Below are 56343 nucleotides of genomic sequence, written 5' to 3' on the forward strand. Positions count from 1 at the left end.
CCCGCCTGCGAGAAAAAATGCAGGCGGCAGGTACCACAGGTGCAGCCGAGAACGCCCGGCCTTCCCTGCGCGATGGTCTTCACGCTTACTTCGTGGTCTCCTCGGGGACCGGCTGATTGACCCCGTCGCCCGCGCGAGGGCAACGCCCTCGTCGCGCGCTTGACCTCGGCACCGGGAGGCCAGGACGACACGACTTCACGTCCGCGCCACGCCGTTCGTCCGCGCATCACAGGGACACGCTGCGGCATGATCGCGGCCACCGCTCCCCGCCCCGCGTGTCGTGACGATCGCGCGCAACGCCCCTCAGCTTGGGACGGGATGGCGAGAGAGAACCACGATTTCTGATAAATAGCAAGATATTTCTCTTTATGCGAACTTTGAGTCGCCATATTGCCTTTGGGATAAAGTGGCAGAAATCTGATTCTGATCAGACGCCCTACGCCAAGAGGAAACACCATTTCAAGGATTGTCACATGGCTTGGATACCCGGATGGGATTCGATTGAAAGTGCCGGATGGTGGAGCGGATTCTATTTTTGGCTCAGCATCGTATCACTGATTGGACTCGGCGCCTTCGAAGTTGCCTCCCATCGCTATGGGGAGCGGCGCGATGAACTAGCCGAGAAGCAGCACATCGCCGAAAAATTAGCTCACGACACGGAGATAGCACGCCTCAATCTTGAAACTGCCCGAGTGCAGGAGAGAGCGTCTACTGCAGAACTTGATCTAGCTAAATTGAAGCTGACTGCCGCCCGAGTACTAACGCCAGCTCAGCAAGAAGAATTGCGACTAGCACTAGCATCGTTCGGCCCGATAGATGCGGCGGTGGGAGTACCAATCAGAGAGCAAGCAAATCCCGAGATAAAGCCGTTTGCAGAACAAATTGCGCTGCTCTTGCAGTCAGCCGGGTGGGGAAATGGAGTGCTATATTCTGTGCAACAAGAAACCCCTGTTGGGGTCGTAGTCATCCCCTCACTAGCTGAGAATCAGCGCGCATCAGATAGTATCGACCTGCTGCTTAAAGCGCTGGGCACCATAGAAATTGCGGCGAGTAAGGGTCGACCAACCGGCCAGACCGGCTGGGGAATTGAGCCAAGTGTACGAATTCTCATCGGTAGAAAATTGTAAGATAGGCGATTGCTCCTCTGTGTTTGAAAAAGTCATCTCAATTGGAAGCGGCTCGGCTCCAACCCAGCTCTTTGAAAATCTTCTATGCTATGGTCGGCACGCCAACGGAAAAAGGCGGAAGGCCATTGGGACGGTATCGAACCAAATTCGGCAAGTTCTTTTGGACGTAAGGATCCGACTCTTTCGATACCACCCACTTTCGTGCAGCGTCCATTATGCTTTCACAAAAGCGAAGAACATCCAGTTGGAGTAGATCGCCGGAAAGACGCAGTTCCTTAGCGTCGACGCCACCCAAAATTACCCCTTCAGCCACATGCACAACGACGTCATGAGCCTTGAATCGGGAGTCCGGCCCCAAGAACATTATCCGATCAAATTTAGACTTGGGATGTTCAAAATGCCCTTGATGCAACACCCCACCGCGAATGCGGTACAGATCCTCTCCGTCCAGATTCTTGAAGCGACCCGCAATGTTCCTCTCGCACCAGCCGACGTACTTATCCTTTGTAGCCCAAATCGGCTTCTCTGGGTCGCACTCCAGACAGGCACAAATATCCGGCACCGACAAAGCGACGGCTATCGCCAAATAATAAAGCTTTGCGTCAAGCGCCTTCGATATCTCCGCGAGAATAGCATCCAATTCCGGTGGCGTCGATGTCATAAGCCAACACCAAGAACGACCCGACGTGATCCACCGCCGCTTCAGCACGACCACCTCTAGTTTAGCATTTCTACAATTGCACAATTATTACGTTCGGTCCAGCGCCACCCTGCTGTCGATGATTCCAAGAGTGGCATTCCGGCAGTGCCAATGCCAATGCGCCGAGCTCAGCTTCGGAAGTGAACGACTGACAACATCCCATTCAGCGTGGCTTCAAAACCCGCGCTGTAGAACATCACCACACTTCCCAATGGAGGGGACCATGGTTTCGCTGAAGACATCTCTCGCCGGCGGCGTTGCCGCGCTCGCCGTGACCGCCACCCTGCTCGCCGGCGCGGCGCCGGCTCAGGCGCATGACGGCCGCAACGCCGCGCTGTTCGGCGGCCTGGTCGCCGGCGCTCTCATCGGCGGCGCGCTGGCGGCGGCGTCGGAAGCGCAAGCCTATGAGCCTGCGCCGGTCTACCGGTCCCACTACCGCGACGCTGCGTATGACGGCTACGGCTACGAGCGTCACCGTTACATGCCGGTCTACCGCGACCGCAATTGCGACCACGGCGGCTATGGCCGGGCGGGCTGGGACGACGAGGATTAGTCGTAGCTCTTTCCGGAATACGGGCGCCCTGGTTATCTTGCTAACGCCGGGGCGTCCGGACGGCTTCGCCCCAACCTCCGCCGTCGTCCCGGGCAAGCCTGGACAACGCGACAGCGTTGGCCGGGCGCCGACCCGGGACCCATAGCCACCGGCCTCGGTTTGGCGACGACTGGTCGCCGTTCGAGCGTCTCCCGATGGATCACGCGGTATGGGTCCCGGGTCGGCGCCGCGACGGCGCTCCGCGCCGCCGAGGCTTGCCCGGGACGACGGCCGGAGTTTGTCGCCAACAGCACGGCCTACAGCACCACGTGAACGTCGACGATGACGCGGTCCGCGTGGCGGGCGGCGGAGCCGATGAAGATGTGCTGCATCAGCCAGCGGTACGTCTCGTGGCCGGTCTCGAAACGCGGGTGGGTGCGGAAGTAGATCAGCTTGGGGTCGACGGGCTCGCCGCGCTTGAGCTTCTGCAGGAGGTCGACGGGCCCGAAGCGGATGCCGCGGTTCTCGACATAGATGGTGGCGCCGTCGTCGGTCTCGAAGGCGTACTTCGCTTCGAGGTCGATCAGCTCGTTGGGACGGATGATCTGGAAGTCGGCGCCGAAGTTGCAGATTGTGCCGCTGATGCCTTCACCATCCAGGCCCGGCCCCTTCACCTCGCCGCCATGGATCGGGATGATCCGGCGCACGCCGATGCCGGTCTCGCCGGCGGAGGTCACCTCGCCGATCATGACGGTGAGGGTGAAGACGTAGCGGGTATCGAGGATGGGCGTCGTCATCAGCGGTTCATCATCTGTTGCGGCAGCCAGGTGGCGAGCAGCGGAAAGGCGATCAGGATCACCAGCCGGATCAGGTCGGTCGCGACGAACGGCAGCACGCCCTTGAAGATCGTCGAGAACGACACGTCCTTGACCACGCTCTTGATGACGAAGACGTTCATGCCGACCGGCGGATGGATCAGGCCGAGCTCGACCGTCATCACGATGATGACGCCGAACCAGATCGGATCGAAGCCGAGATGGGAGATGACCGGGAAGATGATCGGCACGGTCAGGATGATCATCGCCATCGCGTCCATCAGGCAGCCGAGGACCAGATACATCACCATGATCAGCGCCAGCACCCCATAGGGCCCGAGGCCGAGGCCGGTGAGGAATTCGGTCACCTTCTGCGGCGTCTGCGTCACCGTCAGGAAGTAGCCGAAGATCAAGGCGCCGATCAGCACGGTGAACACGGCCGCCGCGGTGCGCGTGGCCTGCAGCAGCGAGGCCAGGATCTTGTCCTTGTTCAGCCGTCCCGTAAACACGCCGATCAGGAACGCGCCGGTGGCGCCGACACCGCCGGCCTCGGTCGGCGTGAAGCGCGGCAAGAACGGAAGACCATAGAGACCGCCGATCACGAACAGGAACAGCAGCATCGGCGCCCAGATGCCCTTGAGGCCCTTGATACGCTCGCTCCAGGGCAGCGCCTCGCCCTTGGGCAGGAAATCCGGCCGGACGCGGCCGATCACCGTGATGGTGATCATGTACATGGTCATGGCGAGCAGGCCGGGGATGATGCCGGCGATGAACAGCTTGCCGATGTCCTGCTCGGTGATGATGCCGTAGACGGCGAGCACGGTGGAGGGCGGCAGCATGGCGCCGAGCGTGCCGCCGGCGGCGATGACGCCGGTGGCGAAGGATTGCGGATAGCCGAAGCGGCGCATCTCCGGATAGGCCACGGCCGAGAACGTCGCGGCGGTCGCCACCGACGAGCCGCAGATCGCGGCGAAGCCGCCGCAGGCCGCGACCGTGGCGATGCCGAGCCCGCCGCGCAGATGGCCGACGAAGCCGTTGGCGGCACGGAACAGCTCGCGGCTCATGCCGGAGTTGGACACGAACGTCCCCATCAGCAGGAACATCGGGATCACGCCGAACGTGTAGTCCGTGACCGTGCGCATCGAGGTCTGGCCGACCAGCTTCAACGCGGCCGTGCCGTTGACGAGATAGGCGAAGCCCGACACGCCGACGAGCCCCATCGCCATGCCCACCGGCACGCGCAGCAGCATCAGCGCAAACAGCGCAACGAAGCCGATGACGGCAACCGCATCCGTGCTCATGCGGCGCTACTCCGTGGGCTTGACTTGAGGGTCATGAATCTCCTCGGGGTGGAAAATCAGGCGATAGGTCCGGATGGCGATCAGCAGCACCGCCGAAACGTCGCCGATCCAGGCGATGGCGAAGAACGGCCAGGTCGGCATGTGCAGATCGAAGGTGAGGACGTTGTCCTCATAGGTGCCGCGCACCTTGTCGAACAGGGTCCAGGTCTGCACCGTGACGACGAACAGCAGCACCAGCGTTGCGAAGATGTCGATCCAGCGCTGGTAGCGCGGGCCGACATTGCCCCAGATCAGATCCACGGTGATGTGGGTGCCGCGGTATGATGTCGCGGCGATGCCCCAGAAGATCAGGATGCCGAGCAGCATCCGCCCGATGTCGAAGGAATCGGGGATCGAATAGTTCAGCGTGTTGCGGAGCAGCACCGACAAGAAGATGTCGAGCGCGACGATGCCGACGAAGAACGCGGCGATCCACTCGATCCCGTCGATGATCCGGTCCATGAAGGCGCGCTGCATGGCGTCCCCGTTTGATCTTAGTCGTAAACCTGAAGATTGAGCGCGAGCTGTTGCTCAGCAGGCGGTGGGCCCCCTCGCCCCGCTCTTGTCCGCCGTAGCTCGAAGAGCGAAGGCGGATGCGGGGAGAGGGTTGGGGTGAGGCAAGCGGGGCGCGGTGGATCGGAGCGCGCGTCGAGGGCGCGCCTGTTGCCGCATCCATCGGAATGAGGCGGGAGGCGCGGCATCTGCGATGATCGCGACCGCTACTGCGCCAGCGCCTTGTACTTGGCGAGCGAGGCCTTCAGCTCGGTCATGGCGGCCTCGGCGTCGACGCCGGTCTTCTTGACGCCATCGGCCCAGGTCTTGAACAGCGGCTCGGAGGCCTTTTTCCACAAGGCGGTCTGCTCCGGCGACAGCTTGTAGACCTCCTGGCCGGACTCGGCCTTGATCTTGTCGACGCCGGCGTCCTCGAACTTGCCCCAGGGCTCGCCGACCCGGCCGGCAGCTTCGGTGTTGCAATTGTCGTCGATCGCCTTCTTCTGCATCGCCGACATCTGGTTGTACTTGTCCTTGTTCATGACGAAGACGAAGGTTGTCACGTAGAACGGCGCATCCATGTGGTACTTCGTGACCTTGTCGACGCCGAACAGCACCAGCGAGCCCGCCGGAAAGGTGACGCCATCAGCGACGCCGCGCTCGATGATGTCGCGCACTTCCGGTGCCGACGACTGCACATTGGTGCCGCCGAGCAGGGTGACGAAATTGGCGATCGTCGCATCGGCCGGGCGGATCTTCATGCCCTTGACGTCCTCGGGCACGACGACCTTCTTGGTGCGGGTGTGGAAAGCCGACGGCGTGTGGACGAAGGCGAGGCAGTACTTGACGTCCTTCATCTCCTTCTCGGCATATTTGCGATACCACGCGTCCAAACCTTCCGAGCCCCCCTTGGCGTCGGAAATCAGGAACGGCAACTCGCCGGCGCCGATGATCGGGAAACGGCCGGGCTGATAGCCGGGATTCACATAAGTGACATCGGCGATGCCGTCGCGCGCCATGTCGTAATGGTCGAAGGCCTTGCCGAGCTGCTGGGCCGGGAACACCTTGCCCTTGATGGTGCCACCCGAGGCCTTTTCGACCGACGCGGCCCAGTCCTCCAGCGCCTTCTGCAGCGGATGGCTCGCCGGCACCCAGTGCGAGATCTTCAATTCGAATGTCTTGTCCTGCGCGAGCGCGGGGGTCACACCGGCGGCCAGAGCCAACGCCAGAAGCGTCTTCCTCATCGGGATCGTCTCCTCCATCACTGGGCCTTCGAGGGCCCTTTGCTTCATTGTTATAGCATATAAGCATCATTGCAAGCACGGCGGCAGGTTGGCCACCAGTGCACGCGCCAAGCGGAGCCTATAGCGCCCGCCAGCGCAAGTCTGGCAGACGAAAGTTGCAGGCACATGGCCATTTCATTAACACGTTAAGGATCTCGCCTGCACCCGAAATTGCACGGCGGGAGCATCGCACCACGAAATTGCCGCAGGGCCGCACCGGACGCCCTGCGACATCGCGCGCGGCCCATCCCGTGCATCCGATGCGCAACGTGTCAAACGCCCGCGCAAAAGACGTTTGAAACTTTGTAGGCGGTGCAAAATCCGCGCTGATGTCGTTGACTGCGGACATCGCCAGCAACGATCGAGACACGCATGAGCAGCGTCCCCGCCGGATTCGAACCGCATTTCCGCAAGAGCCCGTTCACCGATCCCTGGGAGCCGCTCTACGCCAAGAAAACCGACAAGGCCGTCATCCTCGGCCTGCGGCTCGCCACGCCGCACACCAATTCGCGCGGGCTGATCCATGGCGGGCTGATCGCATCGCTGGCCGACAATGCGATGGGCTATAGCTGCGCCCAGGCGCTGGGCTGGGAGGCGTCGCTGGTGACGATCAACCTCGCGGTGGACTACATCGGCAGCGCCAGGACCGGGCAGTGGCTCAGCGTCGAGAGCGACGTCATCAAGAGCGGGCGCACCGTCTGCTTCGTGCAGAGCCTGGTGCTGGCCGATGACGCCGTGATCGCGCGTGCGAACGCGACCTTTCGCGTGGTGCCGAAGAAGGAGTGACCGAAACCGCCGGTCTTTCGCATCAAGACGAGTGTCGCACCAAGGTCGGCGCAATCGCATCCACTCGTCACTCCGGGGCAATCGGCAACGCGCATCTGCGCGTTGTCGATTGAACCCGGAATCTCGAGATGATGAAGAACAGAGGCAAGACAACATCGGGATTCCGGGTTCAAGGCCTTCGGCCTTGCCCCGGAATGACGGGGTGTGGCGTTGTAGTCGCTTTCAGCCGAAGCGCCAGTCGCAGGTTGCGGTGATCAGGTCGATGAAGGCGCGCACTTTGGCGGAGAGGAGGCGGGAGCTCGGGAACACGATGTGGATGGGGAGCGGCGGCGGCTCGTATTTCGCCAGCACCCGCTTGAGGCGGCCGCCGCGCAGCATGTCCGCTGCCTGATAGGCCATCACCCGTGTCACGCCGCCGCCCGCCTCGGCATATTGGATCGCGGCGTCGGCATTGTTGGTGACAAGCCGCGGGCTGACCGCAATCCGCAGCTCCCTGCCCTCCTTGACGAAGCGCCATTCGTCGGACGGGCCGAACTGGATGGTCTGGTGCTTCGTCAGCGCCTCGGGCGTCCGCGGCTCACCATGGACCTTGAAGTAGGCGGGAGCGCCGACCACGATCCGGCGCATGCTGCCGACCTGGCGGGCCACGAGCGACGAATCGCCGAGATGGCCGATACGAACGGCACAATCGACGCCGTCCTCCACCAGATTGATCTGGCGGTCCTCGAGGCGCAGCTCGGCCGCGACCTCGGCATAGCGGCTCAGATACGCGGCCATGACCGGACCGACATGGAGCCGGCCGAAGCCGACGGGCGCCGAGACCACCAACCGCCCCACCGGCTGCAGGCGCTCGCTCTCCGCGGCGCGCTCCGCCTCCGCCAGATCGGCCAGGATGCGGCTGGCGCGTTCGAGATAGCGTCGTCCGGAATCGGTCAGCGTCACCGAGCGCGTCGTCCGCTGCAGCAGGCGGACGCCAAGATGCGATTCGAGCGCGGCGACCAAACGGGTGACCGCCGATGGTGACAACTTGAGCCGGCGCGCCGCCGGCGCGAAGCCGTTCAGCTCGGCGACGGTGACGAAAGCCTGCATGGCATCAATGCGGTCCATGGGATTATTGCAGCATCTGCAACGATCCAATGTCAACTGGCCAGATTATTTCCCGTGGGGATTGGGACCATATTGGCGTCACGGCGGCAGTCACTGCCGCAGCGACAAGGAGTCATTGCGATGACCCAGACATCCATCGAGGCACCGGGCGATGTCATGTTCTCACCCGCCGCGAAGGCGATCCAGGCGCGCAAAGGGTCGCGCGACAGCTACGCGCATGTGGAGCAGAGCCGCGGCTTTCGCCACGCGGTCGACGCCGATCTCGCCGGCCGCCTCGCCGAGGCCACGAGCTTCTATCTCGCGACCGCCTCGGCCGACGGCCAGCCCTACATCCAGCATCGCGGCGGACCGAAGGGCTTTCTCAAGGTGCTGGACAGCCATACGCTGGCGTTCGCCGACTTCAGCGGCAATCGGCAATACATCACGCAGGGCAATCTGTCGGAGAACCCGCACGCCTACATCTTCATCATGGACTACGCGCATCGCCGCCGGGTGAAGATCTGGGGGACGGCGCGGGTGGTGGAGGACGATGCCGCGCTGACGGCCTCGCTGATGCCGGGAGGCTACAAGGCGCGGCCCGAGCAGGTCATCCTGTTCACGATCAGCGCGTGGGACACCAACTGCCCCCAGCACATCCCGCAGAAGTTCGACGCGGCCGACGTCGCGGAAGCGCTGGCGGTTCGCGATGCTCGCATCGCGGAGCTCGAGGCCGAGCTCGCGAAGTTGAAGGGCGAGAGCAAGCCCTCCGCCTAGGTCCTGCGCGCTGCGGGCCGCGCCTTTGGCTTGTTAGTCATTCCGGGGCAATCGTCAGTGCGCAGCGGCGCACTGGCGATTGAACCCGGAATCTCGAGATTGTTAACAACGAACGCAAGACGACATCGAGATTCCGGGTTCAGGGCCTGCGGCCTTGCCCCGGAATGACGGTGAGTCGGACTCGACTGATCAGCTCACGCCGCCTCGGCTGCCCCGACCCACTCGAACTCGGGGTAATACTGCGCCATCATCCGGTCGGCATAGGCGACGAGGTTGGCAAAGCCTTCGGTGCGCCGGCGCAGCTCGGATTCGAAGAACGGGGTGAGAATGCCGGCGATGACGGCGAACGCCGTCGCATCGGTGCCGCACGGACGGTCGCCCATCAGATAGGGCCGGTCGCCGAGCTGCACCGACAGCGCGCGCAGCGAGCGCGCTGCGAGATCGACGTCCTCGTCCGGCGCATGGCGGCCGAGCCCGGAGATCAGGTAGTTCTCGGCGACGCGAAACTGCGCGTCCTCGCGCAGCTTCTCGCGCTTGTCGGCCGGCACGCCGTCGAAGAAATGCGCCGGCCCCTTGGCGAAGTTGACCGGATCGACCCAGCGCGCTCCGACCAGCGCGAAATACAGGTGATGCTCGATCATGCGCTCGAACCCCCAGGCCTGCGCCCGCGCGCGCACGTCGAGTCCATGATCGAAGTCGAAGCCATATTTGCGCTCGACATGGGCGCGGATGAAGGTCGAATCGGCAATCAGCTCGCCGCCGTCGTCGATGAAGGGCAGTTGCCCCTTCGGTGACGCCGGCGGCATCGCCCGCTGCTTCCGAAAAGCGAGGCCCGCCATCTTCAATTGCACCTCCGTCTTGGTGACGAAGGGGCTGATCTCCGGCAGGCCGAAGCCCGCGCCCAAACCGAACAATGTGATCATGACAGCACTCCCGACTTCCTGAGCAGACGCCGGACGCTACGAGCATGCTGCTGCCACCATGGTGTCAGCAGCGGCAGTAGCGTGGTGGCAAGGCCAAGGCCATAAAACATCATCATCGACATCACCCCTTCAATCTCGTTGTTGACCCGGTATAAAGGCGGGCTGCTGCCAGCATCCTGTCAGCATCGGCGGGGGTGCTCGCCCATGCAGGACACACCATGAGACGCGCCGACCGGCTATTCCAGATCATCCAGGTGCTGAGACGCACGCGCCGCCCCTTGACGGCGGATGCGATCGCGGCCGAGCTCGAGACCTCGAAGCGCACGATCTATCGCGACATCGCCACCCTGATCGGCCAGCGCGTGCCGATCCGCGGCGAGGCCGGCATGGGCTACATCCTGGAGAAAGGTTTCGATCTGCCGCCCTTGATGCTGACGCCGGACGAGATCGAGGCGGCGGTGCTCGGGGCGCAATGGGTCGCGGTCAATGCCGACCCGGTGCTGGCGCGCGCGGCGGAGGACCTGATGGCCAAGATCGCCGACACCGTGCCGGAGCGGCTGCGGCCGTTCGTGCTGGAGCCGGCGAGTCGCGCCCCGCGGCCGTGGATGCGCGAGCCGGACCACATCGACATGGCGCGCACACGCTCGCAGATCCACGAGGGCCGCAAGATCAGGTTGCGCTATCGCGACGAGCAGGGCCGCGACAGCGAGCGCGTGATCTGGCCGATCGCAATCGGCTATCATGACGCCGTCCGCATCCTCGCCGCCTGGTGCGAGCTGCGCCACGACTTCCGCAGCTTCAGGACCGACCGTGTCGTCGAGGCGGACTATCTCGACGACAAATATCCGGAAAGGCGCGAGGCGCTGCGCGCCAAATGGCGGCGCAGCCTGGTGTGGGAGGTTCCCAAGGATGTCTGAACCGATGCCCGATGACCTTGACGTCAGCCCCTGTCAGAGCTGCGGCGCGTGCTGCGCCTATTCGTCGAACTGGCCGCGCTTCACCATCGAGGAAGATGCCGCGCTCGACCTCATCCCGGCGGAACTGGTCAACGAGCGGCTGTCGGGCATGCGCTGCGACGGCGACCGCTGCTGCGCGCTCGATGGCGAAATCGCGCGTTCCGTCGCGTGCCGGATCTACGCGATCCGCCCCGAGGTGTGCCGGACCTGCATGCCCGGTGACGCCGAATGCGCGATGGCCCGACGCAAGTTCGGGCTGCAAGTGCTCGCCTGAGCCAGAGGCGAGGAAGACGGGAAGTCAGGCCATGACCGGCTCGGGGCTGTCGTCGAGATCGTCCTCGAACGGCTTCATCACCGAGAGCGGCTTGGTCGACAGCGAGATCGGCTTGCGGCTCGAGGTCGTGCTGGCCGGACCCGCCCGGCCCCCGCGGGATTGCGCATACAGCGCCGATCCGACCCGGCCGCCGAACTGCGACAGGTCCTGCTCGCTGCAGGTGGATGCAATCGCAAGCGCCAGCGGGTGAAGATGCGTACGCCTGTAGCAGAACAGCGCCAGCATGGCCCTCACATCGGCGGACACGCTCTCGACCAGCGCGGGCAGCCCGTTGGCGTCGGCACGGTAGAGCTCGCCGAGCAGCTCGTCGCCGACCGGGCACGAATCGCTCTCGAACGCATCGCGGCTTTGAAGCATCGGTTTGATTGCCATGCCGCGACGATGCAGCGCGAATCGCTAACGGTCGGTTAACCAAACCGAACGGTCGTCCCACCCCCGGCTTGACACGGGGGCTGCCGCGGCCGGTGCGCCGAGACGCGCCGTGGCCGGGCTCAGCCGTTCGCGGCCATGAAGATCGAGAGCCCGAAGCCGGTGAGGTGATGCAGCGCCTGATCGACGCCGATCAGGGTCCAGAACCAGGGGTGCTCGGTATTCATGCCGAACCGCGACGAGCAGATGCCCTTCAGGCGATCGATGGTGATGTGAATGGCGAAGTCGATCACGGCGACGAACCAGAATCTCGGCGCGACGATCAGGATCAGGACCATGGCGACGGCGAGATGGATCAGGCAGTGCACCAACAGCGGCAGCGCCCAGCCCTTCCGCTGGTCCTTGCCATAGGCCATCCAGGCGTTCTGCAGCACGAAGTCGCCAATGATGTGCTTGAAGGTCAGCAGCAGCATCCAGCCGACCAGCGCACCAACCGGAACCTGCGACGACAAAGAGGGAAAAGACAAAGCTGACGCTCTCGCTACGACTGACCCTTGGAACCCAACCTTGGACGCACGGGGAACTGGAGGCGTTCAGCGCAATCTGATGAGAATACCCGGCCAATTCGACGCGTATGCGACGCTTATGACATCTCCGGTAGCGAATTGCACGCGAAAGGGAACTTCAAATCGCACCCTGCTACCCTTCGCGGCAATCCCGCCGGGGGTAAGGTTACCCACGCCGCGGCAACCGTCGCTGCGGCGGCGTCATTCCGCGGCGTTGGCCTTCGGCACTGAGAGCGCCCTCGCCCGGATCTGCGCGATGGTCCGCTTCAGCGCCCCCTGTCCCGGCTCTGCCAGCGCAACGGCGCGCGCCTCGGCGATGGCGGAGGCAAGATCCGAGATCGGCAGGACGCCATCGAAGGTGGGCTTGGCCAGGCCATCGATGATGGCATGCCAATCGGCGAGACCCTGCCGGTAGCCGTCGCCCTGCCCCTGGATCATGGTCGCCGTCGCGATCACGGCGGGCGCCGCCGCAGGCTGCTTGTCCAGCGCGCGCGCGATCATGTGCAGCCACCGCTCGGCCCAGGCGCGCTCCTCGCCATAGCGCACCGACTGCAGCCGCCAGCGCCGCAGGCCGGCCATCAGCTTGAGGCGGCGAACGGCGAGCCGCGATCGGACCGAAAAGCGGACCTTGACCCGGCGCCGACCCAGCCAGCCGATCTGCTCGAAGACTGCCAGCAACGATTCCGCCACGGCTTGCGGCAGCGCACCGATCAGCTCGTCGAGGCGGAACCTCCTGACGTCGTCGCTCTCGCGCCCCCCCGGGCGCCGCCCCATGTCGAGGCTGATCAATCTGAGCTGGGCGATCCGGATCGGATCCTCATAGGCCATGCGGGCGGCCAGCAGCTGCGCAATCTCGGACAGCATGCCGGCATCGACGTTCGATCTGCGCACGAACCGCTTGATGCGATCGACATAGAGCTGCGCGTAGCTCGCGCCCTGATACTCCATCAGCAGATGGATGCCATCGCTCACCGCCGGCACGGCGGCGTCAGGAAGGCCCTGAGGCAGAAAAGGCGGCTCGCCATCGTCGCCGCCGATGACGTCGGCGAAGAGATATCGCAGCGAGGACCGGACGCTTTTCACTGGGCTTCAGGCTCCCGGATCACGCCGGCTTGGCGACGGGCGCCGGCGCGGTGGTCTGTTGCGCCAGACGCCGCTCGAGCGTTTCGATGTTCTGGAACAGCCGGGCGCTGGCGAGGCGCAGGAAGTAGAAGGCGAAGGCGGGGTTCTGGACGTAGAGCTGCTCGACCTGGTCGTAGGAGACCGACAGGATCAGGCCGCCCTCGACGCATTCCAGTGTCTGCGTGCGCGTATTGGACGGCGAGATCATGCCGAACTCGCCGACGATCGCACCGACCGGCAGCTCGATACCGGATTCGACCAGGCGGAAGCGGCCGCTGACGATGTAGTACATGCTGTCGGCCTTCTCGTCCTTGTAGAACAGCACCTCGCCGGGACCGCATTTGCGCTCGGTCATGAACGGCTTCAGCCATTCCATGGAGAGGTCGCTGTTGACCGACTGCTTCACGTCGCGGACCAGCTGCAGCATCTGGTGGAGCCGGTAGCTGTTGAGCGGCAGCAGCACCCCGTGCAGGATCAGGACCGGATAGTTGTGCATCGGCACCGCAGTCGCGATCAGGACGATGTTGGTGAGGATGGCGAAAACCCGCAGCGGAATCATCGTCCGCATCGACAGCGTGGCGACCACGAAGATCGAGGCGAAGAGGCTGCCGGCGGCGCCCGCATGTTCGACCAGGTGTGAGGTATCCATCGGGATCAACCAGACTCTTGGGACGCGGGAGGGCGGACGCTCGGTTCCGGCCTCCTTTTGCCTAATTTAGCGTGTCCATGCCGACCTCTGATATACGGCGATCAGACGACGTTTGAACCGGTATTTGAGCCGGCACGGAAAAATTCCCCGCTCGAAGTAGAACGGCTGGACCTGCCGGATGACGCTGCCCAACCGACCGACCCGCATCGTTGACGGGATTTCCCCGATCGGGGCACCTTGACGCCGCCGCGATCTCCTGCGGCTCTGAGACCAGCGACTGACGCCCGCCGCCCATGACCAAACCGCAGCCCCCTGCCCTGGCGGCATTCGTCACCGCGTTGGCCGGACGCAACATGACCGGAGCGGCCCATGTGGCCGTGGCGCTCGGCATGAGCGCCATGGTGCTGTTGACGATGGACCCGGCCTACGAGGCTGGGCGGCGCTGGATCATCGCCCTGCCGTGGGGATGCCTTGTCTTTTTCGTCGTCGAATGGGCCGTTCGGGTTCAGCAGGCGGCGCGGGCGCATCGCGCCGCCGCGTACCTGATGTCGGGCCGGGGGCTGCTGGACACGCTCTCCGCCCTTGCCGTTCCGATCGCGCTGGCCTCGGGCATGGAGGTACGCACCGCGTGGCTGCTGGCGGTCATCTGGGTGCTCAAGGTGATCCCCGGCGTCCCGGGCCTACGCCAACTCCGCCGGGTGCTCGTGGTCGAAGCACGCCCGCTGCTGTCGGTGCTGGTGCTGTTCCTGCTGGTGCTGTTTCTCGGATCGGTCGCCGAATACGCGCTCGAGCACGACGAGCAGCCGGCCACCTTCGGCACCATCCCGTCCGCGCTGTGGTGGGCCGTCGCGACCCTCACCACCACGGGCTATGGCGACGTGGTGCCGATCACGCCGCTCGGGCGAGTGGTCGCCGCCACGGTGGTGATCTCCGGCCTCGGCGTCTTCGGCCTGTGGACCGGCATCCTGGCCACCGGCTTCGCCGCGGAAACCCGGCGCGACAACTTTCTGAAGACCTGGGAATCGGTCAGCAGGGTACCGTTCTTCGCCAGCCTCGGGCCCTCCACGATCGCCGACGTTGCGCAGATGCTGCGCGCCATCGACCTGCCGCCGCGCGCCACCGTGATCCGCAAGGGCGAGCCGGGCGACTGCATGTATTTCATCGCCTCCGGCGAGGTCGAGGTCGACCTTCCCGGCAAGAAGGTCCGGCTCGGCGAGGGCGCGTTCTTCGGCGAGATGGCGCTGCTCGGGAACAACCTGCGCTCGGCCGACATCAGCACGACCGGGCCGTCGAAGCTGCTGGTCCTCGACCTCGTCGATTTCCGCGTGCTGATGGCACGCCACCCCGATCTGGCGCAGAGCATCGATGCCGAGGCCAAGCGCCGAACCATGGAGAACAGGACATGACGACCGGACGGACCACCCAGGCCGATGACGCGCCGAGCAAGCCGCTCCTGACCATCGACGGCGCCCGCGCCACCATTCGGCTCAACCGTCCGCGCCATCTCAACCGGCTGCAGCCGGAGGATCTCGGCGCGCTGCTGGCGCTGTTCGACCAGGTCGAGGCCGACCCCGCCTTGCGCGTGCTGGTCTTGACCGGCACCGGACGCGCCTTCAGCGCCGGCTTCGACCTTGGCGCCATCGGCGCAACGCCGGCGGATACGGCCGAGGCTTCCAGCCCGGCATTCGAAGAGGTCGTCGACCGGCTGGAGGACCTCGCTCTGCCAACGATCTGCCGGCTCAACGGCGGGGTCTACGGGGGTTCGACCGATCTGGCGCTGGCCTGCGATTTCCGGATCGGGGTCGATACGAGCGAGATGTTCATGCCGGCGGCGCGGCTCGGGCTGCACTACTACCCCAACGGCATCAAGCGCTACGTGTCCCGTCTCGGCATCGACAATGCGAAGCGTCTGTTCCTGACGGCGGAGAAGATCAACGCGGCTGAAATGCTGCGCATCGGCTATCTCACGGGCTTGGTGGCGGCCGATGCGCTCGATGCGGAGGTCGACCGGCTGGCGGCCATTCTGGCCGGCAATGCTCCGTCGGCCATGCGCGGCATGAAGCGCGCCATCAACGAATTTGCCCGCGGAGCCCTCGACGATGCGGCCGCTCGCCGCAGGCATCAGGACAGCATGAGTGGAGCCGAGATCCGCGAAGGCATGAAATCGTTTGCAGAGAAGAGAATGCCAAGATTCTGAGCGCAGCTGCGCTCCGAACTGATAAATTTTGCATGCAAACGTCTGTATCCAGCCGGTGTTCTGACACACGCTCAACGAACTATCGACCTAAACCTCCAATTTGCGGTTGACAGCTTTTTGTCCGTGGCTAGCTTGAACCGCGGGCGGAGACTTTCACATGCAAGTGATGGACGCGTATTGGGGACGACGAGCTCTGGAGTACGTCGATGCGATCGAGGCGTCGAAGACCAGCGCAAGCGTGCTCTCCCAGTTCGAGAAGATGATCAGCGACCTGGGCTTTCACGCCTACATCATGGCCGGCGTGCCGACCTCGGGCCAATCGCTGCAGCAGACCATTCTCGCCAACGGCTGGCCGCGGGAATGGTTCGACATGTATGCGCGCGAGCAATTCCACCGCTGCGATCCGATTCCGCGGCACTGCATCTCGACATTGAATCCATTCGCGTGGACGGAGGTGCCCTACAACCGCGAGGACGAGCCCGGCGCGCATGAGGTGATGATGCGCGCGAAGGACTTCCGGTTGAACGAAGGCTTCTGCGTTCCCATCCACTACGACGATGCCGTGGGCGCCGTCAGCCTTGCAGGCGAAAATCCGAATCTCGCCCCCGACGCGCGGGGCGCGCTGCACCTGATCAGCATCTTCACGCACAGCAGGCTGCGCGCATTGGCGCGCTCCGCCGCGAGCAACCAAAGCCGACGCCTGTCGCGGATCGAGGCCGAGGTGCTGAGCTGGGCGGCGCGCGGCAAGACCGCGTGGGAGACGGCGCGCATCCTCGGCGTCTCCGAACGCAACGTCCGCTGGCATCTGGAGGAGGCGCAGCGCAAGCTTGCGACCAAGAACAAGACGGCGACGGTTGCGACCGCTCTTGTCAACGGCGAGATCTCAATCTGATCTGGCGTTTCTCCCACTGGATCAATTCGAGCGCATCGGCAATCTGCAAACCCCAATTTGATTCAGACGACCGGGGGTTTCGATGCCTGAGATTCATGTCGTTCGAAAAGATAATCGCGCTCTGTACGAGAAATATTTCGATCCGTATTACCGGCTGCGCCACGAGATTTACGTCAAGCAGCGCAAGTGGACGGCGCTCGATCGTCCCGACGGGCGCGAGATCGATCAGTTCGACACCGAGGATTCGGTCTATCTGTTCTGCATCGACAACGGCCAGTTGATCGGCTCGATGCGCGCGGTGCCAACGCTGATGCCGACGCTGATGAGCGACATCTTCCCGTATCTGAATCTGCGCGGCACGATCCAACGCCCGGACGTCTACGAGCTGTCGCGCATCTTCGTGATCCCCGAGCGCCGCGGCGAGCATGCGGGCCCGCGGATCGACATGCTGCTGCTGACTGCGATCATGGAGTACGGCATCTCGATCGGGTTGACCGGCTTTTCGATCGTGCTTGAAACCTGGTGGCTGCCGCGGTTCGAGAAGTGCGGCTGGAAGGCGCGGCCGCTCGGCGTACCTCACATGATGGATGGGATGTCGGTAATGGCCGTGCTCGTCGACTGCGATGAAACGACGTGGAAGTCACTCTGCAAGCAGATCGGCCTGACGCGGCCGACGCTGACGTGGCAAGGACTCGAAGACGTCAGCCGCCAGGCCCTGCCGGATATCTTTCTTCATCTTCCACGAGCCGCTCAGCCAGCGCAATGAGCTGTTCCCGGTTCCGCTTCAGCCTGAGCTTATGGAAAGCCTTCAAGAGGCGGTGACCAAGGAGCGTCGCCTCATCCACCTCGAGGACGTAAAGGTTGGAGGGCGTATTCATGGAATCCATCGCTGACACTTCAGGTTTTGAGCCGTGACTGAACCTTCAATCGAGAAGATCATCGAGCTACTACAATTTTGCATCGTTGACGCTCGGGCAATGCAACTCAAAATGTTGGAGAGGATTTTGTCAATATCATTGCTTGAAGCCCACGAGCTCAGGGAAAAATGCGCGCCCAAATCGGGCAACAGCAACCACTAGCGCTCCTGCACCGACCCTCGCCACCCCTCCGGTCCCTGCAGCAGTGAGCCTCGATTGGCAGATCGCGGACAAACTGTTGATTTCAGAGCGGCTTTCGATGTGAAGGTCGGGCAGGAGAGCGCGAGCATCGTTGCCGAAACGCGCTCGCCGAACGTGGACGACAGCTCGGCAAAATCATGGCACCGCCGCCCGAGCTGCTCCCTGTTCAGCAAACTCGGTTTACAAAAAGGGACTCGTGGGTCGTCTTGCCCCGTCCGGAGTCCCGCAAAACGGAACTCCGCCGGCAACAAATACGCGCGCACGACTTACGGACGCGAAGTTATTCGTCGTGAAATCGGACCGTCTCGGCAACCGCGGCGCGGCTGGTGCGGTAGGAGTTTGCCTTGTGACCGAGATCGGGATAACCGAACGAGATGCCGCAGACCACCTTGCGGTCGTCACCTAATCCGAAATGCTGCCGCACCACGTCGGAATGAAATGCCAGCGCCGCCTGCGGCACGGTGGCGATGCCGAGCGCCTGCGCCACCAGCATGAAGCTCGTGACGTAGCCACCGCAGTCGATCGCGCCGTAGGTGCCGAGCGCCTCGTCGCTGTGGATGATCGCTACATGCGGCGCGCCAAAGAAGTTGTAGTTCTGCAGCGCCTGCCGGGCATAGCCGGCCTTGTCGCCGCGCGGGATGTCGAGCGCGTTGTAGAGCTGGAAACCACTCTCGCGCCGCCGGTCCAGATAGACGCCGGTGTATTCGCGCGGAAACGGGAAGTCGCCTGACGGCGGCTTGCCGCTGGAGGCCGCCGCATACATCACCTTCCGGAAAGCCTCGGTCGCCGGGCCCGACGTGATCTCGACCTGCCAGGGCTGGCTGTTGCACCAGGACGCGGTTTTCTGCGCCGCCGCCAGGATGCGCGCGATGGTGGCGCGCGACACGGGCTCCGCGCGGAAGCTGCGGCAGGAGAAGCGCGCGGCCATCAGCTCTTCGAGAATGGTGATGGGATCCTGCTCTGACTTTGGCGCCGCTGATGACATGACAACCTTCCGTACAGTTCGATCGGAGGCGCTCGCGTTGTGCTCGCCCTCCACACCCCGTCATTCCGGGGCGGTCGCCGCGGCGGCCGCCCCCGGAATCTCGACATTGTTCAGAATACACCCAAGCCGACATCGAGATTCCGGGTTCAAGGCCTGCGGCCTTGCCCCGGAATGACAGTCGTCGTGATGCCGTGGACTAGCTCCGCCCCTTGGTCGGCACCTTGTTGAACGGCACGTCCTTGTCGACACGGATATCGCCGGGCAGGCCGAGCACGCGCTCGGCGATGATGTTGCGCAGGATCTCGTCGGTGCCGCCGGCGATGCGCATCGAGGGCGAGGTCAGCAGCATCTGCTGAAACTGGCCCTGCGTCACCGCCTCGTCCGCGCCGGTCAGCACGCCGGCGCCGCCTTCGAGATCCATCGCGTAGGTTGCGATATCCTGCAGCATGACGCCGGCGACCAGCTTGCCGATGGAATTCTCAGGTCCCGGCCGCTCGCCCTTGGACAGCGCCGAGATCGCGCGATAGCTCGTGTATTTCAGCCCGCTGGCCTTGACCGCCCACGACGCCAGTTTCGAGCGCGTGGCGCGATCGTCGATGGCGAGTCCGCTCTCGGTCATCAGATTGGCGCAGAACTCGAACATCTCCGGGAAGCCGGTGGCGAGCCGCGCGCCGATCGACATGCGCTCGTTCATCAAGGTGGTCAGCGACACGTTCCAGCCGTCGCCGACCGCGCCGAGCCGCTGGCTATCCGGGATCACCACGTCGGTGAAATAGACCTCGTTGAACTCCTGCATGCCGTTGGCCTGCTTGATCGGGCGGACCTCGACGCCCGGACTCTTCATGTCCAGGAAGAACATCGTCAGGCCCTTGTGCTTGGGCACGGTGGGATCGGTGCGCGTGATCAACAGGCCATAGTCGGAATAGTGCGCGCCCGAGGTCCAGATCTTCTGACCATTGATGAGCCAGTCGTCGCCGCGCTTCTCGGCGCGGGTGCGCAGACCCGCGACGTCGGAGCCGCCCGCCGGCTCGGAGAACAGCTGGCACCAGATCTCCTCGCCGGAAGCGAGCTTGGGCAGATGGCGCCGCTTGTGGTCCTCACTGCCATAGGCCATCACGGTCGGGCCGCACATGCCCTCGCCGATCTGAAACGGCTGCGTCAGCTTGCCGTACACGCCCTCCTCCTGCTGCCAGATCACGCGCTCGATCGGCGTCGCACCGCGGCCGCCATACTCCTTCGGCCAGTGCAGGCAGGCCCAACCGGCATCGGACTTCTTCTTCTGCCAAGCCTTGCCGACCTCGACGATGTCGGCATGCTTGAGCCGGATACGCCCGAGCGAGGAGCTCGCCAGCTCCTCCTCCAGCTCCTTCGGCGCGTTGGCCGCGATCCAAGCGCGCGCGGTGTCGCGAAAAGCGGCTTCCTGCGGGGTGTCGTCGAAGTTCATGGTCTAACCCTCACTCCCGATGCGTAGGGCGGGTTAGCCAAAGGCGTAACCCGCCACTTGATCAGCGTTGTACGAGCTGACGGCGGGTTACGCTGCGCTAACCCGCCCTACGACTGCACGTGTTAGTTTCGTCCCCGGGTCGGCACCTGATTGAACGGCACGTCCTTGTCGACCCGGATGTCACCCGGCAACCCGAGCACGCGCTCGGCGATGATGTTGCGCATGATCTCGTCGGTGCCGCCTTCGACGCGGGTGCCGGGCGCGCGCAGCAGCATCGCCTGGAATTTTCCGGCGAGCTCAGCCGCCGGGCCGCTCAGCACGCCGGCGGCGCCCTGCAGGTCCAGCGCGTAAGCCGCGACGTCCTGGATCATCGGTCCGGCGACGAGTTTGCCGATCGAGTTCTCAGGTCCCGGCCGCTCGCCCTTCGACAGCGCCGAGATGGCGCGGATGCTGGTGTATTTCAGTCCGCTCGCCTTCACCGCCCAGCTCGCGAGCTTCGAGCGCACGTTACGGTCCTCGATCGCGGGCCGATCGTCCAGCATCAGGTTGGAGCAGAAGTCGAACAGCTCCGGGAAACCGGTGGAGACACCGGCGCCGATCGACATGCGCTCGTTCATCAGCGTTGTCAGCGCGACGTTCCAGCCGTCATTGACGGCGCCGAGCCGTTGCGAGTCCGGGATCACGACGTCGGTGAAATAGACCTCATTGAAATCGGAGTGACCGCTGGCCTGCTTGATCGGCCTGATCTCGACGCCCGGACTCTTCATGTCCAGGAAGAACATGGTGAGCCCCTTGTGTTTCGGCACCGTCGGATCGGTGCGCGTCAGCAGGATGCCGTAGTCGGAGTAATGCGCGCCGGATGTCCAGATCTTCTGGCCGTTGATCACCCAGTCGTCGCCACGCTTCTCGGCTCGGGTGCGCAAACCGGCGACGTCGGAGCCGCCGGCCGGCTCGGAGAACAGCTGGCACCAGACCTTCTCCCCCGAGGCCAGCGGCGGCAGATATTCACGCTTATGCTGCTCGGAGGCGTAGGCCATCATGGTCGGGCCGCACATGCCGTGGCCGATGATGAACATGCCGGAGAGCTTACCGAACGGCCCTTCCTCCTGCTGCCAGATCACGCGCTCGATCGGCGAGGCGCCGCGGCCGCCATAGTCTTTCGGCCAATGCAGGCAGGCCCAGCCGGCCTCCGCCTTCTTCTTCTGCCAAGCCTTGGCGACGTCGAGAATGTCAGCGTTCTTCAGCGCGACGCGGCCGAGCGAGGTCGCGCGCAGCTCGTCCTCATACTGCTTTGGCGCATTGGCCGCGATCCAGGCGCGGGCCTCGGCGCGAAATGCAGCCTCCTGCGGGGTGTCATCGAAGTTCATGGTCAAACCCTGCTTTCGTAGGGTGGGCAAAGGCGCAGCGCGCCGTGCCCACCGTTGCAATCACATGACGCGATGGTGGGCACGCTTCGCTTTGCCCACCCTACGAGTTCTCACCTTGCCTCACGCCGCATTGCGCTTGCGCATGCGGTCGATCAGCTGGTCCTCCCAATAGGACAGACTGCCGAGACCGAGCGCGAGCGCGTTGGCGCGGCGGTAGTACATGTGGCAGTCGAACTCCCAGGTGAAACCCATGCCGCCATGGACCTGGATGTTGTTCTTGGCGCAGTGCTGATAGGCCTGCGTCGCGCTGATGCGCGCCGAGGCCGCGGCCTCCGGCAATTCCGGCGCATTGGTCGAGAGCGCCCAGGCGCCATAATAGGAGTTGGAGCGCGCCAAGGTCGCCGAGACGTACATGTCGGCCAGCATGTGCTTGACCGCCTGGAACGAGCCGATCGGACGGCCAAAAGCGATCCGGTCGAGCGCGTAGTCGCGGCCCATCTCCAGCGCGCGGTCGGAGCCGCCGACCTGCTCGAACGCCGTCAGCACCGCGGCGCGATCGAGCACCTGGGTGATGATGCTCCAACCCTCGCCGGCCGCGCCGAGCGGCTCCGCCTTGCAGTTCTTGAAGGTGAGCTCGGCCTGGCCGCGCGTCGGATCGAGATTGGTCAGCGCCTTCGCTTCGACACCGCCCGCCCTGGTGTCGACCAGGAACAGCGAGATGTCGCTGTCGCGGCCGGTCGAGCCGGTACGCGCGGCAACGATGATGAGATCGGCGATGGCGCCGTCGGCGACCGGCTTCTTGGTGCCGTTGAGCACGCCGTTGGCGGCCTCACACTTGATCGCTTTCGGCGACGGATTACCGGTGCCCTCGAACAGCGCCAGCGTGCCGATTGCCTCGCCGCTCGCTATTTTCGGCAGCCAGGTCTGCTTCTGCGCATCGCTGCCAGCCAGCATCAGCGCTTCGGCGGCGAGATAGACCGTGGACGAGAACGGCACCGGCGCCAGCGCGCGGCCGACCTCCTCGGCGATCACACAGAGCTCGAGATGGCCGGCGCCCGCGCCGCCATATTCTTCCGGAATGGCCACGCCGAGGAAGCCCATCTCGGCAAAGCCCTTCCACAGAGCGCGGTCGTATGGCTCCTTGCCGTCGAGCACGACACGCACCGCCTTGGGCGGACACTTCTCGGCGAGGAACTTCCGCGCCTGGTCCCGCAGCTGCTTCTGGTCGTCGGAGAAATCGAAGTTCATGGCCTCACCTGCTTCCTGATCGTCATTCCGGGGCGATGCGCAGCATCGATCCCGGAATCTCGATCTGATTTATCTCTGGATTCCGGGTTCACTCGCTGCGCGAGTGCCCCGGAATGACGGTTTCAAAATGCGTCATCACAGCACGATCACGTCGCTGTCGGGCTCGGCCGCGTAGAGCCGCTCGACCAGCGCGGCGCGGCGTTCGAGACCGGCGCGCTGGTTGATGTAGCCCTTGTCGGTCAGCTCATGGCCGTCGATCGAGGGCGGCTCGACCATCAACATGGCGCGGCCGATGCGCCGGCTGGTCGCGCCCTCGCACTCCTTATTATGGGCTTCGAGACCACGGCGGACGCAGTCGATGACGGCCGGATGCTTCACCACATCCTCGAACGTCGCATTGGGATCACCGACCAACTGGCGGCAGGCATGCAGATTGGGCCAGGCCAGGAGACCGACATATTCGCGGTCCTGCCCCGTCACCAGCGCATCGTGGATCGCCGGCGTTGCGGCTGCAATCGCATCGGTGCGCAGCGAGCCGACATGGACGAAGGTGCCCGTCGTGAGCTTGAAATCCTCGACCACGCGGCCGGCGAAGATGATGCCTTGCGCCGGGTCATTGGGATCGACGAACACGCCGGCATCGCCGATGCAGTAGAACCCTTCCTCGTCGAACGCCTTCTTCGTCAGCTCGGGCTGGCCGAAATAGCCGGGCATCACGTTGATGCCGCGCAGGCGCAGCTCGTACTTGTCGCCGGTCGGCACCATCTTCAGCTCGACGCCGGGGAACGGCAGGCCGATGAGCCCGACCCGCTCGGTGTTCCAATAGGTGCCGGTCGAGGTCGGCGCCGTCTCGGTCGAGCCCCAGCCGGTGTAGAACACGATGCGCTCGCCGGTGGTCTTGACCGCCAGCGCCTGCATGCGCTCGTACAGATCGTCCGGCAGCCGCGCGCCGCCATAGGCCATGATGCCCAGATCCTTGAAGAAGGAGCGGCACAGCGCGTCGTCCTTCTCCATCGCCGCCGCCAGCGCCGCATAGCCGGCGGGCACATTGGCGTAATAGGTCGGCGACACCTCGCGCAGGTTCCGGATGGTTTCGTCGAACATGCCGGGCATCGGCCGGCCGTCGTCGATGTAGAGCGTGCCGCCCTCGATCAAGAGCGGATTGAACAGCGCATTGCCGCCCATGGTGTGATTCCATGGCATCCAGTCGAGCACCGTCGAGATCGGCGCATCAGGCCCGCGCGGGCGCGTCTGCATCATCATCGCCGCATTGGCGCACATCATGCGCTGGGTGTTGATGACCGCCTTGGGCATGCCGGTCGAGCCGGAGGTGAACAAGAGCTTGCCGACGGTATCCGGCGTGATCTGCGCGATCGAGGCATCGACCGCGCCGGTGACCGGCGTCGCGGCGAGATCGGCGAAGCTGACGCTGGGGATGCCCTCGCACGGACGCGCGACATGAATGACGGTGACGCCGTCGAGATCGAGCGCCTTCAACGCCTTCTCGAAGGTCGGGCCGTCCTGCACCATGACAACGCCCGGCTTCACCAGCCCGAACAGATATTTGAGCTTGAGATGATCATGGCTCATCAACGAATAGGCCGGCGACACCGGAGCGGCCGGCGAACGGGCCTGCATCGCGGCCATGGTGATGAGCGCATGCTCGATCGAATTGCCGGAGAGGATCGCGACCGGGCGGCCGTCGAGTTTCAGATTGAGCAGACCCTGCGTCAGCCCATCGACGGTGCGCTTGGCCTCGGCATAGGACAGCTTGCGCCACTGCCGCTCGGCCCCGCCGCGTTGCGCGAGCCAGGTCCGCGTCGGCGCCTCCCTGGCCCAGCGGGCGAGCGGCGCCGCCAAATGCGGCTCATAGGCCTGCAGCGGAATGCGCGACTTGATGACGATGACGCCGTCACCGCGCCTGATGACATCGATGTCGCGCGCCAGCCAGTTGACCTTGCGGAATGCCGGCTTCTCCAGCACCTTCGCTGCCGTCCCGTCCATTTTGCGTCTCCCGAAATATCGTCCTTTGCGGATCTTGATATCTAGCGGTTGGTATAGACCGGCTTTCGCTTCTCAAGAAAGGCTTGAATACCTTCCTTGAAATCTTCGGAGCGGCTGCACAGCACCTGGTTGCGATCCTCCATGGCGATCACGGCTTCGATCGACGACGCATCGACGCTCATGTTGAGGCATTCTTTCGACAGTCGAAGACCGACCGGCGATGCGGTCATCATCGCCTCGATGAACGGCGCGGCCGCGCTCTCGAGCATGTCCTCCTCGACGATCTCCGATACCAGCCCGACCATGAGCGCGCGCTCGGCGCCGATGAAGCGGCCGGTGAGAATGAGCTCAGACGCGACGGAGACGCCGACGAGGCGCGGCAGGAAGTAGCTGGTGCCGATGTCGCAGCCCCCTAAGCCAAGCTTGATGAAGGCGCAGTTCATCCGCGCCGAGCGCGACGCGATGCGGATGTCGGCCGCGAGCGCCAGGGCGAAGCCGCCGCCGGCGGCTGCGCCCTGCACCAGCGCAATGATCGGCTGCGGACAGCGCCGCATCAGCATCACGATATCGGCGATGCGCCGCTGCGAATCCAAGGACTCGGTGACGCCAGGGGGCTCATTGACACCGCCGCGCCGCTGCATCGCGGCTTTCAGATCGAGCCCGGCGCAGAAGTTCTTGCCGGCGCCCTTCAGCACGACGACGCGCGTGGTGCGATTGCGCTGCAGGCTTTCGAAATAGGCATTGAGCGCGTCGATCAGCGCCGGATCGAGCGCGTTGAGGCTGTCCGGACGATTGAGCGTCACCCGGTCGACACCATTGTCGTGCTCGATCAACAGCGGTTGGGACATGACGCGCGCTCCACCCTTAGTAACATCCCGGCGAACGCCGGGATCCATAGCCACCGGCTTGTGTTGTACCTACGGCGTCTGTCAGATTGCCTGTTTCAGACGCCGCGGAGCATGGGTCTCGGCGCAAGGCCGGGACGACAGCGGAGCTCGCCGCTAGCGCGGCGCCATGCGGATGGCACCGTCGAGGCGAATGGTCTCGCCGTTCAGCATCGGGTTCTCGACGATGTGGACGGCGAGGTTGCCGTATTCCGAGGCGTCGCCAAGACGGGCCGGATGCGGCACCTGGGCGCCGAGGCTCTTGCGCGCCTCCTCGTTCAGGCCCATCAGCAGCGGCGTCAGGAACAGGCCCGGCGCGATGGTGTTGACACGGATCTTCTGGCTGGCGAGGTCGCGCGCCGCCGGCAAGGTCAGGCCGACGACGCCGCCCTTCGAGGCCGAATACGCGATCTGTCCGATCTGGCCCTCGAACGCGGCAACGCTGGCAGTGTTGATGATGACGCCACGCTCCTCGCCGATCGGCTCGGCGGTGACGAGGCGCTCGGCGAACAGCCGCAGCACGTTGAAGGTGCCGATCAGGTTGACGTTGATGATGCGGGCGAACTTCGCGAGCGGATAGACGCCGTCCTTGCCGACGATGCGCTGCGAGCCGCCGATGCCGGCGCAGTTGACCAGCACGCGGGCGACGCCATGCGCCGCTTCCGCCTTGGCGATGCCGGCCTTGACCTGCTCCTCGTCGGTGACGTCGGCATGAATGGCGACGCCCTTCAACTCGGCGGCAACCTTCTCCGCATTCTCCTTGCTCTGGTCAAGCACGGCGATCTTGGCGCCCTTGGCAGCCATGGCGCGCGCCGTGGCGGCGCCCAGGCCCGAGCCACCGCCGGTGATGAGAACGGCAACGTTGTTCAACTGCATGATACGCTTCCTCCTTGGACGTTTTTTGTTTGCGAATAGCGAATGGTGAGTGGCGAATAGGGCGAACCTCTATTCGCTACTCCCTATTCGCCATTCGCCCTCTTCAATATTCCGCCGCAGATCAGCGCCTCCATGTGGGCGATGTACTGACGGCAGACATCATCGGTGACCGGGCCGACGCCGATCGCGCGCGACATCGCGTGGCGGCCGAAGAACAGATGATCGCAGGCGCCGATCAGGCTGGTATAGAACAGCACCGGATCCACGGCGCGGAACTCGCCCCTGGCGACGCCCTCCTCGATCAGTCGGCGATGGAAATCCAACAGCGGCGCGACGAAGAACTTCGACACTTCATCCGCGGCTTCGGCGCTGCTCTCGTGCAGCAGATAGTGGATCAGCCGGTTCATGTAGGGAAACCGGTGATAGGCGCGGATGATGCCGCTGATGTGCAGCTTGAGCTTGGCCGTCGGCGCAAGCGGCTGCGCCAGCAGATAATCGAGATTGGCGACCTCGGTCGCAGCGTCGCGGGCGAGCAGCGCCAGCAGCAGCCCGTCCTTGTTGCCGAAATGATATTTGACCAGGGCGGCGTTGGCGCCGGACTTCTGGGCGATGTCGCTGAGCGAAATTTCGATCGAGGACCTCTGAATCATCAGCTCGCTCGCTGCGTCCAGCAGCTTCTCCGCGGTGGCATTCCGTCCCGCGGGAAGCTTTTCCGGCACGCTGTTCTGGAGCTGAGGTCCCAAGGCGCATCTCGCAATTGATCGCGGCAGATAAGCCGAAGCCGGAGTTGATCTCAAGAGTTAATTGATCGATTGACTAACCGACATTGGAGCATTTAAATCGCGCGCAATCACGAACACCAAGTCTAGGGAGGACACGTCATGGCGGAAGCCTACATCGTCGCGGCCGCACGCACGGCCGGCGGCCGCAAGGGTGGCCGTCTGGCCGGCTGGCATCCGGCCGATCTCGCCGCGAAGGTGCTGGATACGCTGGTCGAGCGCTCCGGCGCCGCGCCGGACCAAATTGAGGACGTGATCATGGGCTGCGTCATGCAGACCGGAGAGCAGTCCACCAACATCGCGCGCAACGCGGTGCTGGCGTCGAAGCTGCCGGAGAGCGTGCCCGGCACCTCGATCGACCGGCAGTGCGGCTCGTCGCAGCAGGCGCTCCACTTCGCTGCGCAGGCGGTGATGTCCGGCGCGATGGATGTCGTGATCGCCGCCGGCGTGGAGTCGATGACCCGGGTGCCGATGGGTCTCTCCTCCACGCTTCCGGCGAAGAACGGCTTCGGGCACTACAAGAGCCCTGGCATCGAGAGCCGCTATCCGAACATCCAGTTCAGCCAGTTCACCGGCGCGGAAATGATGGCGGAGAAGTACGGTCTCTCCAAGGATGAGCTCGACGAATACGCCTATAACAGCCATCAGCGCGCGATTGCCGCCACGCAAGCAGGGCACTTCAAGGACGAGATCATCCCGCTCCAGATCACCCGTGCCGACGGCTCGACCGACACCCACCACATCGACGAGGGCATCCGCTTCGACGTCAGCCTCGACGGCATCAGAAACGTCAAGCTGATCGCCGAGAACGGCAAGCTGACGGCGGCCACGGCCAGCCAGATCTGCGACGGCGCGTCCGGCGTCATGGTCGTCAACGAGCGCGGCCTGAAGTCGCTCGGCGTCAAGCCGCTGGCCCGCGTCCACCACATGACCATGATGGGCGGCGACCCCGTGATCATGCTAGAGGCGCCGCTGCCGGCGACGCAGCGCGCGCTGCAGAAGGCCGGCATGTCGATCGACGACATCGACCTCTACGAGGTCAACGAGGCCTTCGCCTCGGTGCCGACCGCGTGGCTGAAGGCAACCCGCGCCGATCCTGACAGGCTCAACGTCAATGGCGGCGCCATCGCGCTCGGCCATCCGCTCGGCGGCTCCGGCACCAAGCTGATGACGACGCTGCTGCATGCGCTGAAGGCCCGCAACAAGCGCTATGGCCTGCAGACCATGTGCGAAGGCGGCGGCATGGCGAACGTGACGATCGTGGAGCGGCTGTAGTCCTCGCTACAGCAATGGTGTCGTCCCGGCCTTGCGCCGGGACCCATACTCCCACGTGGTCGAGCTGAGCTGGAGCTCTAGCTCGCTTCCCAATTTCATTCGGTGGTTATGGGTCCCCGCTTTCGCGGGGACGACAGCCATCCTGATCAAGCGGTGTGCCCTCATGACCCACCCCTCCATCCACGCCCGAAGCCATCCCGACAAGATCGCCTATCAGATGGCCGGCACCGGCAAGGCCATCACCTATCGCGAGCTCGACGAGCTCTCCAATCAGGGCGCGCAGCTGTTTCGTGCGCTGGGCCTGAAAGCCGGCGACCATATCGCCTTCCTGATGGAGAACCGGCTGGCCTTCATGGAGATCGCCTGGGCCGCGCAGCGCTCCGGTCTCTACTATACCGCGATCAGCCGCTATCTCACCAAGGACGAGATCGCCTACATCATCAAGGATTGCGGCGCCAAGGTCTTCATCACCTCGCCGAAATGCGCCGAGCAGGTCCGCGATCTCGTGAGCGGCACGGACGGCCCGCTGTTCTTCATGGTCGACGAGCCCGAGCCCGGCTTCCGCTCCTGGGACAGGGAGACTGGTGCCCAGCCGACGACGCCGATTGCCGACCAGGTCGCCGGCTATGAGATGCTGTACTCGTCGGGCACGACGGGACGGCCGAAGGGCATCAAGAAGGACTTCGAAGGCAATCCGATCGATCAGCCGAACCAGTTCCTGCGCGTGCTCTGCGCCGACATGTGCGGCATGAACGCCGACAGCATCTATCTGTCGCCGGCACCGCTCTATCACGCTGCGCCGCTGCGCTTCAACATGATGGTATCCGTGCTCGGCGGCACCTCGATCATCATGGAGCATTTCGACGCCGAGGAGTTCCTGAAGCTCGTCGAGACATACAAGGTCACGCAGTCACAGCTTGTGCCGACCATGTTCGTGCGCATGCTCAAGCTGCCGGAGGACGTCCGCAAGCGCTACGACGTCTCGACCTTGAAGGGTGCGATCCACGCCGCAGCGCCCTGCCCGGTCGACGTCAAGGCCAGGATGATCGAATGGTGGGGTCCGATCCTGATTGAATATTATGCCGGCTCCGAAGGCAACGGCGTCACCGTCTGCACCTCGAAACAGTGGCTGGAGCACCGCGGCAGCGTCGGCCGTGCCGTCGTCGGCAAGATCAAGATCCTCGGCGAGGACGACCAGGAGCTGCCCATCGGGGAGATCGGCTCGGTCTACTTTGCCGACGCACCTGTGTTCTCCTATCACAACGATCCGGAGAAGACGAAGCGCGCCTATAATGACAAGGGCTGGTCGACCCTCGGCGATGTCGGCTATCTCGATGCCGACGGCTTCCTCTATCTCACCGACCGCAAGTCCTACATGATCATCTCCGGCGGCGTGAACATCTACCCGCAGGAGACCGAGGACGTCCTCATCACCCACCCGGAGGTGGCCGACGTCGCGGTGTTCGGCGTTCCCAACGAGGAGATGGGCGAGGAGGTCAAGGCGGTGGTGCAGCCGCACGACATGGCGCGCGCCGGCAAGGCGCTCGAAGAGCAATTGATCCTGTTCTGCCGCCAGCATCTGTCGCCGATCAAGTGCCCGCGCTCGATCGACTTCGAGCCGGAACTGCCGCGCACGCCGACCGGCAAGCTGGTCAAGCGCCACCTGCGCGAGCGCTACTGGCCGAAGAAGGGCGCGGCATAGCTCCAATAACGGTAGCTGTCGTCCCGGCCTTGCGCCGGGAACCATAGCCACCGCAGCCGATGATGCGAAGGGTATAAGCTCCAGCTTGGCGCCACATGAGCGCCTGTGGTTATGGATCCCGGCTCGCGCTCGCTTCGCTCGCTTGGCCGGGACGACGCGAGGAGAGTGCACGCCATGTCCCAGTCCCTTCCCCCGCTTCCGCTCCCACCCACGATCCGCTCGCGCTTCGTCGACGGCATCAACGGCCTGCGCATGCACGTGCTGGAAGCCGGCTTCGAGACGCCCGGCCGCCCCTGTGTGCTGCTGCTACACGGCTTTCCCGAGCTGGCCTATAGCTGGCGCAAGGTGATGCCGGCGCTGGCCGCCGCCGGCTACCACGTGCTGGCGCCAGACCAGCGCGGCTATGGCCGCACCACGGGGCGGAGCGCCGACTATGACGGTGATCTCGCGCCGTTTCGATTCACCAATCTGGTGCGTGATGCGCTCGGCGTGGTCTATGCATTCGGCCATCGCCATGTCGCTTCTGTCATCGGCCACGACTTCGGCAGCCCCGTCGCGGCGTGGTGCGCGGTGATCCGCCCCGATGTCTTTCGATCGGTCGTGATGATGAGCGCACCGTTCCCGGGGCCACCGGCAGCACCGTTCGACATCGCCGGTCATCCGCTCGCGCCGCAGGATGATCCCGTGCATCGCGAACTGGCCGCGCTGCCGCGGCCGCGCAAGCACTATCAATGGTACTACGCGACGCGGCAGGCCAATACGGACATGCATCGGGCGCCGCAGGGACTGCATGACTTCCTGCGCGCCTATTACCATCACAAAAGTGCGGACTGGACGGGCAACGTGCCTTACCCGCTGCAGGCGTGGAGCGCGAGCGAGCTCGCGAAGCTACCGACCTACTACGTGATGGACCTCGGCAAGACGATGGCCGGGACCGTCGCCGAGGAGATGCCAGATGCGGCGGCGATCGCGGCGAATCGCTGGCTGCCGGACCATGAGCTCGCTGTCTACACCGCCGAATATGAACGAAACGGCTTCCAGGGCGGACTGCAGTGGTACCGCTGCGGCGCGTCCGGCCTATTCGACGCTGAATTGCAGACGTGGTCGGATCTCACCATCGACGTTCCGTCTGCATTCATCTCGGGCCTGCAAGACTGGGGCATCTACCAACGGCCCGGCGTGTTTGAGGCGATGCAATCCCGAGTGTGCACCAACATGATGCTGTGCGAGCTGATCGATCGCGCCGGTCATTGGGTGCAGCAGGAGCAACATGAACGAGTCAATGAGCTCCTGTTAACGTTCCTGAACAGACTGACAGCCTGATTTCGGACGCCGTTTCGAACTATCAGGCGAATCGAGGAACGAACATTCGGGGTTGACGTTTCTGCATCCGGGCGATGCGCATCAGGAGATGATTTATGGATAAGAAGATCGCAGGCTTGTTGGGCGCGGTCGCCGCTGTCGGCGCGCTCGGCACGGCGCAGGCGTCGGCGGCTCCCGCCCCGACCGATGTCCTGAAGGCCAATTCCTACGCCGACCTGCTCGAGCCGATTCCGAACGCCGCCAAGGTGCTTCAAGCACTCGACGAGCAGGGACCGCCGACGGCCGAGCCGAAGGTTCAACTCGCGCAATGGTACCATCACCACCATCATCATCACCATCACCACCATGGCTACTGGCGCGGCTATGGCTATGGCTACGGCTATGGTCCGCGCGTCTACGTGGTGCCGCCGCGGCGCTGGTATCACCACCATCACCATCATCACCACCATCACTGGTACTACGATCGCTACTGATCGCATCGCGATGATGGTTTGACGGGGCGCCGGCCGCGAGGTCGGCGCCTCTTTCATGTCAGCAGGGCGTCCTCACGATTTGCGCGCCTTCTCCTTCGCTGCGCGATGCAGGTGGCGGTAGGTGCCGTCGAACACCGTATCGGTGCTCGACACCCATTCGGTGTCCTTGGCGAGGACCGGCCGGCTGGCATGGATCCGGCGCGACTGCAGCTCGCGTTCCGCCGCTTCGTCGGGGCTCATCGGCTCGACCGTGAAGTTCGCCTCCTCGGGAATCACGATCACCTGCGCGAACGGCTCGCCGGGGCGGAAGATATGGGTCCGGCCCTCGGCAGGCGCCTTGAACACGCAGAAGAACAGCATCGGCCAGAAACTGCGCACCAGCGCCGGCACGGCGATCGGGCAGGTATCGGTGCGGTCGGTGTAGAATCGCGGATGCGGCTCGGTCCGGATCGCAAAGCCGTTGGGCACCTTGAGATCGAGCAGGATCTGGTAGGTGTAGAAGGCATCGCCGAAATTGCGGAATGGCGGCCATTGCAGGCTCGGGCTCGGCGGCTCGCCCCATTCGCCGGACAGCTCCAGCCTGCCGTCGCGCGTGGTGACCTGCAGCTCGAAGTCGTAGGGATAAAACAGCTCGATGCCATATTGCGCACCTTCCGAGAATGGTACGCAATGCCAGACCTGCTCATGCGAGCCATTCGCGCGTGGCTGGCGTTCGCCCGCCCAGCCCGGGATGTCCATCCGGGTGCGGCGCGGCGCCAACCCTGGATCGTTGAGCCGATATTTGACGCTATCCATTGGAACTCCTTAGGTGGCTGAGCGGAACGCGAACGACGGACTATCCTCGCAGTTCCATGACTGGAGCTTGAATGCGACGTCACGAAAGGGTTTCGCGACCAATCTGCGGCCGGAGTTTGACCGCGGTGCAGCAAATCCATATAGACTTTAGAAACGTTCTAAATACTCGAATGTTGAGAGCGAAAGATCCGGGGACCTTGGAATGAAGAACTTCGCCGACCTCACCGAGCGCGAGATCCTGGCAATCGCGATCTCTGCCGAAGAGGAAGACGGCCGCATCTATATGAGCTTCGCGGAGGATCTGGCGGAACGCTATCCGGATTCGGCCAAGCTGTTCGAGCAGATGGCCGAGGAGGAGAAGGGCCACCGCCACATGCTGCTCGAGCTCTATGAGGAGCGCTTCGGCAAGAACCTGCCGCCGATCCGGCGCGAGAACGTCAAGGGCTTCATGCAGCGCCGGCCGATCTGGCTGACCAAGAACCTGTCGCTCGACGCCATCCGCCGCGAGGTCGGCACGATGGAGTTCGAGGCCGAGCGCTTCTACGCCAAGGCCGCCGAGCAGGCCAAGGACGTCGGCGTGCGCCGGCTGCTCGGCGATCTCGCCGAGGCCGAGAAGGGCCATGAGAAGGTCGCGGCGAAACTGACCGACAAGATCCTCAGCCCGGACGTCCGGCACAAGGAGGACGAGACGCGGCGGCGCGTGTTCGTGCTGCAATATGTCCAGCCCGGTCTCGCCGGCCTGATGGACGGCTCGGTCTCGACGCTGGCGCCGCTGTTCGCCGCCGCCTTCGCCACACATCAGAACTTCCAGACCTTCCTGGTCGGTCTCGCCGCCTCGATCGGTGCCGGCATCAGCATGGGCTTCGCCGAGGCGCTGTCCGACGACGGCTCGCTGACGGGCCGCGGCTCGCCGTGGCTACGCGGCGCCGTGTGCGGCGCGATGACGACGCTCGGCGGATTGGGGCACACGATGCCCTATCTCGTCCCGGACTCCTGGACCAACGCGTTCTGGATTGCGACCGCGATCGCCAGTCTCGTCGTATTCTTCGAGCTGTGGGCGATCGCCTACATCCGCGCGCGCTACATGGACACGCCGTTCCTGCAGGCGGTGTTCCAGATCGTGCTCGGCGGCATCATCGTGCTCGGCGTCGGAATTCTCATAGGAGCGGCCTAGCATCCGCACCCCGGCGTCATGCGAAACGTCCAGCCGCGAGGCTGATGGCGCCAGACCGACCGCAACGGAAAACTCGTCATGACGCCACGCTTGCATTACGGCACGCCCGCGAAGATCCTGCACTGGCTGGTGGTGGCGCTGCTCGCCATCCAGTATCCGATCGGCTGGCTGATGCCGGACCTGCACGCGAACACACCCCCCGGCGCGCCGATGATCCTGCACATCTCGTTCGGTCTCACCATTCTGGCATTGATCGCCGTGCGCTTCGTCTGGCGGCTCACCCATCCGGTCGCACCGGAGAGCTCGCTGCTGCCCTGGCAGCGGCTGAGCTCGGAGGTCGTGCACTGGATGCTCTATGTGATGGTGCTGGCGAGCACCATCACCGGCTGGCTGTTCGCCTCCTTCCGCGGCTGGAGCGTGTCGTTCTTCTACCTGCTTCCGTTGCCGATGCTGGCCGCGCGCAACCCGGCCGGTAACCGCGCCATCGACGGGCTGCACCAGGCCTCCGAATGGCTGCTGCTGATCCTGATCGTCGTTCACGTCGCCGCCGCAATCGCGCACGTCTTCATCTATCACGACCGCGTCATGCAGCGGATGCTGCCGGGCTAGAGGATAGTCCGCAATTTTGGTCAAGCGATCGCCATCCGCATCGGATAAGACTTCCGGCAAACATCGCACCGGGAGGATCGACCTTGGCCGCACCGCAATGGACGTTCGCAACCGCCGTCGACACGGCGAAGGCATTGGCAGATCGTCAGATCTCGTCGGTGGAGCTGACCAGGCTCGCCATCGACCGCATCGAACGTCATGACTCCGAGATCAACGCCGTCTGCGTGCGCGATTTCGAGCGCGCGCTCGCTGCCGCTGACGTCGCCGACGCGGCGCTGGCGCGCGGCGAACGGCGGCCCCTGCTCGGCCTTCCGCTCACGGTGAAGGAATCCTACAACGTCGCCGGCCTGCCGACGACCTGGGGTTTTCCGCAGCATAGGGATTTCATCGCGGCCGAGGATGCGCTGACCGTGACGCGCGTGAAGGATGCCGGCGGCATCGTGCTCGGCAAGACCAACGTGCCGCTCGGGCTCGGCGACTGGCAGAGCTACAACGACATCTACGGCACCACCAACAATCCCTACGATCTCGACCGCACGCCAGGCGGTTCGTCCGGCGGATCGGCCGCGGCACTGGCGGCCGGCTACGGCTCGCTGTCGCTCGGCTCCGATATCGGCGGCTCGCTCCGGGTCCCCGCGTTTCATTGCGGCGTCACCGCGCACAAGCCGACCTACGGCCTCGCGGCCTCGCGCGGCCACACGCCACCGCCGTTTCAGCCGCTGCCGGGCGAGGCAGACCTCGCCGTCGTCGGCCCGATGGCCCGCTCGGCCGCTGATCTGTCGCTGCTGCTCGATGTGATCGCAGGCCCCGACCCGCTCGAAGCCGGCAAGGCGTTTCGCCTCGACCTGCCGCCGCCGCGTCACGGTCGCCTGCAGGATTTCCGCGTGCTGGTGGTCGCGAGCGATCCGCTGCTGCCGACCAACAGCGCCGTGCGCGGCGCGATCGAGCGGCTGGCGGCCGACCTCGCGCGGGCCGGCGTCAGCGTCACGACGGAGAGCCCGCTGCTGCCGGACTTCGCCGCATCGAGCCGGCTCTACATGCGCATGCTGCTCGGCTTCATCGGCGCCACCATGCCAGCGGAGGTCCACGCCGGCGCCAGCCACGCGGCCGCGCAATTGCCGAAGGAGGCAGCGAGCCTCGCGGCCGAGCGGCTGCGCGGCATCGCGCTCAGCCATCGCGACTGGGTGCAGGCCGGCGGGGCGCGGGCGCGGCTGCGCGCGCAATGGCGAACGCTGTTCGAGAATTTCGATGCCGTGATCTGCCCAATCATGCCGACGCCGGCCTATCCGCACGACCATTCGGCCGACCAGGAGCAGCGCCGCATCAGCATCGACGGCGTCGAGCACTGCTACACCGATCAGCTCGCCTGGCCGGGCATCGCCACCTTGCCCGGACTGCCTGCCACCGCGATTCCGCTTGGGCTTGCCGACGGCCTGCCGGTCGGGGTGCAGATCGTCGGTCCGTACTTCGAGGACCGCACGCCGCTCAAGCTCGCCGAGCTGATCGAGCGCGAGTTCGGCGGCTTCGTCCCGCCGCCGCGGTTTGTGGACTAGTTAGCGATCGGACTTCTTCAACAACGCCTCGCCAGATTCCGCCGTCGTCCTACATCGTCATGGCCGGGCTTGACCCGGCCATCCATCTTCCAGAGAGGCTGGATGCCCGGGTCAAGCCCGGGCATGACGGGTAACTAATAGGCAGACCCGCCGAACCTCATCACCTGCCTCACACCCGACCACCCACCTCACGCGTCGAACATGATCACGCTGCGCAGCGTCTTGCCGGCTTTCATGTTGGCAAAGCCCTCGTTGATCTCGGACAGCTTCAGCTTGGCGGAGATCCAGTCCTCCAGATGCAGCTTGCCGCGCAGATAGAACTCAACGAGACGGGGCATGTCGACGCGGAAGTGGTTCGAGCCCATCGACGAGCCCTGGATGCGGCGCTCGCGCAGGAAGTCAAAGCCGTGCAGCTCGATCTTCTGGCCGAACGGGATCATGCCGACGATGGTCGCGGTGCCGCCAGGCGCCAGCATCGCGAAAGCCTGCTCGGCGGTCTCCTTGCGCCCGAGCACCTCGAAGGCGTGATGCACGCCGCCCTTGGTGAGCTCGCGCACCTGGGCCACGACGTCGCCGTCGGCCGGATTGATGATGTCGGTGGCACCGAGCTTCGTTGCCAGTTGCAGCTTGGCCGGATTGGTGTCGATGGCGATGATGCGGCCGGCACCCGCGATCTCGGCGCCATTGATCGCGGCCATGCCGACGCCGCCGCAGCCGATCACGGCGACGGTCTCACCGGCCGTAACCCGCGCGGTGTTGACGACGGCGCCATAGCCGGTGATGACGCCGCAGCCGATCAGCGCCGCGAGGTCGAGCGGCATGTCCGGGCGGATCTTCACGATCGCATTCTCGTGCACCAGCATCTGCTCGGCGAAGGACGAGAGGTTGAGAAACTGGTGCAGCTTCTCACTTCGTCCCCATGACAGCCGGTTGGAGGCGCCGGGCGGCATCTTCACCGTCGTATCGGTGCACAGCACCGGGCGGCCCGTCGTGCAGTTGTCGCAGGTGCCGCAGAACACGGACAAGCACGTGACGACATGATCGCCCGGCTTCACATAGGTTACGTCGGCGCCGACCTGCTCGACGATCCCAGCCGATTCATGGCCGAGCACGGCGGGCAGCGGATGCGGATACAGGCCTTCGATGAAGTGCAGGTCGGAATGGCAGAGACCGGCCACCGCCGTGCGGATGAGCACTTCCCGCGGCCCCGGCTTGGGCACACTGATGTCCTCGATCACCAGCGGCTTGTTGACCTCCATCAGCACGGCGGCTTTCATTGGCGTTCTCCCGATCTTGTTTGTTGTTGGTCGCGGCAAGCCTACGCCGCTGACAGCAGTTCGCCAACCTCCTCCATGTCAGCGGTACGTTCGCCGAGCAGCAGCGTGGCGATCGCATCATCCATCCTATTTTCCGCAAGCCGGAACGGATCGGACGGCGTCAGCCGGTGCGCGACGACGAGCTTCGCCAGCAACAGCCTGCGCGCGTCGCCGCGCATCACGTGGATGCGCGCGCTTTCCCAGGTCGTCGAGACGGCGCTCGCCACGTGATACAGCAGGCTGGTGGCGCGGCGCGCTTCGGACTCATTGTCGGCGCGTCCAGCGACCTCGCGCGCAAAGCCGACGGCACGATCCACGAGTCGATGCAGCTGATCGCGCCAGGCCTGCGGCACGGCGGCGCTGTCGTCGAGCCGCGCATGCAGGTCGGCTGCCAGCGCGGCCTCCGCACCGTGCCGGCCCACGGCGCGCTTCAGCGCATCGAGCGCGACGATGTTGCCGGTGCCCTCCCAGATCGAGCCGAGATGGGCGTCACGCAGCAGCCGCGCGGTGACGAACTCCTCGACATAGCCGATGCCGCCGCGCATCTCCAAGGCATCGCCGCAGACCTTGCGCGCGTCGCGCGTGGCACGGAACTTCAATGTCGGCGTCAGGATGCGCAGCAGCGCCGCGGCCTCCTGGCTGCCGGCCTCGGCACGGTCGAGCGCGTCGGCGGTGAGGAAGCTCATCGACAGCGCCTGCTCGGTCGCGAGCAGGATCTTCATCAATTGCCGACGCCCGAGCGGCAGGTCGACGATGCGTTTTCCGAACACCACGCGGTTGCGCGCGACCGTGATCGCGTCGTGCCAGGCCCGCCGCATCAGCGCCGTCGACTTGACGCCGTTGGAGAGACGCGACGAGTTGACCATCTCGGCCATCTGCACGAAGCCGCGATCGAGCCGCCCGACCGCATAGGCGATCGCGCCCCCCAGCTTGATCTCGCCCGAGGCCATCGAGCGCGTGCCGAGCTTGTCCTTCAGGCGCACGATCCGATAGTGGTTCTGGCTGCCGTCATCGAGGAAGCGCGGCATCAGGAACAGGCCGACGCCGCGCGTTCCCGCTTCGGCACCTTGCGGCCGCGCCAGCAGCATCACCACCTTCGCGTCGGCGTTGGAGCAGAACCACTTCTCGCCATGCAGGCGCCAATGGTCGCCCTCCGGGACGGCGACCGTCGTCAAAGTGCCGACATCGGAGCCGCCCTCCTTCTCGGTCATGAACTGGCCACCCTGGGTCAGCTTTCTCATGTCGGTCTGCGTCAGGCCATCGAGGTACTTGGCCTTGAGCCCGTCGCTGCCGAAGCTCGCCAGCAGCTTGGCGCAGCCATCGGTGACATTGATCGGACATCCCAGACCGAACTCCGCCTGGTTGAACAGGAAGGTGAAGGCGTGCTTTGCCGCGACGGGATATTTGCTCGGCCAGCCGAGAATGCCCTTGCGGATCGACATCGCATGAATGCCGAACTCGCCAAAGGCGGCGCGCTCCAGCTCGCGATACGCGGGATGATACTCGACCCACTGCACGTCGCGGCCGAAGCGGTCGCGCTGGTGCAGCACGGGGCCATGACGGTCAGCCAAGCGGGCGCATTCGTCGAGATAGGAGCCGGCGAGCTCGCCGAGACGGTCGAGATGCGGCACGAGGTGCCGAAACAGCGTCTCGGGCAGATGGATGCGCAGGAGATCGGCGAGCGCCGGATCGGCGCGATAGAAGTTCAGCCCCGTGGTATCGGGCGCCAGCAACTCCGGCCTCGCGCCGCCGGTCATCACGTCATCGCGTTTCAGGAACTGATGCATGATCGTTAAGCCCTCGTTCGTTTCCGCAAGTCTCTGATGGACTCTTCGACAGGTTGCGCCTGATGGGATACACAACAAGCAGCGGCGTGCGCCGAACCGGGAGCAGATCCATGACCAATCAGCCGACGGAGGTTTATCGCATCTTCGGGGCGGAGATGTCGCCCTATTCGGTCAAGGTGCGATCGTATCTGCGTTACAAGGGCATTCCGCATCAATGGATATTGCGCAATGCGGAAAGCGAGGCGGAGTTCGCGCGGCACGCCAAGCTGCCGATCATTCCGCTGGTGGTCGGCCCCGGCGAGGTGCCGATGCAGGATTCGACGCCGATCATCGACGCGCTGGAGCTCGACTTTCCGCAACCCACGATTCATCCCGGCGACGCGCTGACGAGCTTCATCTCGGCCTTGATCGAGGAGTTCGGCGACGAGTGGGGCAACAAGTGGATGTTCCATTATCGCTGGGCCCGTGATCTCGATCAGCGCGCCTCGGCCGGACGCATCGCCCGCATCCGCGCCCCCAGGGCGGACGAGGCCGAGTGCGGCGAAGTGGCGGATAAAGTCCGCGCCCGCATGGTCGAGCGGCTCTGGTATGTCGGCTCGAACGAGATCAACGCGCCGCAGATCGAGCAGGGCTTTGCCGAAATGCTCGACCTGCTCGAACGACATCTCTCGGTCAGGCCGTATCTGTTCGGCCACCGTCCGGCCTACGGCGATTTCGGACTGTGGGGCCAGTTCTACGAGCTGTGGACCGATCCGACCGCCGGCGCCCTGATCGAAGGCCGCGCGCCGCATGTGCTGGCCTGGATCCACCGCATGCTATGGCCGCGCGCCGAAGGCGAGTTCGAGCTGTGGCCGGAACTGTCACTGACCTTGATGCCGATCCTGACCCGCCAGGTCGGCGCGCTGTTCATGCCGTGGACGCTCGCCAACGAGCAGGCACTGGCGGGACAGCGCGACGTCTTCAGCGTGCAGCTGGGTGACTTCACGTGGACACAGAAGCCGCAGAAATATCATGCGCGCTCGTTGGCCATGCTCCGCGGCAAATACGCGTTCCTGCACGATCGAAGCCGACTCGACGTCGTGCTGGAGGAGATTGGTTGCCTCGCCGGATTGCAGCCGCGCCCCACCTGAGGGCGCGTGGCAAAAATGTGGGGACGAGCCGTAGGAAGTCGGCCGCCGGTGCATTAGCTTGATTCCTGCGGACGCTTTGGCCCAAGGACCTGCCCATGGACATCCCAGCCTACAAGATCGCCCTCATCGTCGGCGCCGGCGAAGGGCTCTCGGCCTCGCTGGCGCGGCTGTTCGCGCGCGAGAAGATCCGCGTGGCGCTGGCTGCGCGCAAGATCGAGAAGCTCGGCGCGCTCTGCAACGAGACCGGCGCCCGCGCCTACCCCTGCGATGCGACCAATCCGGAGGAAGTCGAGCGGCTGTTCGGCATCGTCGAGCGCGAGATCGGCGCGCCTGATCTCGTGGTCTACAATGCCAGCGCGCGGGCGCGCGGAGCGCTCACCGATCTCGTGCCGGCCGACGTGCAGCAGTCGATTGCCGTCAGCGCCTTCGGCGGCTTCCTGGTGGCGCAGCAGGCGGCACAGCGCATGCTGCCGAACAAGCACGGCGCCATCCTGTTCACCGGCGCCTCCGCCAGCGTGAAGGGCTACGCCCAGTCGGCGCCGTTCGCGATGGGCAAGTTCGCGCTGCGCGGCCTCGCCCAGAGCATGGCGCGCGAACTGTCGCCGCAGGGCATCCACGTCGCGCACTTCGTCATCGACGGCGGGATCAGGAGTGCGGCAAGGCAGGAGCCCGCCGAGCGCCCGGACTCGATGCTCGACCCGGACGCCATCGCTGCCAGCTATTGGAGCGTGCTGCAGCAGCCGCGCAGCGCCTGGAGCTGGGAGATCGAGCTCAGGCCGTGGGTGGAGATGTTTTGAGGCGCGGCGTAGTCATTCGATTGCCGATGCTCGCCTCAGAACGACTGTCATCGCCCGGCTTGACCGGGCGATCCAGTACGCGCAGCTCGCGGAGAGGAACGTGGACAGACCGCAGCGTATGGGATACTCCGCCTGCGCGTGGCATGACGGACGTCATATCATGAATGTGCTATGATGCGCGGCTCACGGTCCACTACTCTCAGGCCGCCGCTTGGCGATTCCGTAGACCGGTGCCTCAGCTCCTTCTCGAACCGCACCAAGGTCCAGTCATCGGGATACTGGCGAAGATCGAAGCCGGACTTCCTGGCGAGCGCAATCATCACGTCGTTGGTACGCAGTGCGTCACCCGACAGCGTGACGCCGCCGAGCGCAACCGCACGACGCTCGAGATTCGCGATCAGCGCCGGGCCGATGCCGTGGCCCTGCCAGCGGTCCTGCACCGACAGGCCGAACTCGACGCGGCCGGTATCGCGGTCGAGCGCGTAGCGCGCCTCGGCTACGATGCTCTCGACGCCGTCGTGATCCATCACGCCGATCAGGCTGTAACGGTCGTTGCGGCCGAGCGCGACGAAATCGTCGAGCACAGCCGGAGGCAGTTCGCTCAGCGCGCCGAGGAAACGCTTGTGACGCGAGCGCGGGCTCAAGGAGCGCACATAGGTCTGCAGCGCCTCGGCATCAGCCGATGTCACGAAGCGCAGCCGCACCTCCTCGCCACGCCGGGTGTGAATGGCGTTGGACGCGGCGGCGAAATCGGCAACGGCGGACGTCGGCATGACGGACTCCGGCGGAGATCAAATTGCCGGCGCCCTCCTTTGCGGAGCGGCGCCGGCGCGGCGGGACGAGTGAGGGGCTCAACCCCGCCAGAACGGCTTGTCGATCTCGGCGGCGATATCGCTACGGGACAGGCCGAGGTCGTGCAGGTCGCGCTCTGACCATTGCGCCAGCTCGTGCCGTGTGCGGTAGCGGAAGCGCCAGGCGGCGAGCAGCTCGGCCACCCCCGACCAGAAGCCGGGAGTATGATGTTTCGTCATTGACGAGGAGACGTAGAAAGACATGAAAGCCTCCTGTATCGCATTGAGCCTGCACTATCGGAGGCTTGCCTTTCATCTACAAACGACATTTACTACCGCTTCGGATGATATAACGTCATGTAAACGGGAGACCCTGAGTGACCCGGCTGCCGTCGCTGAATGGATTGCGGGCGTTCGAGGCCGCGGCGCGGCATCTGAGCTTCACCCGCGCGGCCTCCGAGCTGAACGTGACGCAGACCGCGATCAGCCATCAGATCAAGCGCTTGGAGGATGAGCTCGGGCTGCGCCTTTTCGTCCGCCAGAACCGTAGCTTGGCGTTGACGCCGCAGGCCCGCGACTATCTCCCGCTGGTGCGGGCGGCGTTCGACGATCTCCGGCTGGCGACCGAGCGGCTGGTGCGCAAGGACAACGCCAAGGTGCTGACGGTCTCCACCATCGCCTCGCTGGCCGCCAAATGGCTGCTGCCGCGGCTGACGGCATTCCAGGAAGCCCATCCCGGCATCGACGTGCGGATCACGACCTCGACCACCCTGGTCGACTTCCGCAAGGACGACGTCGACGCTGCGATCCGCTATGGCCGCGGCCACTGGCCGGGCGTTCGGGCCGAATGGCTGATGGCCGACGAGCTGTTTCCGGTGTGCAGTCCGGCGCTGCTGCAGGGCGACAAGCCGCTACGCTGTCCGGAGGACCTCGCGCATCACACGCTGCTGCAGGCGAGCGGCGGCTATGACGACGACTGGCGGCTCTGGCTGACCGCGGCGGGTCTGCCGGTGGAGATGTCGAGGCAGGGCCGGCTGAGCTTCGACCTGTCGCTGATGACCGTCCAGGCTGCGATCGACGGGCTCGGCGTCGCGATCGGCCGCACAGCCTACGTCCAGGACGACATCGCCAAGGGCCGGCTGGTGGTGCCGTTCAAGATGGCGCTGCCGAGCGACGCCGGGTTCTATCTGGTGACCCCGGAGGGACGAACCGATCCGCCGAAGCTGAAGGCGTTCCGGCAATGGCTGAAGGATGCAACGCAGCAGAAGTCGGCCGCCGGCAATTCTGTTCAGGCCTAGAGCGCCTTGAGCGCAAAGCTATTGGCCGCCAGGGCCTGGTGTGGCAGATTGTCGCACCTTTCCCCTCGGCCGGCGTAGAAATCCTCCGCACGAGCCTCTCGACGGTAGGAGTTTCCCCGCGTGTCCTCAACGTCAATCCCGCAGCCGGCTACGATCCATTCGCGCATCGGCGCGATCCTGCGCGCCACCAGCGGCAATTTCCTCGAGCAGTTCGACTTCTTCCTGTTCGGGTTCTATGCCCCGATCATCGCCAAGGCGTTCTTCCCATCGGAGAACGAGACTGCATCTCTGCTGAACGCCTATGGCGTGTTCTGGCTCGGCGCCCTGATGCGGCCGGTCGGCGCGATCGTGCTCGGTGCCTATGTCGACAAGATCGGCCGGCGCCAGGGCCTGATCGTGACGCTCGGCATCATGGCGGTCGGCACCGTTGTCATCGCGTTCTGCCCGACCTATGCGACGATCGGCATCGCGGCCCCGATCATCGTGCTGCTCGGGCGGCTGTTGCAGGGCTTCTCGGCCGGCGTCGAACTCGGCGGCGTGTCGGTCTATCTGTCCGAGATCTCCACGCCCGGCAATCGCGGCCTCTACACCTCGTTCCAGTCGTCCAGCCAGCAGGTCGCGATCTTCGTCGCGTCGGTCATCGGCTATGTGCTCAACCAGGCCATGCCGGCGGACATGGTGGCGGCCTGGGGCTGGCGCATCCCGTTCTTCATCGGTTGCCTGATCATTCCGCTGATCTTCTTCCTGCGCCGCACGCTGGAGGAGACGCCGGCCTTCCTCGCGATGAAGAAGCACCCGACCGCGCGCGAAGTATTCGCCTCGGCGCTGGAGAACTGGCGCATCGTGATCCTCGGCATGATGATCGCAGTGCTGACCACGACGATGTTCTACTTCATCACCGTCTACGGTCCCGGTTTCGGCAAGGAACTGAAGCTGTCGGCGGCGGATTCACTGCTCGTCACCCTGCTGGTCGCCGTAACCAACTTCTTATGGAATCCGGTTGGCGGCGCGGTGTCGGATCGGATCGGACGCAAGCCGGTGCTGGTGACCATCGCGGCTCTGGCGTTGCTGACCGCCTATCCCGCCTTGCACTGGCTCGCGGCGGCGCCGAGCTTCGGCAAGCTGCTCGCGGTCGAAATGCTGTTCTCGTTCTATTTCGGCGTCTACAGCGGCACCATGCTGGGCTGCCTGGTCGAGATCGTGCCTGCGCATGTCCGCACCACCTGCTTCTCGATCGCCTTTGCGCTGGCGGCCGGCCTGTTCGGCACCGCGACGCCGGCGGTCTCGACCTGGCTCATCAACAAGACCGGCGACAAGGCCTCGCCCGGCTACTGGCTGATGTGCGCCGCCGTGCTCGGTATCATCGCAGCGATGACCGTCTATCGCGGCGGCCGCCAGGCCGTCGCGGCGCGCGAGCCGGTCATTGCGTGATCGCTGCGAGGGGCAGCGCCTTCCTTGGCGCGCGCTTTCGGCGCATGATGGTGGGGAATGAACAGCAGCCGGCGGCAGCGGGTGTCGACGCTGCCGAAGGATGACCGCCATGCAGCACCTCATCGCTGTCGCCGAGAAGGTCGCGGCGCGGCTGATCGCCAACAAGCAGACCATTGCCGTTGCGGAGTCCTCCGCCGGCGGCCTGATCGCGGCGGCGCTGCTCGCGGTGCCCGGCGCCTCCGCCTATTTCCTCGGCGGCGCCGTGGTCTATACGCGCGACGCCCGCCGCGTGCTGATGGACATTCCGGACGAGGCGATGAAGGGCATTCGCTCGGCGTCAGAGCCCTATGCGGAGCTGCTGGCGCGGCAGATCAGGACACGCTTTGCGACCGATTGGGGCTTGTCGGAGACCGGCGCGGCCGGCCCGACCGGTAACCGCTATGGCGATGCGGCTGGCCATGCCTGTTTCGCGGTGGCCGGCCCCGCGACCGCTGTAGTCACCCTGGAGAGCGGCCGCAGCGACCGCTTTGCCAACATGCAGCTGTTCGCGAAAAGCGCGCTGGAGCTGTTGCTGACGAGGCTCGACCAATAAAATCGGTGTCGTCCCGGGCAAGCCCGGTGACGCAAAGCGTCAGCGGGCGCAGACCCGGGACCCATACCGCGTGATCTCGCTTGAGGCAGGCCACACGTTGAGCCCTCGGGCAAGCCAATGTCCGCCGGTGGCTATGGATCCCCGCGTTCGCGGGGATGACACTGAGTTTGGGGCAGCGCCAATGGTCTCGAAGCAGCGGCGTGATCGCCCTTGCCTCACTTCTCCCGGAACGCACGCATCAGCTGGTCGTGCAGCGGCTTCATCAGGTAGGAGATCACGGTGCGGTCGCCGGTCTGGACGAAGGCTTCGACCGGCATGCCCGGAATCAGCTTGACGTCGCCGAGCCGGGCGATCTCCTCCGGCGGCATTGAGACGCGGATGGTGTAATAGCTCTGGCCGGTGCGCTGGTCGGTGGTGACGTCGGGCGAGACGCGGCTGACGACGCCATTCAATTCCGGCGTGGTGCGCTGGTTGAAGGCGGAGAGCCGCAGCAAGGTCTTCTGGCCGACCTGCAGCTTGTCGATGTCCTGCGGATTGACCTTGGCTTCGACCTGGAGGTCGTCGCTCTGCGGCACGATCAGCATGATGGCGTCGCCCGCGGTGATGACGCCGCCCACGGTGTGGACGGTCGACTGCAGCACCATGCCGTCCTGCGGCGCGCGGATGTCGACGCGGCGCAGCTGGTCCTCGGCGGTGACCTTGCGCTCGACAAACTCGCCGATCTTGTCGGTGGTCTCGCGCAGGTCCTTGGACACCTCGCTCACCATGTCCTTGTCGACCTGGATGATCTGCAGCTCGGTCTCGCTGATCTTGCCCTTGGCCTGGGCGCGGGCCGCGATGAACTGCGCGCGCTCGCCATTGAGGCGGGCGGCGTCGCGCTCCAGGGCGGTCAGGCGCGACAGCTGCACCAGATGCTGCTCATACAGCTGGCGCACGCCATCGAGCTCCTTCTGCACCAGCGCGATCTCCTGGTCCTTGGCGCTGACCTGCGCCGAGAGGCCCTCGATCTCCTCGTTCAGCTGGGTGACGCGCTCGCGCAGCTGCGCCTTCTGCCCGACGCGGCCGTTGACGCGGACCTCGAACAGCTTGGTCTCGGAGGCGAGCAGGCTGTTGACGTCGGGATCGCTCAACCGCTGCAGCAGCTGCGGCGGGAACAGGATCTTGGCCCAGCCGCGCTGCTCCGCCTCGAGCCGGGCGGCGCGCGCCTGCAGCGCGTCGAGATTCTTGGTGACGATGGCGAGGCTCGCCTTGGTCACGGTGTCGTCGAGCCGCACCACGATGTCGCCGGACTTGACGACGTCGCCGTCACGCGCCCGGAGCTCGCCGACCACGCCGCCGGTCGGATGCTGCACCTTCTTGACGTTGGATTCGACCACGATCTGGCCCGGCGCGATCAACGCGCCGGAAATCTGCTGCGTCGCGGCCCAGCCGCCGAGCCCGCCGGCGACTGCAACGACGACGCCCATGCCGACCAGCAGGTGACGCCTTATTGACTCGCGCACGCTCTCCGGCTTGCGCGCCCTCGGAAGAGGACCAGCGACGACCTGACTGCTCATGACTTCGTCACTCCGGCCTCCGAGACGATCTTGATCGGTGCCGGCGGGCGCGGCTGCAGCACCTGCGCCAGCACCGTCTCCTTCGGACCGAAGGCCTGCGCGCGGCCGTCCTTCATGACCAGGACCTGGTCCACCGCCTCGATGCCGATCGGCCGGTGTGCGACGATGACGACGATCGCGCCGCGCGCCCGCGCCGAGCGCACCGCGCGCGACAGCGCCTCGTCGCCTTCGGTGTCGAGATTGGAGTTGGGCTCGTCGAGCACGATCAGGAACGGGTTGCCATAGAGCGCGCGCGCCAACGCCACGCGCTGCGCCTGGCCCGCCGAGAGCGCGGCGCCCTGCTCGCCGATCTCTGTATCGTAGCCGTCGCGCATCTTGATGATCATGTCGTGCACGCCGGCCTCCTTGGCGGCGGCGATGATGCCGTCAGCGGAGGCTTTCGGATCGAAGCGGCAGATGTTCTGCGCCACGGTGCCGCCGAACAGCTCGACATCCTGCGGCAGATAGCCGATGTGGCGGCCGAGCTCGTCCGTCGACCATTGGTCGAGCGCCGCGCCGTCGAGCCGGACATGGCCGCGCACCGGACGCCAGACGCCGACCAGCGCGCGGACCAGCGACGACTTGCCCGACGCGCTCGGGCCGATGATGCCAAGGCCGTTGCCGGCGGACAGCGCGAAGCTCACGTCCTGCACGATCGCCTTCTGATCGCCGGGCGCGACGATCGAGATGGCCTCGACCGAGAGCTTGCCGACCGGCGGCTGCAGCAGGGTCGGCGCCGGTCGCTGCGGCATCGTCTGCAACAGATGGCTGAGACGGCGCCAGCTCTGGCGCGCGGCAACGAAGCTCTTCCAATGCGCGATCGCGAGATCGACGGGCGCCAGCGCCCGCGCGCTCAGGATCGAGCCGGCGATGATGATGCCCGCGGTCGCCTCTTGATGGATCACGAGATAGGCGCCGACCGCGAGCACCGCGGACTGCAGCATCATGCGCAGCACCTTGGCGATGGCGCCGAGGCCGCCGGCGACGTCGCTGGCGCGCTGGTTGCCGGCGAGATATTTGTCGTTGGTCTCGCTCCAGCGCTGCATCAGCCGCCCGGTCATGCCCATCGCGACCAGCACCTCCGCGTTGCGGCGGCTTGCGGTGGCCAGATCATTGCGGCGGGCGGCAAGCCCCATCGCCTCCTTGGCCGGCGTGCGAGTGAGGAATTCGGTGATCAGCGTCAGGGTGACGAGGATGATGGCGCCGGCCAGCGCGGTGACGCCGAGCATCACGTGAAAGGCGAAGCAGATTGCCAGATACAGCGGCAGCCACGGCAGATCGAAGAACGCGCCCGGCCCCTGGCTGCCGAGAAAGCTCCTGATGTTGTCGAGGTCGCGCAACGGCTGCAGCCCTTCGTTGCGACCGCCGGCCGCCAGCGGCAACCGCACCACGGTGTCGAACACCCGCGCGTTCAGGCTCTCATCCAGGGCGGTGCCGATGCGGCCGAGAATACGGCTACGGATCATGTCGAGCGCGCCCTGAGCGGCGTAAAGCCCGGCGGCGATGATGATCAGGCCGATCAGGGTCGGCACGGACCGGCTGGGCAGCACCCGGTCGTAGACCTCGAGCATGAAGATCGAGCCGGTGAGGTACAGCAGGTTGATGATGCAGCTCATCGCCCCAACGCCGATGAAGGCGCTGCGGCAACCGCGCAAGGCATCGCTGAGCTCGGATTGCCTCACGTGAGGTGCGGCCGCCATCACCACCATCTCTTCAATTGATCAAATGAGCTGCATGACCGCCGATCAAAAGCACAAACTGGCGGCAAACAAGGCGAAATATACTGATTCCTGCGGTGAGCGTCCAACGATGCTCACTTTAGCGTAAATTAGCTATGTGCTTGGGTATGTCGCGTGGCGCAGTGCAAACGTTCAGCCGCGCCGGATCGCAAGCCCTAGAGCCGCCCGCCGGTCCGCACCAGCCGCACCACCAGCAGAAGAATGATGGCGCCGAGCGCGGAGTAGACGATTTCCGACACGAGGCCGGTCCCGATCCGGACGCCAAGCCGCGGGAAGATCAGGCTCGCGACCAAAGCGCCGAGCACGCCGATCACGATGTCGCCGACCAGCCCGAAGCCGGTGCCGCGCACGATCTTGCCCGCGAGCCAGCCTGCAACCAGGCCAACGAACAGAATGACCAGGATACCTTCGTTCGATACGTGCATGGCGCGTCCTCATCCGGCGCGGACGATCGGTCCCACGCGTGCCAGCACCTTAGCGAGGCCGCCGCGACGCTTCGACACGCGATGCACGGTTTCGGCCGGTGAGTAGCGCGTTTCGGGCGAACCGTTACGTCGCCGCCACACTTGCCGGCGCCTCGGCCAGGATACAGCGCGCCAGCCGCTGCGGCCCGAGCGCAATGTTCGGCGGCATCGCCTCCGAGCAGCGCGGCTGCGCCAGGCTGCAGCGCGGTGCGAACGAGCAGCTCCGCGGCGCCCGGTCGAGCGAGGGTGGCGTGCCGGGAATGGTCTGCAGCCGCTCGCCGCGCCTGGCACCGTGGATCGTCGAAGCCAGCAGGCCGCGCGCGTAGGGGTGCATGGGTTGGCGCACGATCTCGCGCAAGCTGCCCTGCTCCACGATCTCTCCGGCATACATCACGGCGAGGCGGTCGCAGATCTCGATCGCGACGCCGATGTCGTGGGTGACGAAGATGACGGACATGCCAAACTCGCGCTGCAGTTCGCGCAGCAGCAGCAGGATCTGGATCTGCACGGTGGCGTCGAGTGCGGTGGTGGGCTCGTCCGCCAGCAGCACTTTCGGCCGGCACGCCAGCGCCAGCGCGATCATCGCCCGCTGGCGCATGCCGCCGGACATCTCGTGCGGATAGGACTCCAGGCGACGCTTCGCCGAGGGAATCCTGACGACGTCGAGCATCTCCAGCGCCCGCGCCTGCGCTTCTGCAAAACTCTTGCCCTCGTGCCGCATGACGGTCTCGGCGATCTGCCGGCCGATGGTATAGACCGGATCGAGCGCAAGTCCCGGCTCCTGGAAGATCATCGACACGGAGCGGCCGCGAAACTGCGACAGCTCCTCGTCGTTCATCGCCAGCACGTCGCGGCCCAGCACCTTGACACTGCCGGAGATCTGCGTCCGCTTGTTCGGCAACAGCCGCATCAGCGCCCGCATGGTCACGCTCTTGCCCGAACCGGACTCGCCGAGCAGGCCGAGCACCTCGCCGTCGCCGAGCGACAGGCTGACGTCGTTCACCGCATGCACGGTGCGCTCGCCGGCGAAGCGGATGGTGAGGTTCTCGATCTCGACGAGGTTGGTCATGGCGGGTCTACTTCACCTTGCCTTCAGGAGCGCCTTGGCAGATTGCCGATCCAAACCGCCACCCTCCCCTGAAGGGGGAGGGTCGGCGCGCATGCAGCGCAGCGAAATGCGAGCCGGGGTGGGGTGAAAGCCCCTCCATTGACTCGCACTCAAACGGAGAGACCGTCACCCCACCCCGATTGCGCATTGCATGCGCAATCGACCCTCCCCCTCCAGGGGAGGGCGAGACCATCGAGCGGCATGCACAGATCTCCCTCATGGCAGCGTCGGCACCCTGGCGTGGAAATCAGTCGCGCGCTGGAAGGCGGCGCCGATGGTCAGGATCGTCGCCTCATCGAACGAGCGGCCGATCAGTTGCATGCCGACCGGAAGACCCGTCGACGTGAAGCCGGTCGGGATCGCCAGCGATGGCAGGCCGAGATAGTTCACCGGGCGGGTGAAGCGGGTGATGCGCTGGATCACGGCCTCCGCACCCGGCGCGCCGCCAACGTCGCTCTCGACGATCGAAGGTGTCACCAGCGGCGACACCGGTGCGACCACCGCATCGACGCCTGACGTCGCTGCGACATGCGCCGCCAGGGCCGCACCGCGCCAGCGCAGCGCTTCGAGATAGGTCACACCGGAAACGGCCAGCGCGTTCTGCAGCCGCATCAGCACCTGCGGGCCATAGTCCTGCGGCCGCTCGATCATCCAGCGCTTGTGGAAGGCGGCCGCCTCGACCGCGAGCACGAGCTGGCAGGCCGCGGTGAGCTGGCGCTGGTCGGGCAACTCGACCTGCACGACATCGGCCCCCTCGGTCTTCAGCACCGCAATCGTTGCATCGAGACAGCGCGCCACTTCAGGATCGAGGTCATCGACGTAGAACGCCTTGGGCACGCCGATCTTGAGACCCTTGATCGAAGCCTGGGTGGCCGCGACATAGTCCGGCACCGGCGCATCGCTCGCGGTCGGATCCTCGGGATCAGGACCAGCCATCAGCCCGAGCAGCAGCGCGCAATCCTCGGCGGTCTGAGCAAGAGGTCCGACCGTGTCGAGCGACTGCGACAGCGGCATCGCACCGGCGCGGCTGACGCGGCCCCAGGTCACCTTCAGGCCGGTCACGCCGCAGAAATTCGCGGGCATGCGGATCGAGCCGCCGGTATCGGAGCCGAGTGCCGCGAAGGTCAGGCGCGCGCCGACCGCCGAGCCAGAGCCGGACGACGAGCCGCCGGTGACGTAGCCGAGCTTCCAGGGATTGTGCACCGGACCGTAATGCGCGTTGTGGCCGGTCGGGCCATAGGCGAACTCGGCCATCTGCAAGGTGCCGAGCCGGATCGATCCGGCATCCTTCAGCCGCTGCAGCGCGGTCGACGTCGTCGTCGCCACGAAGTCGCGCCGGATCAGCGAGCCGCAGGTCGAGATGTGGCCGGCCTCGTAGTACATGTCCTTGTGGGCGAGCGGCACGCCATGCAGCGGGCCCTTCTGGCCTTCCTTGGCCAGGGCGGAATCGGCCTCGGCGGCCGCCTTCAACGCCGGCTCGGACTCGATCGCCATGAAGGCGTTCAGCTTCGGCTGCCACTGCGCGATGCGGTGCAGGCAGGAGCGCGTCACCTCGACCGAAGAGAGCTTCCTGTCCGCGATCGCCTTCGCGACGTCGGTCAGGGTCATCAAGGAAGGTTCGGTGCTCATCGGCCCACCTTCAGCGTCTGCGCCACGACGTAGCTCGCAGGCTCCAGGTCGAACGGCAGGGTGCCGGCGACCGCGGCGAAGTTGTCGAAGGCCGGTCCGATCGAGTCGGCGATGCGGGTCGCAACCTCCTTGTCGACGGGCAGCCCGGAGGCCTCCGCGATGGCACTGACTTGCTGGGGCGTGGGTCTGGTCATTCCGCTTCTCGCTGCTGGTGTCTGCCCGTCAGGCGGCCGGCGCCCGGCTGTGTCCCGAACCTGGGATCGCCATGTGGCAGGCGGCCTGATGGCCCATTGTATCCAGCTCCGTCAATCTTGGCGCGACATTCGAGCAGGGCGCTTCCGCAAACGGGCAGCGGGTGTGGAAACGGCAGCCGGCCGGCGGATCGATCGGGTTCGGCGGATCGCCCGAGAGCGGCGGCGTCTCGGTGCGCCGGTCCGGATCGGATGACGGCATCGCCGCCAGCAGCGCCCGCGTATACGGGTGCGCCGGCTTGGCCCAGACCTGCTCGACCGGACCGAGCTCGACGACCTCGCCGAGATACATCACCAATACGCGATCGGAGATGTAGTTGATGACGTTGAGGTCGTGGCTGATGAACAGATAGGTCAGGCCGAACTCGCGCTTCAGGTCCATCAGCAGGTTCAGCACCTGCGCCTCGACCGATTTGTCGAGTGCCGACACCGCCTCGTCGAGAATGACGAGCCGCGGCGACAGCGCCAGCGCCCGCGCAATGTTGACACGCTGGCGCTGGCCGCCGGAGATTTCGTGCGGATAGCGGTTGGCGAAGGTTTCGGGCCGCAGGCCGACCTTGCCGAGCAGCTCGCGGGCGAGCGAGCGCGCCGCGATGTCGGTCATGCCGTGCACCTTCGGCCCGAACGCGATCGACTCCTCGATCGTCAGCCGCGGATTGAGCGAGGCATAGGAATCCTGGAACACCATCTGCATGCCGCGACGCAGCTCGCGCAGTGACATCTCATGCCCGACCTGGCGGCCGTCGAAGATGATCTCGCCGGCATCCCGCTCCATCAGGTGCATCAAGAGCCGCGCCGTCGTCGACTTGCCGCAGCCGGATTCGCCGACGATGCCGACGGTCTCGCCCTTGCCAATGACAAACGAGACATCGTCGACCGCGCGCACCGTCTTGCGTGCGCCGAACAGGCCGCCGCGCACCGGGAAATGTTTGGTGAGACCATCGACCCGCAGCAGCGGCTGCGCCTTGCCGCCGAGGTCCTCGATCGGCTCCAGGCCGGTGACTGCCGTTGCTTCACTCATGATCATCAGCTCCGGATGTCCATGGCGCTGCGCAGGCCGTCGCTGAGCAGGTTGAAGCAGATGGAGACAGCAAAAATCATCGCGCCCGGCAGCGCCGCCACCCACGGATTGACGTAGATCGCGGTGCGGAGCGTGTTCAGCATCAGGCCCCATTCCGGCTCCGGCGGCTTGGTGCCGAGACCGAGGAACGAGAGACCCGCAGCGAGGATCATCGATACCGAGATCAGGCCGGTGGCGTAGACGAAGATCGGCCCGAGCACGTTGCCGAGCATGTGCGCGCGCATGATCGTGAACGATGAGGCACCGGAGGCCCGCGCCGCCTCGACGAAATCGCGGTTGCGCACACCCGTGGTGACGCTCTCGGCGACGCGGGTGATCTGCGGCACGAACACGATGGTCAAGGAGACGATGGAGTTGGTGATGCCGGCGCCGAGCGCGCCCGAGATCGCGATCGCCAGCAGCACCGAGGGGAAGGCGTAGAACACGTCGATGGTGCGCATGATCGCGGTGTTGACCCAGCCGCCGACATAGCCGGCGACGAGGCCGAGCAGCGTGCCGATGCCGAAGGCGAGGATCACCGGCGAGATGCCGATCAGCAGCGACAGCCGGCCGCCATAGATCAGCCGCGCCAGCATGTCGCGTCCGAGCTCGTCGGTGCCGAGCGGATAGCTCGGCGTGCCGATGTGGCGCAGGCGGCGGATCATCGAGCCCTGATAGGGATCGGCCAAATGCAGATAGGGCGCGAGCAGCGCCGACAGAAAGATCAGCATCAGGACCGTGACGCAGACCATGCTGACCTTGTCCCTGACGATGCGGCGGCCGACCGTCGCCCAATAGCCGCGCGCGTTCGCCACCGACGCGGCCTGCAGAGAGGCGTCGTTCATCGTGCTCGTGGGACTGACGCTCACCGCACTAGCCTCGCTTGATGCGCGGATCGATCGCGGCCTGCGCGATGTCGACCACGAGGTTGAGGATGACGAAGAACATCGCGAGCACCAAGATCGTGCCCTGCAAGAGCGGCAGATCGCGCTGGAAGATCGCCGAGTTCAACAACAGCCCAGAGCCGGGCCAGGAGAACACGGTCTCGATCAGGATCGAGCCGCCGAGCATGTAGCCGAGCTGCAGCCCCATGATCGCCAGCGCCGTCGGTGCGGCATTCTTCAGCACATGGCGGAACACATGGGTCTCGCGCAGCCCCTTGGCGCGCAGCGCCTCGACGAAATCCTGGCTCAGGATGTCGCCCGTCAGCGCGCGCACGGTGCGGGTGATGATGCCCATCGGGATCACCGACGTGGTGATCGCGGGCAGCACCAGGAAGCGGATATGGGCCCAGTCCCACGCCCAGGCGCCCGAGCCGGACGGACCGGCGCCGACCGCGGGCAGCCAGTTCAGCTCGACCGAGAAGATGATCACCAGGACCATGCCGAGCCAGTAATGCGGCACCGAGACGCCGGCGATCGCGATCGAGGTCGCGACCTTGTCGATCCAGGTATCGCGGAAATAGCCGGCGACGAGGCCGAAGAACAGGCCGAGCGAGAAGCCGATGATGGCGGCGGCGATTGCGAGCGTCACGGTGTTGGAGACCGCGCGCAGCACCTCGGCGAGCACGGGACGGCCGGTGGCGATGGAGTTGCCGAGGTCGCCATTGACCGCGCGCCACAGCCACAATCCGAACTGCACAGGCAGCGGCTTGTCGAAGCCATAAGCGACGCGCAGGTGCTGCGCGAGCTCCTGCGACGCGTCGGCTGGCAGCACCGCGACCAGGGGATCACCGGGCGTGATGTGAACGAGCATGAAGCAGACGAGCGCGACGCCGATGATGATCGGAATCGCATAGACCATCCGCCTGGCAGCATAAGAGAGCACGAGTCACCTGGTTTCTTCCTTCACCCATACGGGAGAAGGTGGTGATGGAAAACTCCCCTCCCCCTTGCGGGGAGGGGTCGGGGGTGGGGGTCCACGCGAAGACTGCCGCCGGAGGCCCCCCTCCCCGCCCCTCCCCCACAAGGGGGGAGGGAGCGCAACGGCGCACGTGCAGAGACTACCCCTCTATCAAGATCACGGCTCCACCGAGATCGGCGAGAAGTCGATGAACCAGCTCTTCGGCTGCACCACCCCCTTGACCTTCGGGCTCATCGCGCGCGGGCCGACGTCGTGGGCGACGTAGAGGAACGCCGCATCGTCGACCGAGGCCGCATGCAGCTCGGCGAGCGCCTTGTCGCGCTCGGTGGGATCGAAGGTCTGGCGCGCCTTCTTCACCAGCTCGTCGAACTTCGGATTGTTGATGAAGCCCCAATTGTTCGAGACCGGCGGCGCCATCGAGGACTGCAGGAAGCGCACCAGCGCGAAGAACGGATCCATCGCCGCGTAGGTGACGTTGGTGGCGTTGGCGCCGTTGGCCGAGGGATCCTTGGCGCCGCGGCGCCAGTTGGTGAACAGCGTGTTCCACTCGATGACGTCGAGCTTGACGTCGAAATAGCACTCGGCCAGCGCCTGCTGCAGATACTCGTTCATCGGCAGCGGCTGCATCTGGCCCGAGCCCGACGCCGAGGTCTGCGTCTTGACCTCGAGCTTCTTGTTCGGGCCGTAGCCGGCCTCCTGCATCAGCTTCTGTGCGGCCGCCTTATCGTACTTGATCTCGAAGGTGACATTGCCGCGCCAGGGATGGCCCTTCTCGAAGGTGCCGGTCGCCGGCACCATCAGTCCGGCGAGCAGGCCATCCTTCAGGCCTTCGCGATCGATGCAGAGATTGGCGGCCTTGCGGACGCGGATGTCGTTCCAGGGCGAGCCTTCGACGCGCGAGAACTGCCAGGGCCAGACATGCGGCTGCTCATTGGCGTAG

56 protein-coding genes (1 of these 56 only partly in view) are annotated in these 56343 nt (G+C 65.2%); 22 read left to right on the forward strand and 34 right to left on the reverse strand.

Annotation, left to right across the window (positions count from 1 at the left end; genetic code table 11):
* Positions 1-473: 473 nt before the first annotated feature.
* Positions 474-1127 (forward strand): hypothetical protein, encoded by a 654-nt coding sequence (locus QX121_RS16240; protein ID WP_315812475.1) that lies wholly within the window; start codon positions 474-476, stop codon positions 1125-1127.
* Positions 1128-1209: 82 nt separating this feature from the next.
* Here the strand turns inward: QX121_RS16240 and QX121_RS16245 are convergent, their stop codons facing one another.
* Positions 1210-1788 carry a hypothetical protein gene (locus QX121_RS16245; RefSeq protein WP_315812476.1) on the reverse strand — a complete coding sequence of 193 codons (579 nt, stop codon included), beginning with the start codon at positions 1786-1788 and terminating at the stop codon, positions 1210-1212.
* Positions 1789-2050: 262 nt separating this feature from the next.
* Between QX121_RS16245 and QX121_RS16250 the strand changes: the two genes are divergently transcribed.
* Entirely contained in the window at positions 2051-2380 is a 330-nt protein-coding gene (locus QX121_RS16250; protein WP_315812477.1) for a hypothetical protein, read from the forward strand.
* 296 nt (positions 2381-2676) lie between these two features.
* On the opposite strand, the gene QX121_RS16255 is transcribed toward QX121_RS16250, so the two are convergent.
* From QX121_RS16255 to QX121_RS16270, 4 genes are all read right to left on the reverse strand, one after another.
* Positions 2677-3156, reverse strand: a complete 480-nt coding sequence (locus QX121_RS16255) for a DUF3237 domain-containing protein (RefSeq protein ID WP_315812478.1) — start codon at positions 3154-3156, stop codon at positions 2677-2679.
* Entirely contained in the window at positions 3156-4475 is a 1320-nt protein-coding gene (locus QX121_RS16260; protein WP_315734739.1) for a TRAP transporter permease, read from the reverse strand. Before QX121_RS16260 ends, QX121_RS16255 begins: the two co-directional genes overlap by 1 nt.
* Before the next feature lie 6 nt (positions 4476-4481).
* Entirely contained in the window at positions 4482-4991 is a 510-nt protein-coding gene (locus tag QX121_RS16265; RefSeq protein WP_315753543.1) for a TRAP transporter small permease, read from the reverse strand.
* A 242-nt stretch (positions 4992-5233) separates the two neighbouring features.
* A complete protein-coding gene (locus QX121_RS16270) occupies positions 5234-6250 on the reverse strand; it encodes a TRAP transporter substrate-binding protein (RefSeq protein ID WP_315812479.1) in 1017 nt (338 codons plus the stop codon).
* A 411-nt stretch (positions 6251-6661) separates the two neighbouring features.
* Here QX121_RS16270 and QX121_RS16275 point away from each other — a divergent pair, with 411 nt between their 5' ends.
* Positions 6662-7075, forward strand: coding sequence for a PaaI family thioesterase (locus QX121_RS16275; protein WP_315812480.1), 414 nt, complete (start codon positions 6662-6664; stop codon positions 7073-7075).
* A gap of 222 nt (positions 7076-7297) precedes the next feature.
* Here QX121_RS16275 and QX121_RS16280 read toward each other — a convergent pair whose 3' ends face one another.
* Positions 7298-8182, reverse strand: coding sequence for a LysR family transcriptional regulator (locus tag QX121_RS16280; RefSeq protein ID WP_315812481.1), 885 nt, complete (start codon positions 8180-8182; stop codon positions 7298-7300).
* Between the two features lie 120 nt (positions 8183-8302).
* On the opposite strand from QX121_RS16280, the gene QX121_RS16285 reads away from it, so the two are divergent.
* Entirely contained in the window at positions 8303-8935 is a 633-nt protein-coding gene (locus tag QX121_RS16285; RefSeq protein WP_315812482.1) for a pyridoxamine 5'-phosphate oxidase family protein, read from the forward strand.
* Between the two features lie 194 nt (positions 8936-9129).
* On the opposite strand, the gene QX121_RS16290 is transcribed toward QX121_RS16285, so the two are convergent.
* Positions 9130-9858: a glutathione S-transferase family protein gene (locus tag QX121_RS16290; RefSeq protein WP_315812483.1), complete on the reverse strand. Its 729-nt coding sequence runs from the start codon at positions 9856-9858 to the stop codon at positions 9130-9132.
* A gap of 218 nt (positions 9859-10076) precedes the next feature.
* Between QX121_RS16290 and QX121_RS16295 the strand changes: the two genes are divergently transcribed.
* Positions 10077-10775 (forward strand): YafY family protein, encoded by a 699-nt coding sequence (locus QX121_RS16295; RefSeq protein WP_315734755.1) that lies wholly within the window; start codon positions 10077-10079, stop codon positions 10773-10775.
* Complete coding sequence (locus QX121_RS16300; protein WP_315734757.1) at positions 10768-11088, forward strand: YkgJ family cysteine cluster protein; 321 nt, start codon at positions 10768-10770, stop codon at positions 11086-11088. The genes QX121_RS16295 and QX121_RS16300 overlap by 8 nt, the downstream gene beginning before the upstream one ends.
* Positions 11089-11112: 24 nt before the next feature.
* On the opposite strand, the gene QX121_RS16305 is transcribed toward QX121_RS16300, so the two are convergent.
* From QX121_RS16305 to QX121_RS16320, 4 genes are all read right to left on the reverse strand, one after another.
* Positions 11113-11505, reverse strand: a complete 393-nt coding sequence (locus tag QX121_RS16305) for a hypothetical protein (protein ID WP_315735689.1) — start codon at positions 11503-11505, stop codon at positions 11113-11115.
* Positions 11506-11639: 134 nt separating this feature from the next.
* Complete coding sequence (locus QX121_RS16310; protein ID WP_315735691.1) at positions 11640-11990, reverse strand: DUF3307 domain-containing protein; 351 nt, start codon at positions 11988-11990, stop codon at positions 11640-11642.
* 294 nt (positions 11991-12284) lie between these two features.
* Positions 12285-13166, reverse strand: a complete 882-nt coding sequence (locus tag QX121_RS16315; protein ID WP_315734759.1) for a DUF6537 domain-containing protein — start codon at positions 13164-13166, stop codon at positions 12285-12287.
* A gap of 19 nt (positions 13167-13185) precedes the next feature.
* The gene (locus tag QX121_RS16320) at positions 13186-13854 is read right to left on the reverse strand and encodes a cyclic nucleotide-binding domain-containing protein (protein ID WP_315713745.1); all 669 of its coding nucleotides are present in this window, start codon (positions 13852-13854) and stop codon (positions 13186-13188) included.
* A 293-nt stretch (positions 13855-14147) separates the two neighbouring features.
* Here QX121_RS16320 and QX121_RS16325 point away from each other — a divergent pair, with 293 nt between their 5' ends.
* The 4 genes from QX121_RS16325 to QX121_RS16340 all read left to right on the forward strand — a co-directional run bounded on the left by QX121_RS16325 (position 14148) and on the right by QX121_RS16340 (position 17709).
* Entirely contained in the window at positions 14148-15260 is a 1113-nt protein-coding gene (locus QX121_RS16325; protein ID WP_315812484.1) for a cyclic nucleotide-gated ion channel, read from the forward strand.
* Entirely contained in the window at positions 15257-16051 is a 795-nt protein-coding gene (locus tag QX121_RS16330) for an enoyl-CoA hydratase/isomerase family protein (RefSeq protein ID WP_315783778.1), read from the forward strand. The genes QX121_RS16325 and QX121_RS16330 overlap by 4 nt, the downstream gene beginning before the upstream one ends.
* A gap of 157 nt (positions 16052-16208) precedes the next feature.
* Positions 16209-16943: a LuxR family transcriptional regulator gene (locus QX121_RS16335; RefSeq protein WP_315772646.1), complete on the forward strand. Its 735-nt coding sequence runs from the start codon at positions 16209-16211 to the stop codon at positions 16941-16943.
* Between the two features lie 82 nt (positions 16944-17025).
* Complete coding sequence (locus QX121_RS16340) at positions 17026-17709, forward strand: acyl-homoserine-lactone synthase (RefSeq protein ID WP_315734768.1); 684 nt, start codon at positions 17026-17028, stop codon at positions 17707-17709.
* Between the two features lie 632 nt (positions 17710-18341).
* On the opposite strand, the gene QX121_RS16345 is transcribed toward QX121_RS16340, so the two are convergent.
* The 8 genes from QX121_RS16345 to QX121_RS16380 form a co-directional block, all read right to left on the reverse strand.
* Complete coding sequence (locus tag QX121_RS16345; RefSeq protein ID WP_315812576.1) at positions 18342-18989, reverse strand: nitroreductase; 648 nt, start codon at positions 18987-18989, stop codon at positions 18342-18344.
* Positions 18990-19242: 253 nt separating this feature from the next.
* A complete protein-coding gene (locus QX121_RS16350; protein ID WP_315783780.1) occupies positions 19243-20490 on the reverse strand; it encodes an acyl-CoA dehydrogenase in 1248 nt (415 codons plus the stop codon).
* 122 nt (positions 20491-20612) lie between these two features.
* A complete protein-coding gene (locus QX121_RS16355; RefSeq protein ID WP_315812485.1) occupies positions 20613-21857 on the reverse strand; it encodes an acyl-CoA dehydrogenase in 1245 nt (414 codons plus the stop codon).
* Between the two features lie 120 nt (positions 21858-21977).
* Complete coding sequence (locus tag QX121_RS16360; RefSeq protein WP_315812486.1) at positions 21978-23105, reverse strand: acyl-CoA dehydrogenase family protein; 1128 nt, start codon at positions 23103-23105, stop codon at positions 21978-21980.
* A 135-nt stretch (positions 23106-23240) separates the two neighbouring features.
* Entirely contained in the window at positions 23241-25109 is a 1869-nt protein-coding gene (locus tag QX121_RS16365) for an AMP-binding protein (RefSeq protein WP_315812487.1), read from the reverse strand.
* Positions 25110-25150: 41 nt separating this feature from the next.
* Positions 25151-25957, reverse strand: coding sequence for an enoyl-CoA hydratase/isomerase family protein (locus tag QX121_RS16370; RefSeq protein WP_315812488.1), 807 nt, complete (start codon positions 25955-25957; stop codon positions 25151-25153).
* Between the two features lie 153 nt (positions 25958-26110).
* Entirely contained in the window at positions 26111-26869 is a 759-nt protein-coding gene (locus QX121_RS16375; protein ID WP_315734780.1) for an SDR family NAD(P)-dependent oxidoreductase, read from the reverse strand.
* Positions 26870-26952: 83 nt separating this feature from the next.
* Complete coding sequence (locus QX121_RS16380) at positions 26953-27612, reverse strand: TetR family transcriptional regulator (RefSeq protein WP_315775532.1); 660 nt, start codon at positions 27610-27612, stop codon at positions 26953-26955.
* 138 nt (positions 27613-27750) lie between these two features.
* Between QX121_RS16380 and QX121_RS16385 the strand changes: the two genes are divergently transcribed.
* The 4 genes from QX121_RS16385 to QX121_RS16400 all read left to right on the forward strand — a co-directional run bounded on the left by QX121_RS16385 (position 27751) and on the right by QX121_RS16400 (position 32421).
* On the forward strand, positions 27751-28923 hold the full coding sequence (locus QX121_RS16385; RefSeq protein ID WP_315812489.1) for an acetyl-CoA C-acetyltransferase: 1173 nt from the start codon (positions 27751-27753) through the stop codon (positions 28921-28923).
* A gap of 163 nt (positions 28924-29086) precedes the next feature.
* Positions 29087-30625, forward strand: a complete 1539-nt coding sequence (locus tag QX121_RS16390) for an acyl-CoA synthetase (protein ID WP_315812490.1) — start codon at positions 29087-29089, stop codon at positions 30623-30625.
* Positions 30626-30877: 252 nt separating this feature from the next.
* Complete coding sequence (locus tag QX121_RS16395) at positions 30878-31948, forward strand: alpha/beta hydrolase (RefSeq protein WP_315812577.1); 1071 nt, start codon at positions 30878-30880, stop codon at positions 31946-31948.
* A 95-nt stretch (positions 31949-32043) separates the two neighbouring features.
* Entirely contained in the window at positions 32044-32421 is a 378-nt protein-coding gene (locus tag QX121_RS16400) for a hypothetical protein (RefSeq protein ID WP_315734788.1), read from the forward strand.
* A gap of 72 nt (positions 32422-32493) precedes the next feature.
* On the opposite strand, the gene QX121_RS16405 is transcribed toward QX121_RS16400, so the two are convergent.
* On the reverse strand, positions 32494-33216 hold the full coding sequence (locus QX121_RS16405; protein ID WP_315812491.1) for a hypothetical protein: 723 nt from the start codon (positions 33214-33216) through the stop codon (positions 32494-32496).
* 202 nt (positions 33217-33418) lie between these two features.
* Here QX121_RS16405 and mbfA point away from each other — a divergent pair, with 202 nt between their 5' ends.
* The 3 genes from mbfA (at position 33419) to QX121_RS16420 (ending at position 36552) form a co-directional block, all read left to right on the forward strand.
* Positions 33419-34390, forward strand: coding sequence for an iron exporter MbfA (gene mbfA, locus QX121_RS16410; RefSeq protein WP_315713729.1), 972 nt, complete (start codon positions 33419-33421; stop codon positions 34388-34390).
* A gap of 78 nt (positions 34391-34468) precedes the next feature.
* Complete coding sequence (locus QX121_RS16415) at positions 34469-34999, forward strand: cytochrome b (RefSeq protein ID WP_315812492.1); 531 nt, start codon at positions 34469-34471, stop codon at positions 34997-34999.
* Between the two features lie 83 nt (positions 35000-35082).
* The gene (locus tag QX121_RS16420) at positions 35083-36552 is read left to right on the forward strand and encodes an amidase (RefSeq protein ID WP_315812493.1); all 1470 of its coding nucleotides are present in this window, start codon (positions 35083-35085) and stop codon (positions 36550-36552) included.
* Between the two features lie 188 nt (positions 36553-36740).
* On the opposite strand, the gene QX121_RS16425 is transcribed toward QX121_RS16420, so the two are convergent.
* Together QX121_RS16425 and QX121_RS16430 are read right to left on the reverse strand one after the other, a co-directional pair.
* Positions 36741-37829: a Zn-dependent alcohol dehydrogenase gene (locus tag QX121_RS16425; protein ID WP_315783798.1), complete on the reverse strand. Its 1089-nt coding sequence runs from the start codon at positions 37827-37829 to the stop codon at positions 36741-36743.
* A 41-nt stretch (positions 37830-37870) separates the two neighbouring features.
* Positions 37871-39655 (reverse strand): acyl-CoA dehydrogenase family protein, encoded by a 1785-nt coding sequence (locus QX121_RS16430; protein WP_315812494.1) that lies wholly within the window; start codon positions 39653-39655, stop codon positions 37871-37873.
* A gap of 110 nt (positions 39656-39765) precedes the next feature.
* Between QX121_RS16430 and QX121_RS16435 the strand changes: the two genes are divergently transcribed.
* Positions 39766-40785 (forward strand): glutathione S-transferase family protein, encoded by a 1020-nt coding sequence (locus tag QX121_RS16435; protein WP_315812495.1) that lies wholly within the window; start codon positions 39766-39768, stop codon positions 40783-40785.
* A gap of 95 nt (positions 40786-40880) precedes the next feature.
* A complete protein-coding gene (locus QX121_RS16440; RefSeq protein WP_315734802.1) occupies positions 40881-41582 on the forward strand; it encodes an SDR family NAD(P)-dependent oxidoreductase in 702 nt (233 codons plus the stop codon).
* Between the two features lie 158 nt (positions 41583-41740).
* Here the strand turns inward: QX121_RS16440 and QX121_RS16445 are convergent, their stop codons facing one another.
* Positions 41741-42355 carry a GNAT family N-acetyltransferase gene (locus tag QX121_RS16445; RefSeq protein WP_315775539.1) on the reverse strand — a complete coding sequence of 205 codons (615 nt, stop codon included), beginning with the start codon at positions 42353-42355 and terminating at the stop codon, positions 41741-41743.
* 78 nt (positions 42356-42433) lie between these two features.
* Positions 42434-42637: a DUF1127 domain-containing protein gene (locus QX121_RS16450; protein ID WP_315753607.1), complete on the reverse strand. Its 204-nt coding sequence runs from the start codon at positions 42635-42637 to the stop codon at positions 42434-42436.
* Positions 42638-42750: 113 nt separating this feature from the next.
* Here QX121_RS16450 and QX121_RS16455 point away from each other — a divergent pair, with 113 nt between their 5' ends.
* From QX121_RS16455 to QX121_RS16465, 3 genes are all read left to right on the forward strand, one after another.
* On the forward strand, positions 42751-43671 hold the full coding sequence (locus tag QX121_RS16455; RefSeq protein ID WP_315734808.1) for a transcriptional regulator GcvA: 921 nt from the start codon (positions 42751-42753) through the stop codon (positions 43669-43671).
* 120 nt (positions 43672-43791) lie between these two features.
* The gene (locus QX121_RS16460; protein ID WP_315775542.1) at positions 43792-45102 is read left to right on the forward strand and encodes an MFS transporter; all 1311 of its coding nucleotides are present in this window, start codon (positions 43792-43794) and stop codon (positions 45100-45102) included.
* Positions 45103-45211: 109 nt separating this feature from the next.
* Positions 45212-45694, forward strand: a complete 483-nt coding sequence (locus QX121_RS16465; protein WP_315812496.1) for a CinA family protein — start codon at positions 45212-45214, stop codon at positions 45692-45694.
* A gap of 215 nt (positions 45695-45909) precedes the next feature.
* Here QX121_RS16465 and QX121_RS16470 read toward each other — a convergent pair whose 3' ends face one another.
* The 10 genes from QX121_RS16470 to QX121_RS16515 form a co-directional block, all read right to left on the reverse strand.
* Complete coding sequence (locus QX121_RS16470; RefSeq protein WP_315734814.1) at positions 45910-47250, reverse strand: HlyD family type I secretion periplasmic adaptor subunit; 1341 nt, start codon at positions 47248-47250, stop codon at positions 45910-45912.
* On the reverse strand, positions 47247-48989 hold the full coding sequence (locus tag QX121_RS16475; RefSeq protein WP_315812497.1) for a type I secretion system permease/ATPase: 1743 nt from the start codon (positions 48987-48989) through the stop codon (positions 47247-47249). Before QX121_RS16475 ends, QX121_RS16470 begins: the two co-directional genes overlap by 4 nt.
* 194 nt (positions 48990-49183) lie before the next feature.
* A complete protein-coding gene (locus QX121_RS16480) occupies positions 49184-49453 on the reverse strand; it encodes a GlsB/YeaQ/YmgE family stress response membrane protein (protein WP_315713716.1) in 270 nt (89 codons plus the stop codon).
* Positions 49454-49577: 124 nt separating this feature from the next.
* On the reverse strand, positions 49578-50561 hold the full coding sequence (locus tag QX121_RS16485; RefSeq protein ID WP_315812498.1) for an ABC transporter ATP-binding protein: 984 nt from the start codon (positions 50559-50561) through the stop codon (positions 49578-49580).
* 255 nt (positions 50562-50816) lie between these two features.
* Complete coding sequence (locus tag QX121_RS16490) at positions 50817-52229, reverse strand: amidase (protein WP_315812499.1); 1413 nt, start codon at positions 52227-52229, stop codon at positions 50817-50819.
* Complete coding sequence (locus tag QX121_RS16495) at positions 52226-52423, reverse strand: hypothetical protein (RefSeq protein ID WP_006611297.1); 198 nt, start codon at positions 52421-52423, stop codon at positions 52226-52228. The genes QX121_RS16490 and QX121_RS16495 overlap by 4 nt, the downstream gene beginning before the upstream one ends.
* A gap of 28 nt (positions 52424-52451) precedes the next feature.
* Positions 52452-53501 carry an oligopeptide/dipeptide ABC transporter ATP-binding protein gene (locus QX121_RS16500; RefSeq protein ID WP_315812500.1) on the reverse strand — a complete coding sequence of 350 codons (1050 nt, stop codon included), beginning with the start codon at positions 53499-53501 and terminating at the stop codon, positions 52452-52454.
* 5 nt (positions 53502-53506) lie between these two features.
* The gene (locus QX121_RS16505; RefSeq protein WP_315812501.1) at positions 53507-54385 is read right to left on the reverse strand and encodes an ABC transporter permease; all 879 of its coding nucleotides are present in this window, start codon (positions 54383-54385) and stop codon (positions 53507-53509) included.
* A gap of 28 nt (positions 54386-54413) precedes the next feature.
* The gene (locus QX121_RS16510; RefSeq protein ID WP_315812502.1) at positions 54414-55367 is read right to left on the reverse strand and encodes an ABC transporter permease; all 954 of its coding nucleotides are present in this window, start codon (positions 55365-55367) and stop codon (positions 54414-54416) included.
* Positions 55368-55559: 192 nt separating this feature from the next.
* Positions 55560-56343 carry the final stretch of an ABC transporter substrate-binding protein gene (locus tag QX121_RS16515; protein ID WP_409999346.1) on the reverse strand. 866 nt of this gene lie beyond the right edge of the window, so 784 of the gene's 1650 nt are visible here — the last part of the coding sequence; its start codon lies beyond the right edge, outside the window; the stop codon is at positions 55560-55562.

Source organism: Bradyrhizobium sp. SZCCHNR2028, assembly GCF_032380995.1.
Lineage (GTDB): Bacteria > Pseudomonadota > Alphaproteobacteria > Rhizobiales > Xanthobacteraceae > Bradyrhizobium.

Coding starts and splice junctions, on each gene's coding strand:
- QX121_RS16240 (WP_315812475.1), top strand. CDS start 474: ATGGCTTGGATACCCGGATGGGATTCGATTGAAAGTGCCGGATGGTGG.
- QX121_RS16245 (WP_315812476.1), bottom strand. CDS start 1,788: ATGACATCGACGCCACCGGAATTGGATGCTATTCTCGCGGAGATATCG.
- QX121_RS16250 (WP_315812477.1), top strand. CDS start 2,051: ATGGTTTCGCTGAAGACATCTCTCGCCGGCGGCGTTGCCGCGCTCGCC.
- QX121_RS16255 (WP_315812478.1), bottom strand. CDS start 3,156: ATGACGACGCCCATCCTCGATACCCGCTACGTCTTCACCCTCACCGTC.
- QX121_RS16260 (WP_315734739.1), bottom strand. CDS start 4,475: ATGAGCACGGATGCGGTTGCCGTCATCGGCTTCGTTGCGCTGTTTGCG.
- QX121_RS16265 (WP_315753543.1), bottom strand. CDS start 4,991: ATGCAGCGCGCCTTCATGGACCGGATCATCGACGGGATCGAGTGGATC.
- QX121_RS16270 (WP_315812479.1), bottom strand. CDS start 6,250: ATGAGGAAGACGCTTCTGGCGTTGGCTCTGGCCGCCGGTGTGACCCCC.
- QX121_RS16275 (WP_315812480.1), top strand. CDS start 6,662: ATGAGCAGCGTCCCCGCCGGATTCGAACCGCATTTCCGCAAGAGCCCG.
- QX121_RS16280 (WP_315812481.1), bottom strand. CDS start 8,182: ATGGACCGCATTGATGCCATGCAGGCTTTCGTCACCGTCGCCGAGCTG.
- QX121_RS16285 (WP_315812482.1), top strand. CDS start 8,303: ATGACCCAGACATCCATCGAGGCACCGGGCGATGTCATGTTCTCACCC.
- QX121_RS16290 (WP_315812483.1), bottom strand. CDS start 9,858: ATGATCACATTGTTCGGTTTGGGCGCGGGCTTCGGCCTGCCGGAGATC.
- QX121_RS16295 (WP_315734755.1), top strand. CDS start 10,077: ATGAGACGCGCCGACCGGCTATTCCAGATCATCCAGGTGCTGAGACGC.
- QX121_RS16300 (WP_315734757.1), top strand. CDS start 10,768: ATGTCTGAACCGATGCCCGATGACCTTGACGTCAGCCCCTGTCAGAGC.
- QX121_RS16305 (WP_315735689.1), bottom strand. CDS start 11,505: ATGCTTCAAAGCCGCGATGCGTTCGAGAGCGATTCGTGCCCGGTCGGC.
- QX121_RS16310 (WP_315735691.1), bottom strand. CDS start 11,990: ATGCTGCTGCTGACCTTCAAGCACATCATTGGCGACTTCGTGCTGCAG.
- QX121_RS16320 (WP_315713745.1), bottom strand. CDS start 13,854: ATGGATACCTCACACCTGGTCGAACATGCGGGCGCCGCCGGCAGCCTC.
- QX121_RS16325 (WP_315812484.1), top strand. CDS start 14,148: ATGACCAAACCGCAGCCCCCTGCCCTGGCGGCATTCGTCACCGCGTTG.
- QX121_RS16330 (WP_315783778.1), top strand. CDS start 15,257: ATGACGACCGGACGGACCACCCAGGCCGATGACGCGCCGAGCAAGCCG.
- QX121_RS16335 (WP_315772646.1), top strand. CDS start 16,209: ATGCAAGTGATGGACGCGTATTGGGGACGACGAGCTCTGGAGTACGTC.
- QX121_RS16340 (WP_315734768.1), top strand. CDS start 17,026: ATGCCTGAGATTCATGTCGTTCGAAAAGATAATCGCGCTCTGTACGAG.
- QX121_RS16345 (WP_315812576.1), bottom strand. CDS start 18,989: ATGGCCGCGCGCTTCTCCTGCCGCAGCTTCCGCGCGGAGCCCGTGTCG.
- QX121_RS16350 (WP_315783780.1), bottom strand. CDS start 20,490: ATGAACTTCGACGACACCCCGCAGGAAGCCGCTTTTCGCGACACCGCG.
- QX121_RS16355 (WP_315812485.1), bottom strand. CDS start 21,857: ATGAACTTCGATGACACCCCGCAGGAGGCTGCATTTCGCGCCGAGGCC.
- QX121_RS16360 (WP_315812486.1), bottom strand. CDS start 23,105: ATGAACTTCGATTTCTCCGACGACCAGAAGCAGCTGCGGGACCAGGCG.
- QX121_RS16365 (WP_315812487.1), bottom strand. CDS start 25,109: ATGGACGGGACGGCAGCGAAGGTGCTGGAGAAGCCGGCATTCCGCAAG.
- QX121_RS16370 (WP_315812488.1), bottom strand. CDS start 25,957: ATGTCCCAACCGCTGTTGATCGAGCACGACAATGGTGTCGACCGGGTG.
- QX121_RS16375 (WP_315734780.1), bottom strand. CDS start 26,869: ATGCAGTTGAACAACGTTGCCGTTCTCATCACCGGCGGTGGCTCGGGC.
- QX121_RS16385 (WP_315812489.1), top strand. CDS start 27,751: ATGGCGGAAGCCTACATCGTCGCGGCCGCACGCACGGCCGGCGGCCGC.
- QX121_RS16390 (WP_315812490.1), top strand. CDS start 29,087: ATGACCCACCCCTCCATCCACGCCCGAAGCCATCCCGACAAGATCGCC.
- QX121_RS16395 (WP_315812577.1), top strand. CDS start 30,878: ATGCACGTGCTGGAAGCCGGCTTCGAGACGCCCGGCCGCCCCTGTGTG.
- QX121_RS16400 (WP_315734788.1), top strand. CDS start 32,044: ATGGATAAGAAGATCGCAGGCTTGTTGGGCGCGGTCGCCGCTGTCGGC.
- QX121_RS16405 (WP_315812491.1), bottom strand. CDS start 33,216: ATGGATAGCGTCAAATATCGGCTCAACGATCCAGGGTTGGCGCCGCGC.
- mbfA (WP_315713729.1), top strand. CDS start 33,419: ATGAAGAACTTCGCCGACCTCACCGAGCGCGAGATCCTGGCAATCGCG.
- QX121_RS16415 (WP_315812492.1), top strand. CDS start 34,469: ATGACGCCACGCTTGCATTACGGCACGCCCGCGAAGATCCTGCACTGG.
- QX121_RS16425 (WP_315783798.1), bottom strand. CDS start 37,829: ATGAAAGCCGCCGTGCTGATGGAGGTCAACAAGCCGCTGGTGATCGAG.
- QX121_RS16430 (WP_315812494.1), bottom strand. CDS start 39,655: ATGCATCAGTTCCTGAAACGCGATGACGTGATGACCGGCGGCGCGAGG.
- QX121_RS16435 (WP_315812495.1), top strand. CDS start 39,766: ATGACCAATCAGCCGACGGAGGTTTATCGCATCTTCGGGGCGGAGATG.
- QX121_RS16440 (WP_315734802.1), top strand. CDS start 40,881: ATGGACATCCCAGCCTACAAGATCGCCCTCATCGTCGGCGCCGGCGAA.
- QX121_RS16445 (WP_315775539.1), bottom strand. CDS start 42,355: ATGCCGACGTCCGCCGTTGCCGATTTCGCCGCCGCGTCCAACGCCATT.
- QX121_RS16450 (WP_315753607.1), bottom strand. CDS start 42,637: ATGTCTTTCTACGTCTCCTCGTCAATGACGAAACATCATACTCCCGGC.
- QX121_RS16465 (WP_315812496.1), top strand. CDS start 45,212: ATGCAGCACCTCATCGCTGTCGCCGAGAAGGTCGCGGCGCGGCTGATC.
- QX121_RS16470 (WP_315734814.1), bottom strand. CDS start 47,250: ATGAGCAGTCAGGTCGTCGCTGGTCCTCTTCCGAGGGCGCGCAAGCCG.
- QX121_RS16475 (WP_315812497.1), bottom strand. CDS start 48,989: ATGGCGGCCGCACCTCACGTGAGGCAATCCGAGCTCAGCGATGCCTTG.
- QX121_RS16480 (WP_315713716.1), bottom strand. CDS start 49,453: ATGCACGTATCGAACGAAGGTATCCTGGTCATTCTGTTCGTTGGCCTG.
- QX121_RS16485 (WP_315812498.1), bottom strand. CDS start 50,561: ATGACCAACCTCGTCGAGATCGAGAACCTCACCATCCGCTTCGCCGGC.
- QX121_RS16490 (WP_315812499.1), bottom strand. CDS start 52,229: ATGAGCACCGAACCTTCCTTGATGACCCTGACCGACGTCGCGAAGGCG.
- QX121_RS16495 (WP_006611297.1), bottom strand. CDS start 52,423: ATGACCAGACCCACGCCCCAGCAAGTCAGTGCCATCGCGGAGGCCTCC.
- QX121_RS16500 (WP_315812500.1), bottom strand. CDS start 53,501: ATGAGTGAAGCAACGGCAGTCACCGGCCTGGAGCCGATCGAGGACCTC.
- QX121_RS16505 (WP_315812501.1), bottom strand. CDS start 54,385: ATGAACGACGCCTCTCTGCAGGCCGCGTCGGTGGCGAACGCGCGCGGC.